The 53,563-nt window shown below is 63.2% G+C and carries 52 protein-coding genes, 1 tRNA gene and 1 pseudogene; 22 read left to right on the top strand and 32 right to left on the bottom strand.

Features of this window, described 5'->3' with window-relative positions:
* Positions 1-302: 302 nt before the first annotated feature.
* The 4 genes from greA to carA all read right to left on the bottom strand — a co-directional run bounded on the left by greA (position 303) and on the right by carA (position 5,873).
* Positions 303-776 carry a transcription elongation factor GreA gene (gene greA / locus ACE3TY_RS20445; protein ID WP_374656478.1) on the bottom strand — a complete coding sequence of 158 codons (474 nt, stop codon included), beginning with the start codon at positions 774-776 and terminating at the stop codon, positions 303-305.
* A gap of 175 nt (positions 777-951) precedes the next feature.
* The gene (gene carB, locus ACE3TY_RS20440) at positions 952-4,185 is read right to left on the bottom strand and encodes a carbamoyl-phosphate synthase large subunit (protein ID WP_374656476.1); all 3,234 of its coding nucleotides are present in this window, start codon (positions 4,183-4,185) and stop codon (positions 952-954) included.
* 8 nt (positions 4,186-4,193) lie between these two features.
* Positions 4,194-4,535 (bottom strand): endonuclease domain-containing protein, encoded by a 342-nt coding sequence (locus ACE3TY_RS20435; RefSeq protein WP_374656474.1) that lies wholly within the window; start codon positions 4,533-4,535, stop codon positions 4,194-4,196.
* 153 nt (positions 4,536-4,688) lie between these two features.
* Positions 4,689-5,873, bottom strand: a complete 1,185-nt coding sequence (carA, locus tag ACE3TY_RS20430; protein WP_374656472.1) for a glutamine-hydrolyzing carbamoyl-phosphate synthase small subunit — start codon at positions 5,871-5,873, stop codon at positions 4,689-4,691.
* Positions 5,874-6,126: 253 nt separating this feature from the next.
* Here carA and ACE3TY_RS20425 point away from each other — a divergent pair, with 253 nt between their 5' ends.
* The 4 genes from ACE3TY_RS20425 to ACE3TY_RS20410 all read left to right on the top strand — a co-directional run bounded on the left by ACE3TY_RS20425 (position 6,127) and on the right by ACE3TY_RS20410 (position 10,790).
* On the top strand, positions 6,127-6,576 hold the full coding sequence (locus tag ACE3TY_RS20425; protein ID WP_374656470.1) for a GatB/YqeY domain-containing protein: 450 nt from the start codon (positions 6,127-6,129) through the stop codon (positions 6,574-6,576).
* 13 nt (positions 6,577-6,589) lie between these two features.
* Positions 6,590-8,503, top strand: coding sequence for a DNA primase (gene dnaG / locus ACE3TY_RS20420; protein ID WP_374656468.1), 1,914 nt, complete (start codon positions 6,590-6,592; stop codon positions 8,501-8,503).
* A gap of 57 nt (positions 8,504-8,560) precedes the next feature.
* Positions 8,561-10,546, top strand: a complete 1,986-nt coding sequence (rpoD, locus tag ACE3TY_RS20415) for an RNA polymerase sigma factor RpoD (RefSeq protein ID WP_374656466.1) — start codon at positions 8,561-8,563, stop codon at positions 10,544-10,546.
* A gap of 168 nt (positions 10,547-10,714) precedes the next feature.
* Positions 10,715-10,790: transfer RNA gene (locus ACE3TY_RS20410), tRNA-Met, on the top strand.
* A gap of 47 nt (positions 10,791-10,837) precedes the next feature.
* On the opposite strand, the gene ACE3TY_RS20405 is transcribed toward ACE3TY_RS20410, so the two are convergent.
* The 7 genes from ACE3TY_RS20405 to ACE3TY_RS20375 all read right to left on the bottom strand — a co-directional run bounded on the left by ACE3TY_RS20405 (position 10,838) and on the right by ACE3TY_RS20375 (position 16,345).
* The gene (locus ACE3TY_RS20405; RefSeq protein ID WP_374656464.1) at positions 10,838-11,920 is read right to left on the bottom strand and encodes a tyrosine-type recombinase/integrase; all 1,083 of its coding nucleotides are present in this window, start codon (positions 11,918-11,920) and stop codon (positions 10,838-10,840) included.
* A complete protein-coding gene (locus ACE3TY_RS20400; RefSeq protein WP_374656462.1) occupies positions 11,904-12,098 on the bottom strand; it encodes a hypothetical protein in 195 nt (64 codons plus the stop codon). The genes ACE3TY_RS20405 and ACE3TY_RS20400 overlap by 17 nt, the downstream gene beginning before the upstream one ends.
* Before the next feature lie 71 nt (positions 12,099-12,169).
* The gene (locus ACE3TY_RS20395; RefSeq protein ID WP_374656460.1) at positions 12,170-13,375 is read right to left on the bottom strand and encodes a phage portal protein; all 1,206 of its coding nucleotides are present in this window, start codon (positions 13,373-13,375) and stop codon (positions 12,170-12,172) included.
* The gene (locus ACE3TY_RS20390) at positions 13,372-13,896 is read right to left on the bottom strand and encodes an HK97 family phage prohead protease (protein WP_374656458.1); all 525 of its coding nucleotides are present in this window, start codon (positions 13,894-13,896) and stop codon (positions 13,372-13,374) included. Before ACE3TY_RS20390 ends, ACE3TY_RS20395 begins: the two co-directional genes overlap by 4 nt.
* An 11-nt stretch (positions 13,897-13,907) precedes the next feature.
* Positions 13,908-15,152, bottom strand: a complete 1,245-nt coding sequence (locus tag ACE3TY_RS20385; protein WP_374656456.1) for a phage major capsid protein — start codon at positions 15,150-15,152, stop codon at positions 13,908-13,910.
* A 90-nt stretch (positions 15,153-15,242) separates the two neighbouring features.
* Positions 15,243-15,677 (bottom strand): hypothetical protein, encoded by a 435-nt coding sequence (locus ACE3TY_RS20380; RefSeq protein ID WP_374656455.1) that lies wholly within the window; start codon positions 15,675-15,677, stop codon positions 15,243-15,245.
* 101 nt (positions 15,678-15,778) lie between these two features.
* Positions 15,779-16,345 (bottom strand): hypothetical protein, encoded by a 567-nt coding sequence (locus ACE3TY_RS20375; protein WP_374656454.1) that lies wholly within the window; start codon positions 16,343-16,345, stop codon positions 15,779-15,781.
* A 119-nt stretch (positions 16,346-16,464) separates the two neighbouring features.
* Between ACE3TY_RS20375 and ACE3TY_RS20370 the strand changes: the two genes are divergently transcribed.
* Both ACE3TY_RS20370 and ACE3TY_RS20365 read left to right on the top strand, forming a co-directional pair.
* A complete protein-coding gene (locus ACE3TY_RS20370; protein ID WP_374656453.1) occupies positions 16,465-16,644 on the top strand; it encodes a DUF2158 domain-containing protein in 180 nt (59 codons plus the stop codon).
* A 34-nt stretch (positions 16,645-16,678) separates the two neighbouring features.
* Entirely contained in the window at positions 16,679-16,933 is a 255-nt protein-coding gene (locus ACE3TY_RS20365) for a hypothetical protein (protein WP_374656451.1), read from the top strand.
* 37 nt (positions 16,934-16,970) lie between these two features.
* On the opposite strand, the gene ACE3TY_RS20360 is transcribed toward ACE3TY_RS20365, so the two are convergent.
* Positions 16,971-17,186, bottom strand: a complete 216-nt coding sequence (locus ACE3TY_RS20360) for a hypothetical protein (protein ID WP_374656449.1) — start codon at positions 17,184-17,186, stop codon at positions 16,971-16,973.
* A 507-nt stretch (positions 17,187-17,693) separates the two neighbouring features.
* Between ACE3TY_RS20360 and ACE3TY_RS20355 the strand changes: the two genes are divergently transcribed.
* Complete coding sequence (locus ACE3TY_RS20355; RefSeq protein ID WP_374656447.1) at positions 17,694-17,924, top strand: hypothetical protein; 231 nt, start codon at positions 17,694-17,696, stop codon at positions 17,922-17,924.
* A 13-nt stretch (positions 17,925-17,937) separates the two neighbouring features.
* On the opposite strand, the gene ACE3TY_RS20350 is transcribed toward ACE3TY_RS20355, so the two are convergent.
* The 5 genes from ACE3TY_RS20350 to ACE3TY_RS20330 all read right to left on the bottom strand — a co-directional run bounded on the left by ACE3TY_RS20350 (position 17,938) and on the right by ACE3TY_RS20330 (position 22,006).
* Positions 17,938-19,569: a terminase large subunit gene (locus ACE3TY_RS20350; protein ID WP_374656445.1), complete on the bottom strand. Its 1,632-nt coding sequence runs from the start codon at positions 19,567-19,569 to the stop codon at positions 17,938-17,940.
* Between the two features lie 88 nt (positions 19,570-19,657).
* Entirely contained in the window at positions 19,658-19,966 is a 309-nt protein-coding gene (locus ACE3TY_RS20345) for an HNH endonuclease (RefSeq protein ID WP_374656443.1), read from the bottom strand.
* Positions 19,956-20,699 (bottom strand): hypothetical protein, encoded by a 744-nt coding sequence (locus ACE3TY_RS20340; protein ID WP_374656441.1) that lies wholly within the window; start codon positions 20,697-20,699, stop codon positions 19,956-19,958. The genes ACE3TY_RS20345 and ACE3TY_RS20340 overlap by 11 nt, the downstream gene beginning before the upstream one ends.
* Entirely contained in the window at positions 20,696-21,166 is a 471-nt protein-coding gene (locus ACE3TY_RS20335) for a hypothetical protein (protein WP_374656439.1), read from the bottom strand. The genes ACE3TY_RS20340 and ACE3TY_RS20335 overlap by 4 nt, the downstream gene beginning before the upstream one ends.
* Before the next feature lie 12 nt (positions 21,167-21,178).
* On the bottom strand, positions 21,179-22,006 hold the full coding sequence (locus ACE3TY_RS20330) for a helix-turn-helix domain-containing protein (protein ID WP_374656437.1): 828 nt from the start codon (positions 22,004-22,006) through the stop codon (positions 21,179-21,181).
* A 156-nt stretch (positions 22,007-22,162) separates the two neighbouring features.
* Here ACE3TY_RS20330 and ACE3TY_RS20325 point away from each other — a divergent pair, with 156 nt between their 5' ends.
* Both ACE3TY_RS20325 and ACE3TY_RS20320 read left to right on the top strand, forming a co-directional pair.
* The gene (locus ACE3TY_RS20325) at positions 22,163-24,139 is read left to right on the top strand and encodes an NAD(P)-binding protein (protein ID WP_374656435.1); all 1,977 of its coding nucleotides are present in this window, start codon (positions 22,163-22,165) and stop codon (positions 24,137-24,139) included.
* Between the two features lie 100 nt (positions 24,140-24,239).
* Positions 24,240-24,947 carry a glutathione S-transferase N-terminal domain-containing protein gene (locus ACE3TY_RS20320; protein ID WP_374656433.1) on the top strand — a complete coding sequence of 236 codons (708 nt, stop codon included), beginning with the start codon at positions 24,240-24,242 and terminating at the stop codon, positions 24,945-24,947.
* A 5-nt stretch (positions 24,948-24,952) separates the two neighbouring features.
* Here ACE3TY_RS20320 and ACE3TY_RS20315 read toward each other — a convergent pair whose 3' ends face one another.
* The 3 genes from ACE3TY_RS20315 to ACE3TY_RS20305 all read right to left on the bottom strand — a co-directional run bounded on the left by ACE3TY_RS20315 (position 24,953) and on the right by ACE3TY_RS20305 (position 28,854).
* On the bottom strand, positions 24,953-26,125 hold the full coding sequence (locus tag ACE3TY_RS20315; RefSeq protein ID WP_374656431.1) for an LL-diaminopimelate aminotransferase: 1,173 nt from the start codon (positions 26,123-26,125) through the stop codon (positions 24,953-24,955).
* A 126-nt stretch (positions 26,126-26,251) separates the two neighbouring features.
* Positions 26,252-26,854 carry a response regulator transcription factor gene (locus ACE3TY_RS20310; protein WP_374656429.1) on the bottom strand — a complete coding sequence of 201 codons (603 nt, stop codon included), beginning with the start codon at positions 26,852-26,854 and terminating at the stop codon, positions 26,252-26,254.
* Complete coding sequence (locus ACE3TY_RS20305; RefSeq protein ID WP_374656427.1) at positions 26,851-28,854, bottom strand: sensor histidine kinase; 2,004 nt, start codon at positions 28,852-28,854, stop codon at positions 26,851-26,853. The genes ACE3TY_RS20310 and ACE3TY_RS20305 overlap by 4 nt, the downstream gene beginning before the upstream one ends.
* A gap of 125 nt (positions 28,855-28,979) precedes the next feature.
* On the opposite strand from ACE3TY_RS20305, the gene ACE3TY_RS20300 reads away from it, so the two are divergent.
* The 3 genes from ACE3TY_RS20300 to ACE3TY_RS20290 all read left to right on the top strand — a co-directional run bounded on the left by ACE3TY_RS20300 (position 28,980) and on the right by ACE3TY_RS20290 (position 31,984).
* Positions 28,980-29,969: a TRAP transporter substrate-binding protein gene (locus tag ACE3TY_RS20300; protein ID WP_374656425.1), complete on the top strand. Its 990-nt coding sequence runs from the start codon at positions 28,980-28,982 to the stop codon at positions 29,967-29,969.
* Positions 29,970-30,050: 81 nt separating this feature from the next.
* Positions 30,051-30,662 carry a TRAP transporter small permease gene (locus tag ACE3TY_RS20295; protein WP_374656423.1) on the top strand — a complete coding sequence of 204 codons (612 nt, stop codon included), beginning with the start codon at positions 30,051-30,053 and terminating at the stop codon, positions 30,660-30,662.
* Positions 30,659-31,984: a TRAP transporter large permease gene (locus ACE3TY_RS20290; protein ID WP_374656421.1), complete on the top strand. Its 1,326-nt coding sequence runs from the start codon at positions 30,659-30,661 to the stop codon at positions 31,982-31,984. The genes ACE3TY_RS20295 and ACE3TY_RS20290 overlap by 4 nt, the downstream gene beginning before the upstream one ends.
* Positions 31,985-31,988: 4 nt before the next feature.
* On the opposite strand, the gene ACE3TY_RS20285 is transcribed toward ACE3TY_RS20290, so the two are convergent.
* Positions 31,989-33,794: a potassium/proton antiporter gene (locus tag ACE3TY_RS20285; protein ID WP_374656419.1), complete on the bottom strand. Its 1,806-nt coding sequence runs from the start codon at positions 33,792-33,794 to the stop codon at positions 31,989-31,991.
* Positions 33,795-33,980: 186 nt separating this feature from the next.
* On the opposite strand from ACE3TY_RS20285, the gene ACE3TY_RS20280 reads away from it, so the two are divergent.
* Positions 33,981-34,757 (top strand): substrate-binding periplasmic protein, encoded by a 777-nt coding sequence (locus ACE3TY_RS20280; protein WP_374656417.1) that lies wholly within the window; start codon positions 33,981-33,983, stop codon positions 34,755-34,757.
* An 11-nt stretch (positions 34,758-34,768) separates the two neighbouring features.
* Here the strand turns inward: ACE3TY_RS20280 and argB are convergent, their stop codons facing one another.
* Positions 34,769-35,650 (bottom strand): acetylglutamate kinase, encoded by an 882-nt coding sequence (gene argB, locus ACE3TY_RS20275; protein WP_374656415.1) that lies wholly within the window; start codon positions 35,648-35,650, stop codon positions 34,769-34,771.
* Between the two features lie 316 nt (positions 35,651-35,966).
* Between argB and ACE3TY_RS20270 the strand changes: the two genes are divergently transcribed.
* The 3 genes from ACE3TY_RS20270 (at position 35,967) to ACE3TY_RS20260 (ending at position 37,489) form a co-directional block, all read left to right on the top strand.
* Positions 35,967-36,473 (top strand): ClbS/DfsB family four-helix bundle protein, encoded by a 507-nt coding sequence (locus tag ACE3TY_RS20270; RefSeq protein ID WP_374656413.1) that lies wholly within the window; start codon positions 35,967-35,969, stop codon positions 36,471-36,473.
* A gap of 84 nt (positions 36,474-36,557) precedes the next feature.
* A complete protein-coding gene (locus ACE3TY_RS20265) occupies positions 36,558-36,929 on the top strand; it encodes a hypothetical protein (protein ID WP_374656411.1) in 372 nt (123 codons plus the stop codon).
* A complete protein-coding gene (locus ACE3TY_RS20260; protein ID WP_374656409.1) occupies positions 36,926-37,489 on the top strand; it encodes a TetR/AcrR family transcriptional regulator in 564 nt (187 codons plus the stop codon). Before ACE3TY_RS20265 ends, ACE3TY_RS20260 begins: the two co-directional genes overlap by 4 nt.
* Before the next feature lie 289 nt (positions 37,490-37,778).
* Here ACE3TY_RS20260 and yihA read toward each other — a convergent pair whose 3' ends face one another.
* From yihA to rpmH, 5 genes are read right to left on the bottom strand one after another with little or no spacing between them, the layout of a single operon-like run.
* The gene (yihA, locus tag ACE3TY_RS20255; protein WP_374656408.1) at positions 37,779-38,420 is read right to left on the bottom strand and encodes a ribosome biogenesis GTP-binding protein YihA/YsxC; all 642 of its coding nucleotides are present in this window, start codon (positions 38,418-38,420) and stop codon (positions 37,779-37,781) included.
* Positions 38,421-38,427: 7 nt separating this feature from the next.
* Positions 38,428-40,281: a membrane protein insertase YidC gene (gene yidC, locus ACE3TY_RS20250; RefSeq protein WP_374656406.1), complete on the bottom strand. Its 1,854-nt coding sequence runs from the start codon at positions 40,279-40,281 to the stop codon at positions 38,428-38,430.
* Positions 40,282-40,309: 28 nt separating this feature from the next.
* Positions 40,310-40,612 carry a membrane protein insertion efficiency factor YidD gene (gene yidD / locus ACE3TY_RS20245; RefSeq protein WP_374656404.1) on the bottom strand — a complete coding sequence of 101 codons (303 nt, stop codon included), beginning with the start codon at positions 40,610-40,612 and terminating at the stop codon, positions 40,310-40,312.
* The gene (gene rnpA, locus ACE3TY_RS20240) at positions 40,609-40,983 is read right to left on the bottom strand and encodes a ribonuclease P protein component (protein WP_374656402.1); all 375 of its coding nucleotides are present in this window, start codon (positions 40,981-40,983) and stop codon (positions 40,609-40,611) included. The genes yidD and rnpA overlap by 4 nt, the downstream gene beginning before the upstream one ends.
* Positions 40,984-41,038: 55 nt before the next feature.
* On the bottom strand, positions 41,039-41,173 hold the full coding sequence (gene rpmH / locus ACE3TY_RS20235) for a 50S ribosomal protein L34 (RefSeq protein WP_374656400.1): 135 nt from the start codon (positions 41,171-41,173) through the stop codon (positions 41,039-41,041).
* Between the two features lie 266 nt (positions 41,174-41,439).
* Here rpmH and ACE3TY_RS20230 point away from each other — a divergent pair, with 266 nt between their 5' ends.
* Positions 41,440-42,375: a diacylglycerol kinase family protein gene (locus ACE3TY_RS20230; protein WP_374656398.1), complete on the top strand. Its 936-nt coding sequence runs from the start codon at positions 41,440-41,442 to the stop codon at positions 42,373-42,375.
* Here ACE3TY_RS20230 and ACE3TY_RS20225 read toward each other — a convergent pair.
* On the bottom strand, positions 42,329-42,520 hold the full coding sequence (locus ACE3TY_RS20225) for a hypothetical protein (RefSeq protein WP_374656396.1): 192 nt from the start codon (positions 42,518-42,520) through the stop codon (positions 42,329-42,331). The two genes, ACE3TY_RS20230 and ACE3TY_RS20225, sit on opposite strands and share 47 nt — an antisense overlap.
* A 107-nt stretch (positions 42,521-42,627) precedes the next feature.
* On the opposite strand from ACE3TY_RS20225, the gene ACE3TY_RS20220 reads away from it, so the two are divergent.
* On the top strand, positions 42,628-43,524 hold the full coding sequence (locus ACE3TY_RS20220) for a LysR substrate-binding domain-containing protein (protein WP_374656394.1): 897 nt from the start codon (positions 42,628-42,630) through the stop codon (positions 43,522-43,524).
* 59 nt (positions 43,525-43,583) lie between these two features.
* On the opposite strand, the gene ACE3TY_RS20215 is transcribed toward ACE3TY_RS20220, so the two are convergent.
* A complete protein-coding gene (locus ACE3TY_RS20215) occupies positions 43,584-44,378 on the bottom strand; it encodes a class I SAM-dependent methyltransferase (protein WP_374656392.1) in 795 nt (264 codons plus the stop codon).
* Between the two features lie 50 nt (positions 44,379-44,428).
* Between ACE3TY_RS20215 and gloB the strand changes: the two genes are divergently transcribed.
* On the top strand, positions 44,429-45,217 hold the full coding sequence (gene gloB / locus ACE3TY_RS20210; RefSeq protein WP_374656390.1) for a hydroxyacylglutathione hydrolase: 789 nt from the start codon (positions 44,429-44,431) through the stop codon (positions 45,215-45,217).
* Here the strand turns inward: gloB and ACE3TY_RS20205 are convergent.
* Entirely contained in the window at positions 45,214-45,702 is a 489-nt protein-coding gene (locus tag ACE3TY_RS20205; RefSeq protein WP_374656388.1) for a PAS domain-containing protein, read from the bottom strand. The two genes, gloB and ACE3TY_RS20205, sit on opposite strands and share 4 nt — an antisense overlap.
* A 177-nt stretch (positions 45,703-45,879) precedes the next feature.
* Here ACE3TY_RS20205 and otsB point away from each other — a divergent pair, with 177 nt between their 5' ends.
* From otsB to ACE3TY_RS20190, 3 genes are read left to right on the top strand one after another with little or no spacing between them, the layout of a single operon-like run.
* Positions 45,880-46,668, top strand: a complete 789-nt coding sequence (gene otsB / locus ACE3TY_RS20200; RefSeq protein WP_374656386.1) for a trehalose-phosphatase — start codon at positions 45,880-45,882, stop codon at positions 46,666-46,668.
* The gene (locus tag ACE3TY_RS20195; RefSeq protein WP_374656384.1) at positions 46,669-48,462 is read left to right on the top strand and encodes a glycoside hydrolase family 15 protein; all 1,794 of its coding nucleotides are present in this window, start codon (positions 46,669-46,671) and stop codon (positions 48,460-48,462) included.
* A complete protein-coding gene (locus tag ACE3TY_RS20190) occupies positions 48,447-49,811 on the top strand; it encodes a trehalose-6-phosphate synthase (protein WP_374656382.1) in 1,365 nt (454 codons plus the stop codon). The genes ACE3TY_RS20195 and ACE3TY_RS20190 overlap by 16 nt, the downstream gene beginning before the upstream one ends.
* Here the strand turns inward: ACE3TY_RS20190 and msrA are convergent.
* Positions 49,808-50,467 carry a peptide-methionine (S)-S-oxide reductase MsrA gene (gene msrA, locus ACE3TY_RS20185; RefSeq protein ID WP_374656380.1) on the bottom strand — a complete coding sequence of 220 codons (660 nt, stop codon included), beginning with the start codon at positions 50,465-50,467 and terminating at the stop codon, positions 49,808-49,810. The two genes, ACE3TY_RS20190 and msrA, sit on opposite strands and share 4 nt — an antisense overlap.
* Before the next feature lie 104 nt (positions 50,468-50,571).
* Positions 50,572-53,406 (bottom strand): annotated as a pseudogene (locus ACE3TY_RS20180) (error-prone DNA polymerase); the annotation flags it as partial.
* Positions 53,407-53,563: the final 157 nt, after the last annotated feature.

The following is a 53,563-nucleotide window of genomic DNA, read 5'->3' as shown; positions in this document are numbered from 1 at the left end:
GCCAGACGAGCGTCCCCAAACTCTCCTAGGCTCAGTTCCATCACCTTCTCCCATAGCCGAAGCACCGCTATAGAGAGTCAGCTTCCGAGCCAATCCGCAAGTCCCACGAGATGTGTGAACATCGTAGACGTGGGGGAGAGGGGGTGGAACAATTCAGTCCCGCACGATCGCGATTAGGGCGGGGCAATTGCCTTTCGCGGGTTTGGCGACGTGCAGAGATTGGGGCGCGTGCGGCTCTTCGATCTCGCTGAGATAGGCGGCGCCACAATCTCATCGGCAGATGAGTTGCAGCGCCGGCGCGCTTATTTGAACTGCACCTTGGCGATTTCGTAGGATTTCGAGCCGCCGGGCGTCGTCACCTCGACCGATTCACCGACCGTCTTGTTGATGAGGGCCCGCGCCAGCGGCGCCGTGATGGAGAGGCGGCGCGATTTGATGTCCGCCTCGTCCTCGCCGACGATCTGGTAGACGGTCTTCTCCTCGGTATCCTCGTCGATGAGGGTCACCGTGGCGCCGAACTTGACGGCCTTGCCGGTCAGCTTCGAGACGTCGATGATTTCGGCGCGCGAAATCTTGTCCTCGAGTTCCATGACGCGGCCTTCGATGAAGGACTGGCGCTCGCGCGCGGCGTGATACTCGGCATTTTCCGAGAGATCGCCATGCTCGCGCGCTTCCGCGATGGCGCGGATCACCGCCGGCCGCTCGACCGACTTCAACTGCTTCAACTCTTCTTCGAGGCGGGCGAAGCCGTCCTCGGTCATCGGAATCTTTGACATGGGCAATTCCACAGCAAAAAAGCAAAAGAACCCCTCGGGCGCGGCTCCGTTCCTTGGGTAAGGAAACATCGTCGCCACCCGGTGAGCCTGACATGTCCATTGGAACCAGGTCCCCAATAAAACCAATAGGGTGCCCCCTGGTCGGCCGTTAACTCTTGGCGGCCGTTTCTCCGGTTCAGCTCTTAAAGTACGATTGCAGCGGCGCGACTGCAAGCTCCCCGGCAGCCAGGGCGCCCACGGCGTCGACCGCGGCCACTGCCCCCGAAAGGGTCGTGTAATAGGGAATCTGTCCCATCAGGGCCGCCCGGCGCAAGCTGAAACTGTCGCCGACGGCCTTGTTGCCGGCCACCGTATTGAAGACAAGCTTGATCTCGCCGCGCTGCATCGCCTCGACGATATGGGGCGAGCCCTGGTGGACCTTGTTGATCGCCCGGACGTTGAGGTTCTGGTTCCGGAGGTAAGCAGCCGTGCCGGGTGTGGCGCAGATATCGAAACCCATATCCAACAGGCGCTTGGTGGCCGGGACGATGGACGGCTTGTCCTTGTCCTTGACCGAGATGAAGACCGTGCCGCTCTTCGGGAGATTGAGGCCGGCGCCGAGCTGCGCCTTCAGGAAGGCGCGGGCGAAGTTTGAATCCAGCCCCATCACCTCGCCGGTCGAACGCATCTCGGGGCCAAGGATGATGTCGACGCCTGGGAAGCGGGCGAAGGGGAAGACGGCTTCCTTCACCGCGACGTGATGGCGCAGGCTGGGGTTGAGGTCGAAGGTCTTCAATTTCTCGCCCGCCATCACCCGCGCCGCGATCTTGGCGATGGGCAGTCCGGTGGCCTTGGCGACGAAGGGCACCGTGCGGCTGGCGCGCGGGTTGACCTCCAGCACATAGATGTCGGCGCCCTTGATGGCGAATTGGACATTCATCAGGCCGACGACGTTGAGACCCTTGGCGAGGCTTTCGGATTGGCGGCGCAATTCCGAAATCACCTGCAGCGGCAGAGTATGCGGGGGCAGCGCGCAGGCGGAATCGCCGGAATGGATGCCGGCTTCCTCGATATGCTCCATTATGCCGGCGACATAGACGTCCGTGCCGTCGGCCAGGGCGTCGACATCGACCTCGATTGCGTCCTCGAGATAGGAATCGATCAGCACCGGATTGTCGCCGGAAACCTGCACGGCGGTGCGCATGTAGCGGCGCAGCTGGCCGATCTCATGCACGATCTCCATGGCGCGCCCGCCCAGCACGTAAGAGGGGCGGATGACGACCGGATAGCCGATCTCGGTGGCGATGCGCTCCGCTTCCTCGGTCGAACGCGCGATGCCGTTCTTGGGCTGGCGCAGCTTCAATGCATGCAGCAATTGCTGGAAGCGTTCACGGTCCTCGGCGAGGTCGATCGCGTCCGGCGAGGTGCCGAGGATCGGAATATGCGCGGCTTCCAGGGCGGCGGCGAGCTTCAGCGGGGTCTGCCCACCGAACTGCACGATGCAGCCCAGCAGCTTCCCCTTGCTCTGTTCGACCCGCGCGATCTCGACCACATCCTCCGCCGTCAATGGCTCGAAATAGAGCCGGTCGGAGGTGTCGTAATCGGTCGAGACCGTCTCCGGATTACAATTGACCATGATGGTCTCGACACCGGCCTCTTTGAGGGCGTAAGCGGCGTGGACGCAGCAATAGTCGAACTCGATTCCCTGCCCGATGCGGTTGGGGCCGCCGCCCAGGATGATGACCTTGTTGCGTTCGCTGGGCCTGGCTTCGGACTCCGCCGGCTCCAGTCCGTCGCCCTCATAGCAGGAATACATATAGGGCGTGTTGGAGGCGAACTCGCCAGCGCAGGTGTCGATGCATTTATAGACCGGATGCAGGTCGAGCTTCAGGCGCAGCGCCGTCACCTCGGCCGGCTTCTGCCCGACGAGTTGGGCGAGGCGCGCATCGGAGAAGCCGAGCTTCTTCAAGCGCATCAGGCCGGGCCTGGTCCTGGGTAGGCCGCTGGCCTTCACCTCGGCCTCAATCCTCACCAGCATCTCGATCTGGCGAATGAACCAGGGATCGAATTTGGATGCCTCGTGAATCTCCTCGACGCTGAGGCCGTGCCGCAAGGCCTGGGCGATGAGCAGCAGCCGGTCCGGCGTCTGCTTGGCCAATTGCGCCATGATGGTCGGCTTGTCGTCACCATCGAGCGCCACTTCATTGAGGCCGGTGAGGCCCGTCTCCATCGAGCGCAGCGCCTTCTGCAGCGATTCCGCGAACGACCTGCCGATGGCCATCGCTTCGCCGACGGATTTCATCGAGGTGGAGAGGATCGCTTCGGCGCCGGCGAACTTCTCGAAGGTGAAGCGCGGCATCTTGGTGACCACGTAATCGATCGTCGGCTCAAAGGAAGCCGGCGTCACCTTGGTGATGTCGTTCTGCAATTCGTCCAAGGTGTAGCCGATGGCGAGCTTGGCGGCGATCTTGGCGATGGGGAAGCCGGTGGCCTTCGATGCCAGCGCCGACGAGCGTGAGACGCGCGGGTTCATCTCAATGACGACCAGGCGCCCCGTGTCCGGATTGACGGCATATTGCACGTTGGAGCCGCCGGTATCGACGCCGATCTCGCGCAGGACCGCGATCGAGGCGTTGCGCATGATCTGGTATTCTTTGTCGGTCAGCGTCAGGGCCGGCGCCACGGTCACGGAATCGCCAGTATGGACACCCATCGGATCGATATTCTCGATCGAACAGATGATGATGCAATTGTCCGCCTTGTCGCGGACCACTTCCATCTCATATTCCTTCCAGCCCAGCACCGATTCCTCGACCAGCACCTGGCCGACCGGCGATGCCTTGAGGCCACCCTCGACGATGCGGATGAAGTCCTCGCGCGACTGGGCGATGCCGCCGCCGGTGCCACCCAATGTGAAGCTCGGTCGGATGATGGCTGGAAGGCCTACATAGTCGAGCGCTTCCATCGCCTCTTCCATGCTCTCGACCTGGCGCCCGCGCGGACTCTCCAGGCCGATCCGATCCATCGCCTCGCGGAACAGGAAACGATCCTCGGCCATGTCGATCGCATGCGCATTGGCGCCGATCAGCTCCACGCCAAGCTCGGCCAGCTTGCCTGACTTGTGGAGCGCCATCGCCGTGTTGAGCGCCGTCTGCCCGCCCATGGTCGGCAGCACCGCGTCGGGCCGTTCCTTCTCGATGATCTTGGCCACCACTTCCGGCGTGATCGGTTCGACATAGGTGGCGTCGGCCAGATCCGGATCGGTCATGATCGTGGCCGGGTTCGAGTTCACCAGAATGACCCGATACCCCTCAGCCCGCAGCGCCTTGCAAGCCTGCGCCCCCGAATAATCGAACTCGCAAGCCTGCCCGATAACGATCGGACCAGCGCCGATGATGAGGATCGATTTGATATCAGTGCGTTTGGGCATGATGGGTCTCAATCTGTTGCGCCGAGGGCGCCAAGAATTTCGTGAAGGACACCGTCTTCGTTTTCGAGAAGCTGGTTGTTCCAGAAGCGGATCGTCTTGAAACCTTGCGTGGCAAGCCAATTGGATCGCAGTTCATCATGCGCGCGCTGCGTCGTTGCGTCATGCTGACCGCCATCCAGCTCGATGACGAGAGGCGGCCTGAAGCAGACGAAGTCGACGATATAAGCGCCGATTGGCTCCTGCCGTCGAAACTTGTATCCGGCAAGCTGTTTGGCGCGTAGCAGGCGCCAAAGACGCTTTTCAGCCTCGGTTGAAGATTTGCGCAGTTGCTTTGCACGGTCTTCGGCCATGGCCCCCTCTCCCTAACCCTCCCCCACGTTGGGGGGAGGGGACTAAAGCGAGCAGAACGTGCTTGTTCTTGAAACACCCTCGATAGAACCCCCTCCCCCCCACGTGGGGGAGGGTTGGGGAGAGGGGGCGTCTCAACCGGCACAATCATTGGATCACTTCCTCTTCGCCATGTTCTCAACGAAGCGGTGGAAGAGGTAGTGGCTGTCCTGCGGGCCCGGCGAGGCTTCCGGGTGGTATTGCACGGAAAAGACCGGCTTCGATTTCAGGGCCAGGCCCTCGACGCAATTGTCGAACAGAGAGCGGTGGGTGATCTCGACATCGGCGGGCAGGCTTTCCGCCATCACTTCGAAGCCGTGGTTCTGGCTGGTGATTTCGACCTTGCCGGTATGAAGGTCCTTCACCGGATGATTGGCGCCGCGATGGCCGCGATGCATCTTGCTTGTCTTGCCGCCCAGGGCCAGTGCCAGCATCTGATGGCCGAGGCAGATGCCGAAGATCGGCAGGTCCTTGGCGATAAGATCCTTGATGACCGGCACGGCATATTCGCCGGTCGCGGCCGGGTCGCCCGGGCCGTTGGAAAGGAAGATGCCGTCGGGCTTGTGGCGCAGCACATCGTCGGTCGAAGCAGTGGCTGGAACAACGGTCACGTCGCAGCCGGCGTCGGCGAGGCAGCGCAGGATATTGTCCTTGGCGCCGTAATCGATGGCGACGACCTTGAACTTCGCCGGTGCCGACTTCTGATAGCCGCCATTGAGCGCCCAGAGACCGCCTTCCCAATGATAGGTCTGTCGGCAAGTCACATCCTTGGCGAGGTCCATGCCATCGAGGCCGGGCCAGGCTTTCGCTTGTTTCACCAGGGCCGGTATGTCGAACTTGCCATCCTTGGCATAGGCGATGACGCCATTCGGCGCGCCGGCATCGCGGATGCGATGGGTAAGGGCGCGGGTGTCGATCCCGGCGATGGCGAAAAGATTGTTGGCCTTCAGCCAGGCATCGAAGCCCTGTGTGGCGCGCCAGCTCGAAGGCTCGGTGATGTCGAGGTTGAGAATGGCGCCCCGCGCCGCCACGGTCCGCGTCTCGACATCTTCCGGATTGGCGCCGACATTGCCGACATGGGGGAAGGTGAAGGTGATGATCTGCCCGGCATAGGAGGGATCGGTCATGATCTCCTGATAGCCGGTCATCGAGGTATTGAAGCAGATCTCGCCCACCGCCTTACCCTCGGCGCCCAAGCCTCGGCCCTTCAGCACGGTCCCGTCGGCAAGGACGATGATTGCCGTGGCGATCGGCGGTTCGTCCGATGCGGGCGCGTGGGCAGATTTGGTCGCGGCGGTCATGCGCGGGCCTTTGCTCTTGGGTCGTGGAAATGGGGGCGGGCCAACCTGGGCAGCCGCTCTGAGCTCGAGGAGACCGGGCGCCGGCCGCAAGTTGGGAGTTTCTAAGCTGTGACAGCGTCGGCGTCAAGCGGCGCCTTTAAAAGAATAGCGAGTATTTTCAATAGCTTGGCAGCTATCAGCCGCATGGACTCGTGAGGGCGAATCCTATATGGTCCGACCTTTCCACAATCTTCAGAACGAACGGATGGCGGCCATGCTGCGGCAGCGGATCAATGATGATGTCAAAACGGCCATGAAAGCCAAGGACGAGGCGCTGTCGGGCCTCCGCCTGATCACCGCCGCCATCAAGGACAAGGACATCGCCGCCCGCCCCGGCAATATGAACGGCATTTCCGACGCCGAGATCATCGACATGCTGCAGAAGATGATCCGCCAGCGCCAGGAAAGCATCGAGATGTACACCAAGGGCAACCGGCCGGAGCTCGCCGCCAAGGAACAGGGCGAGATCGACGTCATCAACCGCTATCTGCCCAAGCAGCTCTCGCAGGCCGAAACCGAAGCGGCGATCGCCGCCATCGTCACGGAGACGGGCGCCAGCTCGATCAAGGACATGGGCAAGGTGATGGGCCTTTTGAAGGAGCGTTTCGCCGGCCAGCTCGATTTCGGCAAGGTGGGCGCCCTGGTGAAGGCGAAGCTCGGCTAAGGGCTCCCCCTGCATGGCGCTGCTGCCGCAATTCCTGGAAGAGCTGCGCCGCCGCGTCTCGATCTTCGATGTCGTGGGACGGCGCGTGCGGCTCAACCGGCGCGGCCTGCAGGCGACCGGCCTCTGCCCGTTCCACAACGAGAAAAGCCCGTCCTTTCATGTCTATGAGGGGCCGGACGAGCCGCATTACCATTGCTTCGGCTGCGGCGCCCATGGCGATGTCATCACCTTCGTCATGGAGACGGAGGGGCTGCAGTTCCGCGACGCGGTCGAGAAACTGGCCGGTGAAGCTGGTCTCGAAATACCGCGCGACAATCCGGAGGCTCGCGAGCGTGCCGAACGCCAGGACACTTTGGCCGGCGTCATGGAGCTTTCGGCCAAATTCTTCGAATCCCAATTGGGCGGCAGTGCCGGCCGCGCTGGGTTCGACTATTTTCGCCGCCGTGGCCTCACCCCGGAGACGATCAAGCGATTCCGCTTAGGCTTCGCGCCGGACGGGTTCGAGGCGCTGAAATCGAAGCTCGCCAAGGAGAATATCCCGGAAGCCATCTCGCTCGAATCCGGCATGCTGGTGAAGAATGACGAGACGGGCCGCGTCTATGACCGCTTCCGTGGGCGCGTCATGTTCCCGATCATGGACGCCAAGGGCCGGGTCATCGCCTTCGGCGGCCGCGCGCTGGGCGACGAAAAGCCCAAATATCTCAATTCCCCTGAGACACCGCTCTTTCATAAGGGCCGGACGCTCTACAACCTCAACCAGGCCCAGAAACCGGCCCGCGACAAGAACGAGATCATTGTCGTCGAAGGCTATATGGACGTGATCGCCCTGGCCGAGGGTGGCTTTCCCCACGGCGTCGCCCCCCTTGGCACGGCCCTCACCGAGGACCATATCCAGCTGCTCTGGCGCTTTGCCCAGGAGCCGATCCTCTGTTTCGACGGCGATGCGGCCGGCCAGAAGGCCGCCGCCCGCGGGGTGGATCGGGTCCTGCCGCTGCTGAAGCCGGGCCTATCGCTCCGTTTTGCCTGGCTGCCCCAGGGCCAGGATCCTGACGACCTCATCCGCGGTCCCGCCAATGGCGGCGGCGCCGGGGGTGGGGCGGGGGCGATGCGCCAAGTGCTGGAAAAGGCCCAACCCCTGGTCGACGTTCTTTGGTCCGAGATTCTCGCCGGCCGCACCTTGGATACGCCGGAACGCCGCAGCGGCTTCCGCCGCGATCTCCTCGGTGCGATCAACCGGATTGCGGACAAGGGCGTGCTGGAGGATTACCGGCGGGAAATGCTGGGCCGGCTCGACCAGATGTTCGCCAAGCCGGCTTCTGAGGCGCCAGATCGAGCATCAATACGCCTAAAAACCAACCGTCGAGAGTACCCTCGCGAACCGGGGCAAGCTCCAAATCTCATAAACAAGGGGGGGGAAGCTCCTCGCCGAGGAACCGCACTGGTTAAAAAGCAGCCCTTTGAAGTGATGCTGGCAATACTCATTAACCATCCGGACTTGCTCCACAGGCATGGTGAAGCGGCCGCCTTGGTGCCTATTCCGGACCGTCAGCTTGACAAGCTGAAGGGGGCCTTGTTAGACCTCGCCTCCCAGTATCCGGACCTTGACGCCAGCGAGCTTAGGAACCATTTGATGGAACTAGGTTTCTCCGCAGCGATTGAAGCTCTGGTTCGGCACACGGGAACGATTAGTTTCGCCCTTCCTTCGGCCGGGTTAGCCCACGCCGAGGCGGGGCTTTTGCACGTTATGGCCATTATTCGCGAGCCTGAGATTAAGGCAGAGTGGGACGCGGCGGCACGGGCCCTGGAGGAAGACATGTCTCAGGAGAACCTCGACCGCTTCCAAGCGGTAAGACAGCAGATGCTGGAATCGGAGAGCCGCCGTCGGGATCTCGATCTCGCTGATACTGAACAGTTATTCAAGAATTGAACGGCTATTCAGCCGAGATGACCGACTAGACGCTCAAAAGGGCTCAGGTGAGATTAGATGGCAACCAAACCGACCGCGAAACCCCAGGCCGACGCAAACAAGCCCAAGGAAGAGACCGCCGAGGGTCCGCTGATGGACGGCATGAACGCCGCCGTCCGCAAGATGCTGGCCAAGGCCAAGGAGCGCGGCTACGTCACCTATGACGAATTGAACGCGGTCTTGCCGCCCGAACAGATGTCTTCGGAACAGATTGAAGACACGCTGGCCCTCCTCAACGAGATGGGCATCAATGTCGTCGAGAATGACGATAGCGAGGAATCCGAGGACGAGCCCAAGGCCGAGGCGGAAGCCGATGGCGAGGAAGAGGGCAAGGCCGCCGGCAATCTCAACGACAGCGATGTTGGCCGCACCGACGATCCGGTGCGCATGTACTTGCGCGAAATGGGCTCGGTTGAATTGCTCTCGCGCGAAGGCGAAATCGCCATCGCCAAGCGCATCGAGGCCGGCCGCGACATGATGATCGGCGGTATCGGCGAAAGCCCGACCACTCATCGCAGCATCGTCGAATGGCGCGACAGGCTGAAGGCCGGCGAACTTCTGCTGCGCGACATCATCGATCTCGATGCCAGCATGGGCGGCGTGCCCGGCACCGAAGAAGAGATGATGCGCGAGAACGAGGCCGATCTCGAAGGCGAGGAGCCCGAGGCCGAGGAAGCGGAAGGCGAAGGCGAGGCCAAGCCCGCTGCAGCCGAGGGCGAAGAGAGCGAGGAGGCCGCGGTATCGCTGGCTTCGATGGAACTCACGCTCATGCCGCAGGTGCTGGAGACTTTCGACAGGATCGCGGCGCTCCAGAAGAAACTGGAGAAAGTGCAGCTGAAGCGCCTCGAGACGATTCTTGCCGGCGAAGATCTCAATCCGCGTTCTGAAAAAGCCTATGAGAAGCAGAAGCTCGAAATGGTCGAGCTGATGCGCTCGGTGCGCCTCAACAACAACCGCATCGAAGCGCTGGTCGACCAGATGTATGGCCTCAACCGCCGCCTCATGGGACTCGAGGGCCAGCTGTTGCGCCAGACCGCCAAGGCCGGCGTGAAGCGCGAGGAGTTCCTGCAGAAATATTACGGTTCCGAACTCGATCCGAAATGGGTCGCCAAGGTCGGCAAGCTGACGGCCAAGGGCTGGAAGAAGTTCGCGACCGACCATAAGGACGAGGCCAGGAACATCCGCGGCGGCATCGCCGAGATCGCAACCCTGGTCAATCTGCCGATCGGCGATTTCCGCCGCATCGTCAACACGGTGCAGAAGGGCGAGCGCGAGGCGTCGCGCGCCAAGAAGGAGATGGTGGAAGCCAATCTCCGTCTCGTCATCTCCATCGCCAAGAAATACACCAATCGCGGCCTGCAGTTCCTCGACCTCATCCAGGAAGGCAATATCGGCCTGATGAAGGCCGTGGATAAGTTCGAATACCGCCGCGGCTACAAATTCTCGACCTACGCAACCTGGTGGATCCGTCAGGCGATCACCCGCTCGATCGCGGACCAGGCCCGCACCATCCGCATCCCGGTGCATATGATCGAAACGATCAACAAGCTGGTCCGCACCAGCCGCCAGATGCTGCATGAAATCGGCCGCGAACCGACGCCGGAGGAATTGGCGGAAAAACTGCTGATGCCGCTGGAGAAAGTGCGCAAGGTTCTGAAGATCGCCAAGGAGCCGATCAGCCTCGAAACGCCGATCGGCGACGAGGAGGACAGCCATCTGGGCGACTTCATCGAGGACAAGAACGCCGTGCTGCCCTTGGATGCCGCCATCCAGGCGAATTTGCGCGAAACCACGACCCGGGTCCTCGCGACACTGACCGCCCGCGAGGAGCGCGTTCTGCGCATGCGCTTCGGCATCGGCATGAACACCGACCACACGCTGGAAGAGGTCGGCCAGCAATTCTCAGTGACGCGCGAGCGCATCCGCCAGATCGAAGCCAAGGCGCTCCGGAAGCTGAAACATCCCAGCCGCTCGCGCAAGCTCAGGAGTTTCCTGGATACTTAAGTCTCTCTCACGCGGTCGTCCTCTATTCGTCATGGTCCGCGAAGGCGGACCATCCACACCATCACGAGTTTGTTGGCAACATCGCGATATGGAGATAGAAACTCGTGGATCCCCCGCCTGCGCGGGGGATGATGGTGAGGGTGACGGGCGCCAGCGCGTCTCACTCGGGGGCCCGTAGTTCAGCGGTTAGAACGCGCCGCTCATAACGGTGTTGTCGGGGGTTCGATTCCCTCCGGGCCCACCACTCTCATTTTTCTGCCCTTTCGTTTCAAAGACTTAGGTGCCGGATTGTCAAACCTTCCTCTTAGGTTTGACACGCGATGTTCCCGATCCGGTCGGGAAAGCCTTGGTAACGGTCGCCATGCCGGCGGCGGCCATTCGCTTCTGATCTGCGGCCTGAGTATACCTTTCCACCTCCCGCAAGGAAACGTGACCGCTGATTGAGGCGATGACATTGGCGCTGCATCCGGCCTCAGCCAGGCGCCGGCAGGCGGCCTTGCGCAGGCCGTGGGCCGATGCGCCGTTCGGTAGCTCGGCTTCATTGCAGCGATCCCGGAACCAGTTTGTAAAGCCGGCGGCCGAGAAGGGCTTGCCATAGGCCGTGGTGAGAAAGGTCAGGTGCTTGGAGGGCGTGGCCTCCAGGATGGCCTGCAGCTCGGTATGGACCGGGATTTCCAGGCTGATGCCGGTCTTTGACTGTCGCACCCGGATGATGCCGTTCTGGACGTGCTGCCGCCCCATGCCGATGACGTCGCCGCGACGTTGCGCGGTATAGAGCAACAGGGCCAGGGCGAGGCGCGCGCGGCTTCCTATGGGGTGCCGCTTCTCGAATTTCGCGATTTCCTCCTCGGTCCAGGTGTGGAAGCCAGCCGTCTTGATCTTGACCCGCTTCACGCCGATGGTCGGATCTGCCTTGATCATGCGGACCATGAGACAGTGCTGCATCAAGGCGCGCAGGGTGTTGAGAAGGTTACGGGCCGCGCTGGGTGTGGCGGCCTTTTCGAGAACCATCTTTTGGATGTGGTGAGGCTCCAGCTTGGCGAGGCGCTTGTCGCCATTCTTTTCCCTGAACCGCTCCAAGACGTTCTTGCGGGTGCGGCGGGTTTCGTCGGCAAGGGCAGCAAAGGTGGCCGAAGCGATATAGCTGGCCACAGCGGCGGCAACGGTGCCCGGGCCGGAGCGGTCGAGGCCGATTTCCCGCTTCCCGCCCAAGGTGCCATCAAGGGCGGCCTGATAGGCCTCCTGGAATTCGGTCGACCCCGGCAGGCCAGGCAGCGGCACCGTTTTGAAGCCGGGCCGGCGGAAGTACCGGCGCACCTTGCCGTGCCTATCTCTGAACTCCTGGACGTACAAGAGCTTAGGCCTTCTGGTCATCGCCTTCATCCCATTCATTGCGTTCGGCTTCCGTTTCCGGTGCCGATGCCGCCCCCACGATGATGACGATCTTGCACGAAGTTGGATCAATCTCAACCCGCGCCACCTTCAGGCCGGCCGCCATCGTGCCTTTGCAGGCGCGGGCGACATCGGCTTGGGTGAAGCGGGTCACGGCCACCTACACACCCCATCCGGCGCAGAAAGAATAGAGGGCGGCCCTCACGCGCCACCACAGGAAGTGGATAGTCGTCATAGAACCACCTCATTGTTTCCGGCCTTGTCTGCCGTGGCGGCCTTCGTCTTCAAGGCGTCACCATCGGGCCGCGGGTTCCAACCTTCCTGTTCGCGGATTTCATTCGGCGTCAGGATGCCGCTATCGACTGCGATCTGGTTGGACTTCCACCGAGTTTCGGGATCGCCGCGCAAGAGCCCGGTCAGATCGATTTCAAAGCGATGCGTTCGCCGCTCTGCTGTCGAGAAGATGCCGCGCATGAAGGTCGCTTCGATCTTCCGGCACCACGTCGAGATGGTACCTTGAGCAAAGAACCGGATCAGCGTTTCGCTGTTGGTGAAGGTCGAGTGGCTTTGATCATTAATGATCGGGCCCGGCACACCATAGAGCCGCGCCGCTTCCTCGACGGCAAAGCGCCTGGCGTCCAATATTTCTTGATCTGCCGGGCTACCGCCCACCGAATCCCATTTGGCGTTCGGCAGGATCATGGCGGTACCGGATTTCTTCGGACCACCATAGAGCTGCTTGAATTCGTTCTTGAGCCGGTCCAGCGTTTCCGCCGTGACCTTGCCGTCGATCGTCACGACACCGCTGGGATAGCTGCCGTTCTTGAACAGGTTGCCGCTGTACTCCGAAAGCGCCAGGGCGGCACCGATGACAGGCGAGGCCCGCTCGCTTCTGGCGCGGCCGATGAGGCCGTTATCGGTGCGGTCACGGAGATGCAGCACGTCGGTATCGAGGAGGCGGCGGCGCAGGCCTGTGATAGGGTCCGTATACTCATAGACCATGCGACCCGATGCCAGGATCTTGGGCACCAAGCATGGCCAGGGCAGCGGCACCAGTTCGCGCACCGCGCCGGCGGCGGGGATCTTCTCAAGCGCGGCATTGCCATAGCGCAGGCATTCGGCGCCAAGCCACTGCACCCCATCCGGCCACGAGAGGTTGTCATTAAAGCCGTCGACCGTCAGCCGCGCCAGCGGATGCCCGGGGTCCTCTTCCCGGCCGGCATCCGTGACGCGGTACACATAGGCCGGCAGGCTGCAGATCGTGCCGGCGATGGCATCGATTGCCGCTGCCGCTGCGGACAGCCATTCGGTGCGCATGGCATTGACACGCTGCCCGAAATTGGCGTCGAGATCGCCGTCGAACAATTCGATCAGGCGAAGATCCTTTTGAGTGAGGACCGCCGCGCGGGATTCAGAGCGCTGCCAGGGCCATTTCAAAGGAAGCCCTCCTTGTAGCGCCGAAGCTGCCACAGCGGCGTGCATGCCGATCGGAGATCGCGGGCATTGACCGTGGTCTTGCTGTAAGCGGGGAAGCTGCTGACCACGCTGATTTCGATGAGGTCGATTGCCTTGAGCGTGCGTCGATTGCCCTCCCAGCTATCGCCACCCTTTGGCACCCTGAATCCGAAGCTCATGCCGCCGAGATCGCCACGCTCGGCAAGGGCAAGCACATCCCTGCCGACCGTGGTTTCCGGCACGTCGAGCTCGAAGGCCAGGCCGCGGGCATCCTCGCCCAATCGCAGCGTCCCCGACTTGGTGCGGGCGAGAAGGCGGCTGGCGTCGTGATCCTGCAGGGCGAGGATATCGGGGTTGGATCGCAGCGAGGTCGCGAAAGCGCCCGGCATAATGACCTCGACGAAATCCATGATGCGGGCCTCGGCCAGGAAGATCGAGGCATAACCCTCGAGCTTCCTCTCCTTGACCCGCATTTCCGGTGCAACGCGGCGCTCCATTTCCATAGCCGAGCTCCTCAGAGGATGCCGATCAGGCGGCCAAGCTGGCTGGGCTGGAAGGTGCCGAAGTCAGCCCGGGCGATGGCCCGCACCATGACTTGGTTTTTCTCGAATGCGGTTCCGGCCGCCTTCGATGCTTCGATGGTGATCTGCTGGCGCATCGCAAAGGCGGTGTGCTGGAAGCCGCCGAAGAAATCGGTTGAGGCCACGTTGCTCGAGCCCTGGGTCTCGGTGATCGAGATCTGATTGGAACTCAGCTTGCGGAGCGCGGCGAACGCTGCCGGCGGGGTCAGCTTGGTGAGGTCGCCGCTGATGCCGGTCTTGATCTTGGCCTGCTTGTATTTCGTGCGCGGGGCCTGGATGATCGTGGTGGCGACACCGTTATCCTCTTCGATGGCCTGCATGACATCAAGCCATTTATCGTAATCGGCGGGCGCCACACCGTTGTTGCCCATCTCGACCTCGTTAAGGCCGGTGGTGTTTCTGAGGCCAAGGAATTCCCCGACCCCGGCGCCATACAGGGCGGCATAATCCATCTTGAGGGCCAAGGCCTGTGCCAGCATGTTGTCGAGGATCGCGGCGAACATCGGCGCGTCATCCATCAACTCGGCATTGACGCGGACCAGGGCGGCAACGCTGCGGGCCGTAAGGGCGAGGGCGCCGAAGCTGCCATCCGATTCCGTGATGGTCTGGCCTTCACCGCGGAAGGCTGCGGTTGGATCGCCAAGGACGCGGACCAGGGTCAGGTTGTTCGTTTCCATCGGCACCGTGAGAGCGCCGGCCTGCACCATCACTGAGGCATTGCGCACGAGGTCGAGGATGTTGGTCGAGATCGGCGTCGGGATCAGGAAGCCGCCGGCCGTCGAGGGGACGCTGCCCATGACACGAAGCTCTGCATCGGCGTCATCCCATTTGCCGGTAAACATGCCGCGGATGACGCGACCGAGTGAAAGATTGCGGCAGTCCTGTCCGGTGCGGGCGTGGTGAAAATCCGCCATGCGCTGTTCCGGGGTCAGGCCATAGGCAGCTTGCTCTTCGCCGCTTTCGTCCAGCGGCTTGGCATCGGCCTTGCGGTCGATCGCATCGCGGGTTTCGGCGCGCTCGCGCTTGGCGTCGAGATCGGTCTTCTCGGTCTTGAGGGCGTTCCAGCGCTCGAGCTTTTCGCCGGTCAGATCCTCGCCGGCAGTTTCGGCGCCGTCATAGATGCCGCGCATCTCGGTTTCGACGGCAGTCAGGCGGGCGATGATATCGGAAAGTTTCATTTTCTATCTCCATCAGTGCCCCGGTCAGCTGGTGGGGCCGTGCTGACCGGGGCGGGGATGCGGCGTCATCACGACGCTGCGGGCAAACTGTTAGGCCGGCGGGTTTGCCGTCGGCATCAATCGGGGGTGGCCAAGCAACCAGACGCCAGCAATGAAGATATTGCCGCTATTGTTGCCGGTCGGTGTGATCGTCACGCGGGCATACCGCTTTGAGCCGCTGTAGCCGATCTTTCGGACTTCATTGTCATCGTCGGCGGCAGTGAAGCCGGCCAAGGCCTCGGTGCCGAGAAGGTAGTCATCGGCAACCGCGGCGTGGTCGCTCAAGGCCGGATCGTCGCCGTCCTCGAAAAGAACCGTGAACGTCGCATCGGTGTCGGTGTTAGCGCCGATCAGTATGAGGAATTCCAGGCTGTCGAAGCCGAGCCGGTCGACGATCTGGGAAACATAGGCGGTATTGTCGGTCCCGGCCGCGACGGGAGAAAGCCCGCGCTTGGGGTAGATCTGGTTGTGCAAGTCTCGGTTCATATATCGCTCCATCGATAGCTCGGTGCTGCAGCACCGAGCCGGGGATTGCCGACGCTTCACAGCGTTGGCGGGGTGCCGGCGTCATCACGACGCGGGCCTGATTACTTGCTGCGCTTGGTTTCAGTCACTTCCCATTCCCAGACCGGCAGGCCGGCGCGCTCCGCAATTGTCGCTGCGAGGATGCAACAGTCGAGGACGGTACATTGTGCTGACTTAGCTTTTTCTAGAAGGCGGTCTATTTTTGCGAGGTCATCGATGCGGACGACACGCACTTCGCCAACATGGTCGCGCGTCATTGCCAGATATCTGCCGGCGTCGCTATGAACAGAACCGGCTAGTTCCGAGCGATCCCTCTGCTCGTTGGAGAGAGCGTGCCCCCTGTAACCAACTGCGCCGGATATGGCCTCGATAGAGCGCAGGGTGGGGAGAATCGACATTGCGGCAATATCTGCGACTTGGTGGACCGAGTAGCCAGCGTCGGCAAAAATCTTCTTGGTTGCCATCTCTATGATGTCGTGCAGTTTGAACTGCGTCCACTTACCGGGCGCCGTTTTCGCCAAAATGCCGCGGCGACGCCAGTCGCGCTGCAAGGCGACGGAAACGCCGGTGATCCTTTCAGCGTCTGCCGGCGAAAACGCCCGATCTACTCGCTTGAACTGCAAAGCCATGTGAACCTCCATAGCGTGAGATATGACACGATTCTGGAAGCGTGTCAATCAACACGCTTTTTCGCTTTGTTTGCAGTTTCAGGTTGTGCCAGAGTATGACTGCAATCAGGGAGGGAAGAATGGCTGACGCTATCGTGAAGGGCAAAGTAGTGCAGTTGAAGAGTGGTGGACCGGAGATGACGGTGCGATGGGTCGAGCACGATGAGGGCGAGACGCGGATCGGCTGCGAGTGGTTCAATGACAAAGACGAGTTGAAGAACTCGACGTTCCTGGTCGACAGTTTGGATATCATCCGATGACCATGCGCCGATCTATATTGCGATCAGGGAGGAAATGATGCGGGTCGAGGTTTTGGAGAACGAATACACCGGCGCGCTCCGGGAACTTCGGCAGGCTCTCGTGAGTCGCCGACGAGAAATGGCGAAGGAAGCCCAAGGACAACGCATGGGCCGGCCGCCTGAGTCTGACGCCGGCAGCGCGTGGGGGCCTGACTTCTTGGAGGTTCAGAAGCAGATCGAAGCGGTTGACCGCGCGATTGCGGATGAGAACGATATCGAACCGGCCGCGATTTCGATTGCTGAGATCTGAAAAAGAAGCCCCGCCGTTAAGGGCGGGGCCCGGTGGGCTAGAACATTGCCGTCTTGCGATCTAACCCCGCCGGCCACTTAGGCTCGCGCAGCAGTGGGCGCTGCCGCTGTCGGATGGTGCCGGTGGCGTCGATATAGAACCGCATGAGGATATTCTCGACGGTAGCAGCACCGACACTCATCGTGATTGGCCTCGAGAATTTGAACGTAACCGATCCGTCCCGATGGCGGGTGACACGTGATTTTGTAGTCATTGCGATTGCTCCTATGCGTGGCTTTTGAGGCCATGTGCCAGGTCCCGCCTGGTGTCGGGGGCTCAAAACGCGGCATAGGTCGCGCGGACTTCTTCGAGCCATTGCTGGCCTTATTCCGTCGCACCCCCGACATGATTCTAGCAGGAACTCCTCGCCTGTCGGGACGGGGGCCGCCTATGCAATCAAGGTGTTTTGAGCACCGCGAACACGATGCGCGTGATTTCAGGTTGTGTCAAGATTGCTTAGGAGGACCACACGATGCACCCGCTAGAACAGTCAATCGACCAAGCGATTTCAGCCGCATTCCGAGAGCCAATCGACTGGGACAGGATCAGGTCATGCGTTTGGGATTTGGAGCGAGATGCAACAACGCCAGCGCAGCGGCAGGCCGCACGGGATGTCAAGCATGCTACCGAGCCCAATGCGATTCGCCGCGCTCTTGAAGGTGCGCGACGGGCGTTCTTTGTGGGGAAACCCAACGATGATGGATGGCTGAGGAAATAGAAGATGATGAAAAAAGATGACTGCGAGAAAGCAATCCGTGGCCTCTGCCACGATTGGGGGAGAGAGGTCGGAATCGCTCGTGCCGCAGAAAGTGATCCAAGCTTTTCGCAGTTCAAGACCTGGCTGCATGCCAAGGGATATTCCCACTATCTGAATTTTAGATCGTCAATCAGCGCAGACTACGACGCCGAGCAATGGTTCATTCAGGAATTCAAGCAGGGCTGGCGCTACTAAACCGCAATCACCATCACGCCGAAACCATCGCCAGCGCGCTGAAATCCAGTTCCACATCGGCCGGCGCCCTGGCTGCGATGCCGACCGCCATGCACAAGGCCTGCAGGCAATCAATTCGAGACCGCGCCTTACGCTTGTTGAGCTTACGCGCGCCGGTCGGATCGATATCGACCACGGCCGCGGCGACATGGCTTGTCAGTAGCGGATTGCCGCCGTGCCTGAGCTTCGCCTCGACCACCAGATCCTCGACGGCATCGATCGCCGGGGCCATGTCCTTGAAGCCCTGCCCCCATTCCTCGAGCGGCAGGTCGATTCCTTCCTCGTCAAGCCGGGCCTTGAACTCCTCGATGCGCCAGCGGTCGAAGGCGATGCTGACAAGATCATACCGCTCCGCCAATTCGGCCGCCTTGATCGCCACGGCTTTCTTGTCGATCGCGCGGCCAGCGGGCGCCTGCAGGATGCCTCGGTCGCGCCACAGCGCATAGGGCAACCGTTCGGTTTCCTCGCGTTCCTTGAGCGTGTCGCCGGGCACCCAGGCATTGACCAGGACCGCGCCGCTGTCCGGGAAGAACAAGACGAGGGCGGTAAGGTCGCGGGTCGAACTGAGGTCGAGGCCGCCGAAACACCGCTGCCCGATCAGCGAATCGGGGTCGACGGTGCCGGCGCAGGCCTTCCAATCGGCAGCACCGATGAGCCCGGCCACGGCATCAACCCGCATGTTGAGATAGAGGTTCTTGAGCTTGGGCAGGCGGGCCGGCAGGCGCCGGGCCTTGGCGGCATAGGCGCGGAGCTCGTCAAGGCTGCGGAAATCGCCCAAGGCCGGATTGGCGAGGGGCCACAAGCTTTCGTCGAAGGGGTCGGCATCGTCGGGGCAGGCGAAAACAAATCCGGCAAAACGCGGATCCTCGACCACCCCGGCGTCGACGTCCTTGGCATAGTCGACTAGCTCGGACATGACGGAAAGCGGATCGTGGCTTTGCGTGCTGATGACCCAGAACAGGGGATTTGATCGTGCGCCTTGGGCTGTTTCCAGCACGTCGAAAAGCTCCCGATCAGGCGCCTGCGCCAGCTCGTCATAGATCACCAGCGAGGGGTTGAGGCCATGCTTGGTGGCGACGTCGGACGAAAGGGCGTGGTAGGTGCTGCCGGTCTCGACGTCCTCCATTTCCCGGTTGAACTCACGGATGATGATCCGATCCGAAAGGCCGGGATCTGCCAGGATCATGGCTTTCATCTCGCGGAAGATGATCGCGGCTTGCGCCTTGTCAGCCGCTGCCGAGACGATCTGCCCGCGGGCCTCGGCTTCCGGCCCGACGAAATGCGCCAGGGCGAGGGCGGCCACCAAGGCGGATTTGCCGTTTTTCCTGGCCATGGTCAGCAAGGCCATTCTGACCAGGCGCGTGCCGTCGGCGTTGCTGCCGTCATAGACGCGCCGGATGATGGCCTTCTGCCACGGCCGGAGACGGAACGGCTTGCCAGCCTCGGGGCCCATCGTGATCGTGAGCGTCTCGACGAACTTGATGACCCGCTGCCCACGCGTCAGTCCCGATCGCTTCCAGGCCGGCCGGGACGGGCGCTTTCCGCGCCGCTGGGGCGCCTCCGACCGTTTCCGGGCAGGCTTGGCGCCGGGACCTCGTGCGCCCATCAGCCGGCCGCCCCATCATGAACTAACTCTGTTTGCGTGCCCCGAACGGTTCCGAGCCCCAAGCGCTGAGAGATTTTTTTGTGCCTCGTCATGGCTTGTTCCAGGCATGGTCGGGGTCGAGGGGCCATCCGTTGGCATCGCAGCCCACCACCACGGGCTTACCGTCGCGCTTGCGGGTGCCGTCGCTGCGTTCCTTGATCTGGGCATCGTGGCTGGCGCACAGGCTGCGCAGGTTCGGCAACGCGTCAGCACCGCCGTTGCGTCTGCTCACGATGTGGTCAACGTGGGTGGCTCGGGCACCGCAGCCCTTCACGATGCATTTACCGCCATCACGCTTCAGTGCAGCCAGCCGGAGCCGCTTCCAGGTGGCCGATGAATAGAACGGATCACGCGGCATCGTCCGCAGTCCTGAAGTCAGCTTCGATGATGTCATCAGGCTCAACCCGAACGTTGCCGAGGGCCAATTTTGGTTTTTCGTCCCGACAGAGCGCTGCTGGTCGCTGAAAAGAGGCAGTTAAGGAAGGAAGCGAGGCGATCTTCTCGTTACGGGTACCTGGTACAATAGATGTGTCACGCTGGTGTGACCGTGAAAGGGCATTTTTGGCGATCACGGTCACGCTGGTGGGACTGTCAGAGGTAATTTCATTACCAGTTTGGGGGTCACGGTCACGCTGGTGGGACCGTGCGTCACGCTGGTGTGACCGTGTTTTGCTTTTGTCGCCTCGATCACGGTCACGCTGGTGGGACTGTCCATGCGCCGCCGACCACCTCATGAAGTCCATTGAAGCCTTCTCGTCTCCGACCTTCTCGCCGGTCAGTTCCCATGTCCTCGACTCCTTCGTTTTGGTGGTGAACGAGGACTGCTTGGCGACCTTGAGAAAGCCATGGTTGACGAGCTCATTGAAGGCCCGCATCGCCCTGTTGCGGCCGATGCCGATGGCCTCTGCCTCTCTAACGGCATAGCCGATGTAGCCGTTATTGGTGCCGTTGTGGCGTTGCCAGACATCGATCAGGAGAGCCTTGGCATCGCTGCTGAGTGAGCGCCACGCCAGCGATTCGAGCATGACGTGCTTTAGGGCGACGAAGCGCTCCCCGCCGCCGCGGCCGGTTTTATTGGCTTTCCTGCTCATTTGCCACCGCCCAGGGTGTGCCGCCTGATCAGTGTCAGCCGCTCTATCAGGGCATCCAAGTGGCGCGGGTGCAGCAAGATGTAGCTGTCGGCCTCTTCATCGCAATCGGCCTCCTGCCGGATGCAGATGCGACCGCTCGGCACCTCGTAAACCGCGACCGCAAGCTGCGTCGGGACGACGACATCGTCCTGGTCGAGCGACCATGACCAATCGCGGCCTTGCGCCTCAGTGTCGTCGGGGGTATTCTGCGCCTGCCCTAGATTTCGAAGATCAGCCTCGACGGTGCTTGCCGGCCCGTCGGGGCTTTTTCGTTCCGAATCGGGTGGCTCTGGGTTTGACGATCCTTGGAATAGCTCTTTTGCATCAATGAGACGATTTTCGCCGGTTTGACACTGCAAGCTGCTGTCGGTCTTAGAAGTTTTGCGCCCCTCCGGGCCCACCATTCCCTTTTTGTCCGGGCCGCTCATTGGAGGCGGCGGCTATAGGCGCGAGGCGAAGACGGCGTCGCCGTCGCGTTGGTCGTTGAGGGTCGAGTGGCGGACGATATCGTTGAATTCCGGGGAGCTTTCCGGAATCTGGCCGCAGCGGCGAACCGCGGCACGAACGTCGATCTCGGTGCCGATGAACTGCAGGACGGTGCGCAGCGCAATGACTTCGGCGCGCGGATCCGGCTCCACGCCCATGCTGAGGCCGCTCAGATAAGGATTCCGGTCGAAATCGGTGAGGTAGAAGCTGCCATACCAGATCGCCTTGCCGATCAGGCATTCGCGGACCATGAGATGAGCGCGCCCGTCGAGCACGAAACCGGTGCCGGCATATTTGACGCAGGAAGGCATGGTCGAGGTGCCGCCGGAGAAGATGTCGAGCGCCTTGATGGCAAGGCCCTTGGCCGTCGCGGCCAGGCGTACCAGTGAGCGGTTGATCATCGCGTTCCATCGGTCATCGCGCTGGTAGAGGAAATAGTAGCCGACGAGAGAGCGGGCGATGTCGGCATCGTGGCACGAGGCAAGCTGTGCCATGAGGACGGCGCCGGGGTCGAATATGGGCGCGGCGGCCTCGGCGGCGAGACGCGGCGGACGCAGGCGCACGAGTTCGCGGAAGCGGCCAGGCTCCATCAGAATCTCGTGCTCTTCCACGCCGAAGAAATCGCATATGCGGCGCAGCGAGCGCAGGGACGGCTGGCCGCCACCGTTCAGATATTTCGTGAACTGCTGCCGATTGATGCCGGCGCGGCGGCAGACATCGCTGATCGAATGGCTGTAGGCGCAGAGCGTCCGAAGGTTCAAGGGCAGGTTGGCGGCGGACATGGCGGTTGTACTTCAAGGCTATTCCTGACGCTAACTGACGCTGTTTGTACCACAGGTCGCGTCGAATTGACGCTATTTTTCAATTGCTGATGGAAGGAGGCAGCCGGCATCCTTGGGTCATCCAACGAATCTGAAGAAACGAACTGGGAGATTGAAATGTCGATGTCCGAACGCGACCGCGCCTTGGGGATGGATCGCAAGATCAGCCGCCGAGATTTCATGAATGGCGTCGCCGTGACCGCCGGCGCGCTTGCCGCCTATGGCGCGGGCATGATGAAGGCACGGCCGGCGACAGCTGCCGACGGCGCCTATCCGCCAGGCCTGACCGGTCTGCGCGGCCACAATGCGGGCGCCATGGACGTGGTGCATGCCTTGCGCGACAATCGTTTCTGGCAGAATGCGGGAGAGATCGAAGCACTGGACGAACGTTATGACCTCGTCGTCGTGGGTGGGGGCATCAGCGGTCTCGCCGCGGCCTTTCTCTATCGCCAGCAGCATGGCGAGGATGCCAAGGTACTGGTCCTGGAGGCGCAGGACGATTTCGGCGGCCATGCGCGCCGCAACGAATTCACCGCCGGGGATGGCCGGAAACTCATCGGCTATGGCGGGTCCCAATCCTTGCAGACGCCGAGCTATTTTTCGCCCGCCGTCACCAAGCTGTTGCTGGATATCGGCATCGACACCGAGAAATTCAAAACATTCTACGACCGCGAATGGTCGGAGAAGCGGGGCCTCGGCGAGGCGGTGCTGTTCCGCAAGGAAGTGTTCGGCGAAGACAGGTTGGTGAAGCAGAGCGAAAAGGCGGCGGAGTGGGTTCCGGAGACGCCACTCAACGAGCAAGCGAAGAAGGATCTCATCGAGCTTCTCGACAGCCCCCGCGACTACCTGCCCGGCAAGTCGCGGGAAGAGAAGATGAAAATTCTCTCCGAAACCACCTATGCCGAGTTCCTCACCAGGATCTGCGGCTATGACCAGCAGCTCGTCGCCTATTTCCAGAACTCGACCGAAGGCTATTTCGGCATGGGCATCGACGGCACGACGGCGCTCGATGCCTGGGGTAATTGGAATCCGGGCTTCGACGGCATGGATCTCGGCGACAGGGCCTATAAGACGATGAGTCCCAGCGGGCGGCTCGCGCTGACCGATCCGGATCCCTATATCTTCCATTTTCCCGATGGCAATGCCGGCCTTGCCCGGGCACTGCTGCGGGCCCTGGTGCCGGCAGCTCTGCCCGGCGACGGGATGGAAAGCCTCGCCACCAATCCGGTCGATTACGCCCAGCTAGATCTGCCCGGGAACGCGGCCCGCGTGCGCATCAACGCCCCGGCGATGCGGGTGAAGCATGTGGGTGCGCCCGACAACGCCGAGGAAGTGGAGATCGTCTATCATAACCAGGGCAAGCTCTACGCCGTGACGGCCGGCCATGTCGTCCTGGCCTGCTGGCATCGCGTCATCCCCTTCATCACCGACGAATTGCCTGCGGAGCAGGTGGCGGCGCTGAACGATCAGGTGAAGGTGCCGCTCATCTACACGAACGTGCAGCTTCGTAATTGGGAGGCGCTGGCGAAGCTGGGCATCCGCGGTTTCGAATGTCCGTCGGGCTTCTGGCACGGCGCGTCGATCGACTTCCCGGTCAGCATGGGAGACTACAAATTCCCGCAGGAGCCCAGCGAACCGATCATCCTGCATCTTTCCAAGGTGCCGCTTACCGGCGAGGCCGGGATTTCCACGCGCGCGCAATGCGCCGCCGGCCGTCAGGCCCTGGTAACGATGACTTTCGAGGATATGGAGCGCGAAATCCGCGACATGCTGGCCCGGGCGCTGGGCGGCGCCGGCTTCGATCCGGCGCGGGATATCGAAGGCATTACCTGCAATCGCTGGTCCCATGGCTATGCCTATGAGTATATGCGGCCGTGGGACACCTACTGGCCCGATGGCGAGCTGCCGATCGTCAAGGCGCGCAAGCCCTGGGGCCGCATCGCGATCGCCAATTCGGATGCGGGTGCCTATGCCTATGCGCATTCGGCGGTTGACCAGGCGGCGCGCGCCGTTCGCGAACTGCTCGGCGATCCGGGCGACCTTCCTGCCTTTGCGGATTTCCCCGGGCCCCCACGGGCGGCGTTGGGGCTGTAGCGGCGGTCCGCATATGACCCCTGCAATCTTGTGACTTGCGCGGGGAGCGGCGATGTGGCGGCATCGCTGCTCCCTTTCTCCACCGATCTCGGTCCCGCCCATGCCCGATCTCTCCGCCTTCCCCATCACCAAGCGCTGGCCGGCGCAGCATCCGGATCGGCTGCAGCTCTATTCGCTGCCGACGCCCAACGGCGTCAAGGTGTCGATCATGCTGGAAGAGATTGGGCTCCCCTATGAGCCGCATCTGGTCGACATCACGAAGAACGAGAGCTGGCTGCCGGAATTCCTGTCGCTCAATCCCAATGGCAAGATCCCGGCGATCATCGATCCCAACGGGCCTGGTGGGCGACCGCTGGGGCTCTTCGAATCCGGGGCGATCCTGCAATATCTGGCCGAGAAGACCGGGAAGCTGCTCTCGGCCGATCCCATCCTGCGCATGGAGACCATCCAATGGGTCTATTTCCAGATGGCGGCGGTGGGGCCTATGTTCGGCCAGGTCGGCTTCTTCCATAAATTTGCCGGCAGGGAGATCGAGGATAAGCGGCCGCTGCAGCGCTATGTCGACGAATCAAAGCGCCTGCTGGGCGTGATCGAGGATCGGCTCGAGAGGCGCGTTTGGCTGATGGGCGACGAATACAGCATCGCCGACATCGCGCATCTGGGCTGGGTGCGCAATCTCATCGGCTTCTATGGCGCCGGCGATCTGGTCGGCTATGACAGGCTGAAGAACGTGCCGGCCTGGCTCGAGCGCGGCCTTGCGCGGCCGGCGGTGCAGCGCGGCCTCGCCATTCCGGCCCGTCCGGCCTGAGGCCGCTATTTCAGCGCCGCCTTGATGGCGCGGATCGCCTGGCGCGTCCTGTGCTCGTTCTCGACCAAAGCGAGGCGTACATGGTCGTCGCCATATTCGCCAAAGCCGATGCCCGGCGCCACGGCGACGCCGGCTTTCTCGATGAGCAGCTTGGAGAATTCCAGCGAGCCCAATTCGCGGTAGCGTTCCGGGATCGGCGCCCAGGCAAACATCGAGGCGGCGGGTGCCGGTACGGGCCAGCCGGCGGCATTGAGACCTTCGATCAGCACGTCGCGGCGGCTTTTGTAGCGCGCCCGCATCTCCTCGACGCAATCCTGCGGGCCGTTGAGAGCCGCGGTGGCCGCCACTTGGATCGGCGTGAAGGCACCGTAATCGAGATAGGATTTGACGCGCGTGAGCGCACCGATCAGGCGCTGGTTGCCGGCGCAGAAGCCGATGCGCCAGCCGGGCATGGAATAGGTCTTGCTGAGCGAGCTGAACTCGACCGCGATCTCCTTGGCGCCCGGCACTTCAAGGATCGAGGGCGGCGGATTGCCGTCGAAATAGACCTCGGCATAGGCGATGTCCGAGATGATGAATATCTCATGCTTGCGACAGAAGGAAACGACTTCGTGGTAGAAATCGAGGGTCGCCACTTCCGCCGTCGGGTTGCTGGGGTAGTTGACGATGACCGCCAAGGGCTTGGGCACGGAATGGCGCACGGCCCGGTCCATCGCCACCAGGAACTCATTGTCCGGATGGAACGGGATCGAGCGGATGGCGGCACCCGCGATGATGAAGCCGAAGGCGTGGATTGGATAGGAAGGGTTCGGCGCCAGGATGACGTCGCCGGGGCTGGTGATGGCCTGGGCAAGGTTGGCAAGACCCTCCTTGGAACCCAGGGTCACGATCGCCTCGCGTTCCGGATCGATCTCGACATTGAAGCGCCGCGCGTAATAGGCCGCCAGCGCCTTGCGGAGGCCCGGAATGCCGCGCGAGTTCGAATAGCGATGAGCGCGCGGATCCTGCAGGGTTTCGGCCAGCTTATCGCTCACATGCTTGGGCGGCGGCTGATCGGGATTGCCCATGCCGAAATCGATGATGTCCCGACCGGCAGCTCGGGCGGCGGCCTTCAGCTTGTTCACTTCGGCGAACACATAAGGCGGCAGGCGCTTGGTGCGGTGGAACTCGGCATCCATCGGTCGATCGGTCCTTCGGCTGGCGGTAATGCAATGCCATCGCCGGCATCGCGGGGCGCGCAGGCTGACCTGCTTCCCAAGGGCTGTCAATTACACGATGGGCGCCGGCGGCTACTTTACATTCGTTCAGGAGGTCGATCGCGGCAGGATGGAGGCAAGCTCCACCACGGTGCGAACGCCCATCTTGGCGAGGACGCGCGAGCGGTGCACTTCGACGGTGCGCACGGCGATGTCGAGTTCGGCGGCGATCACCTTGTTCGGCTTGCCGGCGATGAGGAGGGGCAGGATCTGCCTTTCGCGCTCGGACAGGGCGCCCAGCCGATCCTGGCGCGCGGTTTCCGCTTCCTGCCGGTGCCGGGCGAGCTTGGCGGCGTCCAGGGCCTCGCCGACGATGCGCAGCAACTCGCCATCGTCGAACGGCTTCTCCAGGAAATCGTGAGCGCCACTCTTGATGGCATCGACCGCCAGCGGCACATCGCCATGCCCGGTCAGGAACACAATTGGCAGGATGCTGCCCATGGCTTTTAGCTGCCGGTGCAATTCCAGCCCCGAAATGCCGCCGAGGCGGATGTCGAACACGGCGGCGCCGACGGCCTCGACGCCGCCATCCGCCAGAAAGGCCTCGCCCGAGGCATAGGTCTTCACCGCATGTCCGGCCGAGGTGAAGAGATAGGCCAGCGCATCGCGCACGGCATCGTCATCGTCGACGATATGAACGAACTCGCTCATGGCACATCCTCCGCCGCCACCGAGAACAGGAAGATGGCGCCGCCCTCCGGCCGATTTTCGAACCAGATGCGGCCGCGATGCAGTTCCACGATGGTGCGGCAGATATTGAGGCCCATGCCCATGCCCTCGGTCTTGGTGGTGGCGAAAGGCACGAACAGGCTGGCGCTGATGTCGGCGCCGATGCCGGGTCCCCTGTCGGCGATGGAAACGACGATCTCATCGCCCTGCTGATGGCGCCGGATGGTCAGCATGCGCCAATGCGGAACGGTTCGTGCCATGGCTTCGATGGCATTACGCACCAGATTGAGCAGGACCTGTTCGAGCAGGATCTGGTCGCCACGGCATTTGGCGATGGCGCGATCGGCGGTGAAGTCGACAGTGACATGGCGCGCCTTGAGGTCGGCGGCAACGAAGTCGAGCGTGTCGGCGATCAGTTCGTCCATATCCAGCACTTCGAACTTCGGCTCGCTCTTGCGCACGAAGGCGCGCACGCGGCGGATGATCTGTCCGGCGCGCTGCGCCTGGGCCGAGATCTTCCCGAAATTCTCGTTGAGGTCGGCCACCGGTATGGCCTCCGTCTCCAGACGTTTCATCGAACCGGTGGCATAGCTTGAAATGGCGGCAAGCGGCTGATTGAGTTCGTGCGCCAGGGTCGAGGCCATCTCGCCCATGGTGACGAGGCGGGCCGTCTGCGCCAGCTTTTCGTTCTGCTGGCGCGACATGTCTTCCATAAGCTTGCGCTCGGTGATGTCGACGACCGAAGCCATCCAGCCGCAATGCCGGCCTTCGGCGTCGATCAGCGGCGCCTCGTAAACGAGGGCATCGAAACGCTCGCCGTTGCGGCGCTGGAACTTGATTTCGAATCCTTCGCTGGGCGCCCGGCCGTCGAGCACCATGCGATGAAGTTCCATGGTCCGGTCCATATCCTCCGGCACCCAATAGGGCATCGGCGGCGTCCGGCCGATCAGTTCCTTTTCGCTGAAGCCCGTCATGTTGCAGAAGGACGGATTGACATAGATGATCCGGCCGTCGAGATCCCGGGCGCGCATGCCGACGGTCAGCGATTCCTCCATCGCCTTGCGGAATGCGTGTTCCTCGCGCAAGGCGGCTTCGGCCAGGCTGCGGCGCTTCATGTTGGAGCGCGTCACGATAAGGCTGGCGATGGCGAGAAGGGAGAACCAGACGATCGCGGCGATGAGCGCATTGCCGGCCAGATCGGTGCGGTCGTTGAATGGTTCGACGGTAAGCAGCAATCCGCCGCCCGGCGGGTCGAACAGGATCGCGTGTCGCGTCAGGCCGGATGCGGCCATGCTCTGCGACTTTCGCGCCAGCGTCTCGCCATCCTGGTTCTCGAACGTCACCTGATATTGCTGCGCCACCCACCAGGGAACCTGGCTCGCCAGAAGCGCATCCAGCGAGAAATGCGCGATCAGCAGGCCGGCGGGTTTCACATCCCGGTAGAGCGGAATGGCGAGCTCCATCAGATATCTCCGTTCCGCCGATTTGAAAGCGGGCGAGAATTGGCTCTTGCCGGTCTGCACTGCAAGTTCGCGTGTGCGGCCGCTGGCGCTGGCGGGTGCCGCTTCCAGTTCGGCAAAGCTGCCGGGGATGGCTGCCTGGGTTGCGCCGGCCGCATCGCGCCAGGCCAGTTCGGCGATTTCCGGGCTGTTGCGGACGATATGTTCGAAGCGGTCGCGTACGATCTGGGGCGGGAGGCCATGGCTGATCTCGAAGGCGAGTTGCGCCAGATCGTCCTGATCGGACTGGATGGCGAAGCGCAGCGCCTGTTCGACCCACAGCGCATCGTTGATGAGCGTGATCCGTTTGGCGTCGCGCTCCTGCCGGTCCATGAACCAGAGGAGGGCGCCGAGGAGTCCCAGGACCAGCAGAATGGCCGCCGCCGGCACCAGGGCCATCCATTGCTCGCGCCGGCTCCCCAGCATGACCCGGCGCTGCGCCGTACCGTTCAAAGCCCAGCTATTTCGGCCGCTGCCGCCCAAGCGCGCTCCCCGATATCTTGGTCGATTGTGGAAACCCACAATAGCGCAGCGGATGGAATTGCGCGATACCGGCAGGATCAAGACAAGGCGGGACCAACCGCCCGGACTCAAAATGGGAGGAAATCATGAAACGCCTAGCCGTGGCCGTGCTGGCTGCGACCCTTTTCGCCGTGCCGGCCTTCGCCCAGGAAATCGTCATCAAGTTCAGCCATGTCGTGGCGCCCGCCACGCCGAAGGGTAAGGCCGCCGACCGCTTCAAGGAACTGGCCGAGAAATATACCGACGGCAAGGTCAAGGTCGAAGTCTATCCCAACTCCCAGCTCTACAAGGACAAGGAAGAGCTGGAAGCGCTGCAGCTTGGCGCCGTCCAGATGCTGGCACCCTCGCTCGCCAAGTTCGGCCCGCTCGGTGTACGCGAATACGAAGCATTCGACCTTCCTTATATTTTTCCCGATAAGGCTGCCCTGCGCAAGGTGCTCGACGGCGACGTCGGTAAGCAGCTTTTTGCCAAGCTGGAAGACAAGGGCATCAGGGGTCTCGCTTACTGGGACAATGGTTTCAAGATCATGAGCGCCAATTCGCCGCTGCTGGTGCCGGACGATTTCCTCGGCCTCAAGCTGCGCATCCAATCCTCCAAGGTGCTGGAGGCGCAGATGAAGGCGCTGGGCGCCGTTCCGCAGGTGATGGCCTTCTCCGAAGTCTATCAGGCGCTGCAGACCGGTGTCGTCGACGGCACCGAAAATCCGCCGTCGAACATGTTCACCCAGAAGATGCACGAGGTGCAGAAGCACGCCACCATCTCGAATCACGGCTATCTCGGCTATGCGGTGATCGTGAACAAGAAGTTCTGGGACGAACTGCCGGAAGAAATCCGCGCGGCGCTGGACAAGGCGATGGTCGAGGCAACCGCCTATGCCAATGAAATCGCCCAGGCCGAGAATGACAAGGCGCTCGCGGCGATGAAGGCTTCCGGCAAGACCGAGTTCCACGAACAGACGGCCGAGGAACGTGCCGCATGGATGGAGGCCTTGCGTCCGGTCCATGACGAGGTGGCGGAGCGGGTCGGTAAGGATCTGATCCAGTCGATCTACCAGGCGACCGGCGCCGCTAACTGACCGGCTGACCTTCTGAACCAGACCAAGGGGACCGCCCCGGGCGATACCGCGTCAAGCGGCATCGCCCGGGCGGTGCATGCCATGTTCCTGCGATCACTCGACCGCGCCGAAGAAACCCTCATCGCCTCGCTCATGGCGGCGGCGACTCTCGTCATCTTCGTGGCGGTCGTGCACCGTTTCGGGATCGGAGCGGCCGCCGACCTGTCGGCATGGGCACGCGCGCACGATCTGCCCTGGTTGTTCGGCTTCGCACGCAGCTTGTTCAAGGCCTTCCAGTCGGTCAACCTGACCTGGGCGCAGGAGCTCTGCATCTATCTCTTCGTCTGGATGGCGAAATTCGGCGCCGCCTACGGCGTGCGCACCGGCATTCATGTCGGCGTGGACGTACTGGTCAACCGCCTGCCCGAAGGACAGCGGCGCGTCTGCATCCTGTTTGGGCTGCTGGCCGGTGCCTTCTTTACCGTCATCGTCGGATCGCTCGGCGCCACTTTCGTGTGGGAAATGGCGCATACCGACCAGATATCGGCCGACCTCGAACTGCCGATGTGGCTGGTCTACCTGGCCGTGCCGGCTGGTTCCTACCTGATGTGCTTCCGCTTTCTGCAGGTCGCCTGGAGATTCGCCCATGGCGTAGCGCTGCCGCATCACGATTACGGTCACGTCGAGGGCCTGGAGAAGGAGGCCCATCCATGAACGTCGCCATAATCTTCGGGCTGCTCGTCATTCTCATGCTGACGGGCATGCCGATTTCGATCTCGCTGGGTCTTACCGTCCTCAGCTACCTGTTCTTCCTTACCGAAGTGCCGATCGAATCCGTGGCGTTGAAGCTGTTCACCGGCATCGAAAAGTTCGAGATCATGGCGATCCCGTTCTTCATCCTGGCCGGGAATTTCCTGACCCATGGCGGCGTCGCCCGCCGTATGATCGATTTCGCCCGTTCGCTGGTCGGCCACTGGCATGGCGGGCTGGGGTTGGCCGGGGTCATCGCCTGCGCGCTCTTTGCGGCCGTTTCCGGCTCGTCGCCGGCGACCGTGGCGGCAATCGGCTCGATCATCCTGCCCGCCATGCTGCAGCAGGGTTTCCCCAAGAGATTCGGCGCCGGAATCATCACGACCTCGGGGGCGCTTGGCATCCTCATTCCACCCTCCATCGTCATGGTCATCTATTGCGTGGCGACCAGCGGCATGATGATCGAAGGGCCGGACGGCCAGGTCGTTGGCGCCGCATCGGTCGGTACCATGTTCATGGCCGGCGTGATCCCCGGCCTGATGCTGGCCGCCTGCCTCGGCCTCACCACCTTCTACCGCGCCTGGAAGTTCAACTATCCGCGCATGAAGCCGGCCGCCTGGGCCGAGAGGATCAAGGCCTGCCGCGAATCCATCTGGGGCCTGCTGCTCATCGTCATCGTCATCGGCGGCATCTACAGCGGCATCTTCACGCCGACCGAAGCCGCCGGGATCAGCGCCGTCTATGCCTTCATCGTCGCCGTCTTCGTCTATAAGGACATGCCGCTCGCCCGCGTGCCCAAGGTGCTGCTCGATTCCGCCAGCATGAGCGCGATGCTGCTCTACATCATCACCAATGCCGTGCTGTTCTCCTTCGTCATGGCGCACGAGAACGTGCCGCAGACGATGGCGGCCTGGATCGTCGATAGCGGGCTCAACTGGTTTGCCTTCCTGCTCATCGTCAATCTGCTGCTGCTGGCGGCCGGCAACGTGATGGAACCTTCATCGATCGTGCTGATCCTGGCGCCGATCCTCTTTCCCGTTGCGGTGAAGCTCGGCATCGATCCGGTGCATTTCGGCATCCTCATCATCGTCAATATGGAGGTCGGCATGTGCCATCCGCCGGTCGGCCTCAATCTATATGTCGCCAGCGGCATTACGCGCATGGGGATCACCGAACTCACCGTGGCGGTCTGGCCGTGGCTGCTGACCATGCTGACCTTCCTGGCGCTGGTCACCTATGTGCCGGAAATATCGCTCTGGCTGCCGCGCATGCTGGGGATGCTTTAGAAGGTTACAGTCCGCTCAAGCGCCGGAAAGCACGCCAGGTCTTCATCGGGTGGCGCAACTTGCGCAAGGTGCGGGTGACCGGCAGGTGCATGCGCGTATCTTCGAGTTCCAGGCCGATGCGCTGGATACGCCCGTCCTTGACATCGCGCGCGACCAGCTCGATCTCGCCCAGTTTCACGCGGTCGCCGGCGACGACATGCAGGCCCAACTGCGCATGGAGGAAGGCGCCGAGCGACAGATCCTTCGCCGCCACGCCGATCGGCAAGCCGTAAATGAGGGCGAGGTCGCTGGCCGGCGTCTCGGCTTCGAACACGAACTCGCCGAAGCCGGCGGGCGCCGACGGTTCGTCCGCCTCGTGATGCACGAAATGCTGATGCAGGCCCGCGATCTCCGCCGGCGGCGCGATGGCGATGACGTAATCGCCGATCAGCGGCCGCATCTCGCGAAAAAGGGCGACCGGCGCGGAATCGCGGATGACGCTGATGATCTCGGCCTGGGGCGGCAGATGGATCGCGCCGTAATCGTCGTGCAGCACCCGGGCCCTGTCCTGTACGCGGAAACCGGCGAGTTCCCGGCTCGACCCATGGCCGAGGCTGATGTCGAGGTCCTGCCCATGATGGACCGCGGCGGGTACTTCGAGACCGAGGAAACGCGCCGCGCGGCCCACCGACCAGCCCTGGACGATGAGCGAGGTCAGCACGGCGACGAAGGCGACGTTGAAATAGACCTGCGCATTGGGTACTTCGGCCAGGATGGGTATCGAGGCGAGAAAGATCGGCACCGCGCCGCGCAGGCCCACCCAGGCCACGAAGCCGCGCTCGCGCCAGTTGAAGCGAAAGGGCAGCAGGCACAGCATGACGGCGCCTGGCCGCGCGACCAGGATGAGGCCGAAGGCCAGCAGCAGCGCCGCCGCCAGGTCCGCCAGCAGGTCGGAAGGCGTCACCAGCAGGCCCAGCATCAGGAACATGGCGATCTGGGCCAGCCAGGCAAGGCCGTCGAGAAAGCGCGTGATGACCTGCTGCGCGCGATAAGGGGCCTGGGCCAGCATGATTCCGGCCACATAGACCGCCAGGAAACCGCTGGCATGCAGGCTGTTGGTCCCGGCGAAGATGAGCAGCGCGCCGGCTGTCGCCAGGACCGGGTAGAGGCCGGCGCTCAGGGTCAGGCGCTGCAGCAGCCAGCGCAAGGCAAAGCCGCCGGCGGCGCCGATGAGGCCGCCGCCGATCAGTTCGAGGCCGAAGCTGCCAAGCACATACCAGCCCGAAACGTTCGAGCCGGCCTGCACCAGATGCACCGCCATCAGGGTCAGGAACACGGCCATCGGGTCGTTCATGCCGGATTCCAGCTCCAGCGTACCGCCGACGCGGGCGTTGACCGCGACCCCCTGGCCATGCAGCAGCATGAAGACGGCCGCGGCATCCGTCGAAGCCAGGATCGCCCCCATGAGAATGCCTTCCAGCGGCCGCATGCCCATCACCAGCACGGCCATGCCGGCCATGCACAGCGCCGTCAGCAGCACGCCGAGCGTCGCCAAGGTCAGGGAAGGCCAGAACACCAGGCGGACGACTTCACGCGGGGTGCGCAGGCCGCCTTCGAATAGGATGATGGCAAGGGCGATGGAACCGACCGCGAAGGTCGCCTCATAGCTCTGAAACTGCAGGCCGAGCGGGCCGTCCTCGCCCGCCAACATGCCGAGCACGAGGAAGACGAGCAGCAGCGGCGCCCCCAGGCGCGAGGAAATCTGGCCGAGCAGGATGCTGATCAGCGCGAGGAGGGCGCCCAGGAAGATAAGCTGATTGATGAGGGCCAACCGCGCGCGCTCCTTGCTCCGGCCGGCCCGGGGCTTTCGCCCCGCACCGGCTATCCGATCCTATATGCCGGTCAATATAGTCAGTTCGCTTGCCGCACCGCAAAGGGCAAGCGGTCCGGCCTCGCTAAAATCCGCCGTTTTGGTACACTCCAGCAGGCAATCCCGGCACGGGGGACAGGTCCGCCGATGGCAAGACTGAGATCGCTGATCGTCATTGCATTGGGTGCGGCGGTCGCTCTCTACCCCGCCGGGCGGGCTATTGCCAAGGAGCCGGTCCGGCTCGTTTTCGCTGCTGACCTGGTGCCGCTCTCTTTCGAGGATGAGGGCGAGGTTCGCGGCATATTCGTCGATGTCGCGCGCGAGGTCTTCGCCCGGCTCGGCCAACCCGTCGATACCGCGCTCTATCCGTGGGAACGCGCCCAGCAGATGGTGCGGCAGGGCGAAGCGGACGGATTCATCACCATTGCCACCAAGGCGCGTGCAGAATATGCCAGTTGCGGCCGCATTCCGGTATTGCGGGCCCCGCTTCATCCCCTGGTGCGCGCCGACCATCCGCGCCGGCAGGAGATCGAGGCGGCGACGGATCTTGCCGACTTCAAATCGTTCGAGATCGTGAGCTATCTGGGGAATGGCTGGGCCAAGCAGAACCTGGCCGAGCACAATGTATTTTTCGCGGCCGACTTCCAGGCGTCTCTGCGTGGACTGGCCAAGGGGCGCGGCGACCTCGCCTTCGTCACCACGACGGCGGGCGCCTACTACCTGCGCGAATACAGCCTGCAGGACAAACTTGTCGTGCTGCCGATGGTCGCCGACTTGTTCGAATACGTCCTGTGCCTGGGTAAGCAATCGCCGCATGCCGGCCTGCTGCCGGAATTCGACCGCGTGCTGGAAGTCATGCGCGCGGAGGGCGCCTACGCGCCCATTCTCGGCAGGTACGGCATGGAACGCGTGACGTTCTATTAGCCGGCCTTTGGCTACCCCCGGGTCACCAGCGTGCCGATGCCTTGGGGCGTGAAGATTTCCAGCAGCATGGAATGCGGCACGCGGCCATCGAGGATGACGGCCGCCTCGACGCCGCTTTCGACGGCACTGAGGCAGGTCTCGAGCTTCGGGATCATACCGCCCGAAATCGTGCCGTCGGCGGCCAGCGCCCGCACTTCGCCGGCGGTGAGCTGCTGCATCAACTGGCCGGACTTGTCGAGGACGCCCGGCACGTCGGTCAGCATGAGGAGGCGCGAGGCCCCGATGGCGGCGGCGATGGCGCCGGCCGCCGTATCGGCATTGATGTTGTAGGTCTGCCCGTCCGGGCCGAAGCCCACGGGGGCGATGACCGGAATGACGCCGGCCTGTTCCAATGAACGGATGATGCTGGGATTGACCTTGTCCGGCTCGCCGACGAGGCCCAGATCGACCCGTTCGCCATCCTTGGTCATCTCGGTCTTCTTGGCATGGAGCAGATTGTCGTCCTTCCCCGAAATGCCCACGGCCTTGCCGCCGGCGGCGTTGATCGCCGCCACGATCTGCTTGTTGATGGAGCCGGACAGCACCATCTCGACCACTTCCATGGCGGCGGCGTCGGTGACGCGCAGGCCATCGACGAAGCGCGACTGGATGCTCAGCCGCTTCAGCATCTCGCCGATCTGCGGGCCCCCGCCATGAACGACGACCGGCAGGATACCGACCTGGCGCAGCAGCGTGATGTCGCGGGCGAAGATGTCGGACAGCTCCTTATCCACCATGGCATGGCCGCCATATTTGATGACGAAGCGCTTGCCGGCATATTTCTGCATATAGGGCAGAGCGTCGGTCAGGGTCCGCGCCGTCTTCAACCAGTATTTGGTGTCCGTAATGCTCATCTTGCGACCATCGCTGCGGAAGGGGTGGGGTGGAAAGGGTAATCCGGCGCGCAAAGTGCGGTCGGGGGACTGTAAAATCAAGTGGGAATTCATGGGTGGCGGCAGGCCCCGGCCTGTCCCCAGGCGCGAAACGGCGCGCGAAACGGCGGGAAAGATTCGAGGGGTTCGGCCGCACGAATATGTCACGCGGCGGGAACGTCAGGCGAAGGCAAGCCTGGGCCGCCCGAGGCACGCCAGGCTGTGCCTGCGGCAATCGGGGAAATTGAGGCCATGCCCCAATTCCTGCTATCAGTTCATATGCTGCAAGGAAAACCATATGGCTGTCCCCACCTCCAAGGCGGAGTTGCTGGCCGCAATCACCGCGAATTTCGACAAGCTTCTGGCTGATCTGGCGCGCGTTCCGGAAGAACGCGCCCGCGAATGCACGCTCGACGGTCATGCCGCGGGCACGACCATGAGCCCAGCCGACCTGGTTTCCTACCTTGTCGGCTGGAACGAACTGGTCTTGAAATGGCTGGATCTGGACGATAAGGGCGCCAGTGTCGATTTCCCGGAAACCGGCTTCAAATGGAACCAGCTTGGCCTGCTGGCGCGGAAGTTCTACGAGGATTGTCAGTCACTCGGCTATCCGCAGTTGCTCGGCCGCCTGACAAGTGCCAAGGACAGGCTTGTCGAGGCGATATCGCACCGGTCGGACGACGAACTTTATGGCCGCCCCTGGTATGACAAGTGGACAAAGGGCCGGATGATCCAGCTCAACACCTCATCCCCCTACGCCAACGCGCGTACCCGCATCCGCAAATGGCTCGCGAGATCGGACTGACACCATCCTAGGACGCGGATCGGCCTTGCATTTTCCTAATTGATACCATACGGTATGGTATCTTTCTTGATAAGGAGAATGCCGGTGAATGGATGGTTTGCCGCGGCGGCCGGCCTGTCGGCCTTTACCTGCGGGCTGCATGTCGTCATGGGCGGGCGCGAGGCGGCGCGCCCGCTCCTCGCCGCGGCCGAGCTCGATCGCCTGGCGAAGTTCACCAATTACTATTGCTGGCATCTGGTGACGATTGTCATTGGCGCGCTGGCTGTGGCCTTCGCCTATTCGGCGCGGGCGGGCATGGCGGCGGATCTGGCGCTCTTCGCCACCGGGATCGCCTTTCTGTTCGCGCTCTGGAGCCTCGGCATGATTGCAAGATTCCGGCTGCCGCCGCTGCTGTTCGGCCAATGGGCGCTGTTCCTCCCCATCGGCCTTCTGGGTCTTGCCGGTCACCTCGCATGAGGCGGGAGAAGAAGCCCCGTGTCTCCGCGCGGGACTGGGTCGAGATCGCACTCACGGAATTGTCGAGCCACGGGCCGGACGCCATCACCATCGATGCGCTCTGCCGCCGGGCCGGCAAGACGAAGGGGTCCTTCTATGCCCATTTCGACAGCTTCGATGCGTTTCTGGCGGCCCTCGCGACACACTGGCGCGCGCGCAACACCGAGACGGTGATGCGGGACGCCGATGCTGCGGCATCGCCCCGGGACCGCCTCGCCAGGCTCAATGCCATCGCCGTGCGGCTCGACGCCAGGCTTGACCAGGGCATGCGGAAGCTGGCCGGCAAGAGCCCGCTGATCGCGGCGGCGGTCGCCAAGGTGGACGAAATGCGGATCGCCTATCTCGCCCGTCTCCATCAGGCGGCCGGCGGCTTCCCGGCGCGCGCCGCCAAGGATCTCGCGACCATCGAATACGCCGCCTATGTCGGCCTGCCGCTGATCGGCCCCGAGCGCGGCCTGGACGAGCTTGAACGCCTGCACAGGACCTTCACCAGGCTGATTTCAAGGCCACGCCATGCATGAAACAAAATCGGGGTCAGACTCCGATTGAGTAACGCGCTTTCATCGCAGCGGATAGAAATTCGTGGATGGCCCGCCTGAAGCGGGCCATGACAATTTGGGAAATGGGCGCCATATGCTTTTGCCCTATCGATGAAGCGCAGAGCTATCGCACGTGGCCTTCTGTAACTCGTCATCCCCGGGCTTGACCCGGGGATCAGGGCCGACTGGGCTCTGTTCCTCAGTTGCTGACAGATGCCCGGCCAGAGGGACAAATACTGGGCCCGGGCATGACGAATTTGGGAAAGTGCCCTTACCCCTGTGCCGCGAGATCCGCCAATGTGTCGCGGAGTTCGCTCATGCCGGCGCCGGTCTCGGAGCTGGTGACCAGGATCTCCGGGTGCGCTGCCGGGCGCTTGCGGATGGCTTCGGTGAATTTCTTGCGGTTGGCTTCAAGGGCCGCCGGTTTCAGCGTGTCGGCCTTGGTCATCACCGCCTGGTAGGAGAGGGCGAAGCGGTCGAGGAGGTCCATCAGGGCCTCGTCGCTTTCCTTGAAGCCGTGGCGGCTGTCGATGAGGAGCAGCACGCGGCGCAGGTTCGCGCGGCCGCGCACATAGCCTTCGATCAGTTCCGACCATTCGGCGACCTTGGCGCGGCCGACCTTGGCATAGCCGTGGCCTGGCATGTCCACGAGGACCAACTCGCCATTGAGGTCGAAGAAGTTGAGCTGCTGGGTGCGGCCCGGCGTCTGCGAGACGCGCGCCAGCGCCTTTCGCCCCGTGAGCGCGTTGAGGAGGCTCGACTTCCCCACATTCGAGCGGCCGGCGAAGGCCACTTCAATGGGCCCCATCGGCGGCAATTGTTCCAGCTTCATGGCGCCCGCCACGAATTGGCATTCACGCTGGAACAGCTTGTCGCCGTGAGTCCGTTCGCCCGCCTTGCGTTCGCCGCTCACCTTGGGCTCAGGCCTTCTTCGGCAGCTTGGCCGATTTCTTGGCCTGGCTGTACATGATGTATTTCTGCTGGGCGATGGAGAGCGTGTTGTTCCACGCCCAGTAGATGACGAGCCCGGCCGGCATCGAGCCCAGCATGAAGGTGAAGATGAACGGCATCACCGCGAACATCTTGGCCTGCACCGGATCCGGCGGCGTCGGGTTGAGCCGCATCTGGGCCCACATGGTGAAGCCCATGATCAGCGGCCAGATGCCGATGGACAGCAGATGGATGATGGCGCCGACGATCGGCATGTTGAAATAGAGATGCGGCTCCCAGGGAATGAGGCCGAACAGGTTGAGGAACGAGGTCGGGTCCGGCATCGAAAGATCGTGCACCCAGCCGAAGAACGGCGCCTGGCGCATGTCGATGGTGACGTAGAGCACCTTGTAGAGCGCGTAGAAGACCGGGATCTGCACCAGGATCGGCAGGCAGCCGGCGGCCGGGTTGACCTTCTCCTTCTTGTAGAGCGCCATCATTTCCTGCTGGAAGCGCGCCTTGTCTTCGCCGAACTGTTCCTTGAGTTCGGCCATCTTGGGCTGCAGCGCCTTCATCTTGCTCATCGACGCATAGGATTTGTTGGCGAGCGGGAACATCACCGCCTTGACGCAGACGGTCAGCAGCAGGATGGCGATGCCCATATTGCCGATATAGCGCACGATCCAGTCGAGGAAGGCGTGGAGCGGCTTGGTGAGGAAGAAGAACCAGCCGAAATCCACCGCGCGCTCGAAGAGGGGGATGCCCAGATTGTCGCGATAGGCTTCGAGCAGCCTCACTTCCTTGGCGCCGGCGAAGACCTGGTGCGTGAAACTGGCGGAACCGCCGCCGGCCGGCACGTCGCGCATGTCGGCGGTGTAGTCGGCCTGATAGGAATCGAGCTTGGGTTCGTAGAGATAGCGGGCCTTGATGCTTGCGTCGGCGGGGGCTATCTGGGCCACCAGCCAATATTTGTCGGAAATCCCGAGCCAGCCGCCCGTGCTGGCGAAGTTGACCGATTTGGGTTCGTTGCCCTCGGCATCCTCGGCCTGGTCCTTGACGCCGCTATAGCTTTCCTCGTTGAGCGTGCCGTCGAACACGCCCATCGGGCCTTCATGCAGCACATAGGTCTGGCTGGGTGAGGGCGGCAGGCCGAAGCGCACGACACGCGAATAGGGCGCCAGGGCCACGGTCGCGGCACCATTGTTGGCAACCGATTCCTCGACCTTGAACATATAGCCGTCGTCGATGGAGATCTTGCGCGTGAAGACGAGGCCGGCACCATTGTCCCAGGTCAGGGTCAGCGGCGATTGCGGGGTGAGCGTCGTCCCGCTGGCGCTCCACAGCGTCTCGGCATTGGGCGTCGCAACACCCGGGGCGCCGACCCAGCCGGTGTCGGCGAAATAGGCATGCTGCGCCTTGGCCGGCGACAGCAGCACGACGTTCGGGCTGTTGGGCTCGATCGTCTCGCGATAATGGTTCAGGACAAGATCGTCGATGCGGCCGCCCTTGAGCGCGATCGAACCCTTGAGCTTGGGTGCGTCGATGGCGACGCGCGGGCCTTGCGCCAGCGCTTCGGCCCGGGGCAGCGAGGCCGCCGTGGCATCGCCGGGCGCCGTTGCCGTGGCGGCGGTGCCAGTGGATTGCGTGCCAGTGGATTGCGTGCTGGCGGCATTGCTGGCGGCCTGCGCCAGTTGCTGCTGCGCCTGTTCGGCCTGCTGGGCTTGCTGCGCCGCCTGCTGCTTCTCCAGGCGCGGCATTTCATAGAAGAATTGCCAGCCGAAGATGATCGCCGCCGACAAGGCAATGGCGATGATCATGTTCTTCTTGTCGGTCTGCGGCATCATGATGACGATCGAATCCCAGATATAAGGTTTATTGGCGGGAGGCGGCAGCCGGACGATGGCTGCAGAGTTCCGTGTGTTCGTGCGCGGCGTCGCTGCCGGGCACCGGATCATAGCCGCTGCCGCCCCAGGGGTGACAGCGCGCGATGCGCCGGAAGGTAAGGGCCATGCCCTTGATCAGGCCGTGCCGCTCGATGGCTTCGATCCCATAGGCCGAGCAGGTCGGCTGATAGCGGCAATGGAAGCCGACGAAGCCGGAAAGGGTCAGCTGATAGAAGCGGATCGGCACGGTGCCGATCAGGCGCCACCCGCCGGTTTTCCGTCGCGCGTTCATGGCGCCGGCCGCACGGTTGCGGCGACGCCCAGCTTCTTGAGGCCGCGGCGGAAATCTTCCATCAGCGCCTTGTAATCGCGATCGACCGTCGCCGGCCGCGCGATGAGGACCAGATCGGTCGGCATGGTCGTGACCGCCGTTTCACGCAGCACCTCGGCGGCAGCCGCCTTCAGGCGCCGGCGCGCGCGATTGCGCAGCACGGCGTTGCCGACCTTGCGGCTCGCGGTGAAGCCGAGGCGTACATCAATCGATGTGGATGGAGACTCGTTCCGACGCGCCTGCAGGACCAGGCCTGGCGCCACCCATTTGCGGTTTGCGCTCGCGGCGGCCAGGAATTCGGCACGCCGTTTCAGGCGGCCGATGCGGGTCATCGTGCTGGGCTTGAGCTTTGGATAAAGGCTGGCAACAAGTGTCGTCAGCGCCGGTTCAGGCGCTGAGACGCTTGCGGCCCTTGGCGCGGCGCGACGAGATGACCTTCTGGCCACCGGCAGTCGCCATGCGCGAGCGGAAGCCATGACGGCGCTTACGGACCAGCTTGCTCGGCTGATAGGTACGTTTCACGGTAAATCTCCACGGAATTCAATCAGTTGCGGTTTGGCGCGGCTATATAAAGAAAGCCCCGGCCGGAGTCAATCGACAGCGCCGCAAAACCGGCGGCAAGCCGGTGCTTATAGGCTAGTGCGCCGCCGCCGTATACCTTGTTCTTTAATCGATACAGTCGATCATTGTTCTGGAATTCAACGGTCTGGTCGATTAATCAAATCGTGGCAGGGGCGCACCGATTGCTCTAGGGTCCGCCCGGTTCACTCCCAGCCAGACTCAAGCCCTTGCCCCCACGCATCGCCATCATCTTCAACCCCATCGCCGGCCGCAGCCGTCGCCAGATGCTGGAGGATGTCTGCGACCGTCTGGGCGCACGGGGCTGGGCCATCGACCTCAAACCCACCGGCGCCCGGGGCGATGCCGAGCGCATGGCCCGCGAAGTGGCTGAATTGCCTGAGGATTTGCGCCCCGACCAGCTTGCCGTTGCGGGCGGCGACGGCACCATCGGCGAGGCGATCAACGGCCTTATCACGGCCAATGGGACCGTGCCGCTGTCGATCGTTCCGATGGGCACGGCCAACGTGCTGGCCGCCGAAATCGGCCTCGATGTCACGCCGGAAGCCATCGCCGCCGCCATCGATGCGCGCAGGTCGCAGGCGATCCATGTCGGGCGGGCCAATGGCCGCGCCTTCACGCTGATGGCCGGGGTCGGGGTCGATGCGCATGTGGTGGCTGAACTCGACATCGCCCTCAAGCGCCGCATCGGCAAGGGCGCCTATATCTGGGGTGCCGTCAAGCAATTGTTCCGTTTCGGTTTTCCGACATACAACGTGGCCATCGATGGGGGCCGGCCGATCGCCGCGGCCTCGATCGTCGTCGCCAAGGGGCGGTTCTATGGAGGGCGCCATCTGGTGGCACCCAAGGCCGACCTGACGCGGCCCAGCTTTCAGATCTGCCTGTTCGAGCGCAAGGGTGCCCTTCACATGCTGCGCTACGCCCTGGCCCTGGGGCTGGGACGCCTGCCCAAGGCCAGGGGATATAGCATCCTGGAAGGCCGGCAGGTGGCGATCACCGGGCCCAAAAACGACCCGGTTCAGGGCGATGGCGATGTGTTGGGCTATCTGCCCGCCAACATCGACATCGCCCCGGCACCCGTGCAGCTGGTCATGCCGTTCAGGCAGAGAAATTCGACCATGCCGCCGGCTCATCGAGCGGAATGAGCGAGGGCCGCTCTTCGGCCGGTTCGGATATCACCTTGACGAGGGCCAGGACGATCGCGGCGACGATGAAGACCGCCGCAAGCGAGGCGGTCAGGCCAAGGGGCCGCGGATGGGGCTCGGCCCCGCGAAGGACGAAATCGGACATTCTGAACTCCTTTTTTGGGTGGTTCCGGTTGACGATTTCGATGTAATTCCTCAAGATTGTTTTGAAAAATTGATAGTTCAAAACGGATGATTTTGAATAACTGAACGATGCAGCTGACCAATCTCGACATGGATGTGCTGCGCAGCTTCGTGACCGGCACCGAACTCGGCAGCTTCGCCAAGGCCGCCGACCGCCTGGGCCGGTCGCAATCGGCCATCAGCCTGCAGCTCAAAAAGCTGGAGGAGCAGGTCGGCGAGGCACTGCTGCGCAAGGAAGGAAGGGGTCTGGCGCTTACCGCGCCGGGCGAGATCCTGCTTTCCTATGCCAGGCGCATGCTGGAACTGAACGACGAGGCGGTGGCGGCCACGCGCGGCGTCGCCGTCGAAGGCTGGGTGCGCCTGGGTCTGGTGCAGGATTTCGCCGAAAGCTGGCTGCCTGTCCTGCTCGGGCGCTTTGCGCGCGCGCATCCGCAGATCAGGGTCGATGTGCGCGTCGAGCGCGGCGTCCTGCTGGCCGAGGCGGTGGAGAAGGGCGAACTCGATCTGGCGCTGTGCTGGGGCGACTATGCCAGTCCACGCCGGCGCAAGATCGGCGAGGTGCCCTTGCGCTGGATCGGTGCCGCCGATTTCCGCCTGCGGCCGGGCGAGCCGGTGCCGCTGCTTGCCTTCAAACAGCCCTGTACCTTCCGTACGCGCGCGATCGAGGCGCTGGATGACGCGGGCATGGCCTGGCGCATCGCCTTCAACAGCCCGAGCCTGGCGGGGCTCTATGCGGCGGTCGAAGCGGGGCTCGGCGTGACACCGCGCACGGCGGAAGGCATTCCGCCGCGCCTCAGGCTACTCGGCGATGACAGCGGACTGCCGCCGATGACCCCGCCCATCGACCTCTATCTCCATGTCGGCGACGAGACACCGCCCGCCGCCACGCAGAAGCTGCGCGAAGCATTGCTGGAAACGCTGGAAAGCAGCTTGGTTTCGGTCAAACCAGCCGTGCGCACGATATAAGAGCGCGGTTGGGACGTATCTCGGACGGCACGCTGAGGAGACGCATCAGAGGAGATGCATCAGTCGGGCGTGCGATCCCGCGGCAGGCCGCGCGTGGCCGTGGCCGGCACCGGCATCATGGCCGGCAGGCGGCGATGGACACGCTTGACCGGCATCGCCCCGTAGACCTGCTTGGTCGCTTCGATGATGACGGCACCGGCAAGCCCGGGCATGGCATGGCGTGCGAACGCTTCCCAGCCGCTGGCGGCCCGCAGCCAGGATCGGTTGCGGAACGGCAGGAAGAACAGGCTGCGCTCGGTCCTGAGTGGCGTGAAGGAGTGCTTGCGCAGCAGGCGCGAGAGCTGGCCCGCGGAATAAGGCTGGCCGAAGCCGAAAGGCGTGCGTTCCAGCTGCGCCCAGAGGCTTCGGCGGTTGGGCACCACCACCAGCAGGCGCCCGCCGCCGGCCAGCACGCGCCAAGCCTCGCGCAGCATGTCGCCGGGATGATCGGAGCCTTCGAGGCCGTGCACCATCAGGATGCGGTCGACCGAATAATCCTGCAGCGGCAGTTCGGTCTCGTCGGCAAGTGCCGTGAGATTGGGTTCGTCGCGCGGCCAATGCACGACACCCTGCCCCGCCGGCATGATGGCCAGCACCCGTTCGGCCTGCTCGCGGAAGGGCTGCAGGTAGGGTGTGGCGAAACCCAGGCCCAGCACCGACTGGCCGCGCACATCCGGCCACATGCCGCGGATGCGCGCGCGCAGCAACTGGCGCGTCACCTTGCCGAGCGGCGTCTGGTAGAAATCGCGGACATCGACCACGTCCTGGAACAAGTTGCGCCCGTTCGTCGTTGCGTTGTTTTGATTATGGCACATCCGCTGCTATCGTCAGCCGCTAAGTGATGTGATCCCGGGAGACCCGCAAAATGCCCCAGACTGCCACCCAGCCGCCCTTGGAGATCGCGGTCTTCCCGATGCTCAGCGACAATTACGGCTTTCTCATCCACGATCCGGCGAGCGCGAAGACCGCCGCCATCGACCCGGCAGAGGCGGCCCCGGTTCTTGCGGCCTGTGCCGCCCACGGATGGCAGCTGACGCATATCCTCAACACGCATCATCATGGCGATCATGTCGGCGGCAATCTGGACCTCAAGGCCAAGACGGGCTGCGCGATCGTCGGCCCGGCCTATGACCGCGCGCGCATTCCCGGCATCGACGTCGCCGTGGACGAAGCAAGCGGCGCCGATTTCGGCAGCCGCCATGCAGAGGTCTTCTTCGTGCCCGGCCATACGCGCGGCCATATCGCCTATTATTTCGCGCGAGATAAGGCGCTGTTCTGCGGCGACACCTTGTTCGCGCTGGGATGCGGGCGCCTGTTCGAGGGAACGCCCGCGCAAATGTGGTCGTCGCTCCTCAAGCTGCGCGCATTGCCGGACGATACGCGCGTCTATTGCGCCCACGAATATACCCAGTCGAACGCCCGCTTCGCGCTGAGCGCCGAGCCGGAGAATGCAGCCCTGGCCGCGCAGGCGGAAGAAGTCGCCAGATTGCGGGCAGCGGGCCAGTTCACGATTCCCTCGACCCTGGCGGTCGAGAAGGCGTGCAATCCGTTCCTGCGCGCGGACCAGCCGGACCTGCGCCGCCGCTTCGGCGGTGCGGGCATGACGGATGCCGATGTGCTGGGCGCGATCCGTGCCGCCAAGGACCGCTTCTAGACGAGATAATGATGCGTGTAGGCGATGAGCTTGTTGACCGTCTGGCCGTCGTCGGACAGCGGCAGAATGATTGATTGCTCGTGGCCGATGCGATTGTCCGGCGTCACGAAGCGGCGCTGTTCGAAGCGCGGCGCGCGGCGCGTCACGACGTCCTGATAGGCGGCCATCGCGCAATCGGCCGAGCTGGCATAGAAGCCTTCGCCGACACCCTTGCCGGTCGGATCCTTGCCACGCATCGCGACCTCGCGCGTGCCCAGCAGCCGATAGACGAAGCGCCTGGCATCGGGCACGATGTCGATCAGCGTGATTCCGGGAAGGAACGAGACCATCTCCGCGGGATCGAAATCGTCGCGCGCGGGCATGATCCTGCCCCGGCATTTGCCCAGCCAGATATCATGGAAAGCAAGAATATCGTCGTGATAGCCGGCAGCATCAACACGGTGGACGACCGTGCCGCCCGCAACCGACTGGCCAGATATTGACATCAATTGATCATCGACCTTCAATCCCCTTGGCGGCAAGAATATCGAAGCACCGGGAAAACCCCAAGCTTTCTGATGGATTACGGAACCCTTGCCGTCACCGGATGTTTATTTCCGGCGGATTATTTCATTTAGGTAAAAGGGCGAACCCGCGGGCTTTCCCGCGGGGTGTATTTTTCGATGATGTTGCAAAGAAGTCACAAACTGCCACCTCAGCCGGAAAATCTCGATTTCAGCGCTTGGGCGCTGTTTCTGGATCTCGACGGTACGCTGCTCGACATCGCGGCATCGCCGGAATCCGTGCTGGTTCCCAAACATCTTATCGACACACTGGCGAGGTTGCGCACGGGCCTCGGCGGGGCGTTGGCCATTCTTTCCGGCCGCCCGCTGCGCACGATCGACCGTTTGCTGCACCCCTTGCTGATTGCCGCCGGCGGCGAGCATGGCGCAGTGCTGCGCCTGGCGGATGGCGCGATCGCCGAAGCCGAAGTCGAGACCGTCGTTCCGGCGCATTGGCGGCAGATGATTCACCAGCAGGCCGAGAATTGGCCTGGCGTGCTGGTCGAAGAGAAATCGCACGGTCTGGCCCTGCACTATCGCGCCGATCCGGCATTGGGCGTGGCGGTCACGGCGCTGCTCGAACAGCTGGTCGAGAGCGATCCCACGTTCGAGATTCTACCGGCATTGCTTGCGCGCGAACTGCGCCACCGTTCGATCAACAAAGGCGAAGCGCTGCGGCGGTTGATGGCAACGGCGCCGTTCGAGAGGCGGAGGCCCTTGTTCATCGGCGACGATGTGACCGACGAAGATGCGATTGCCGCCGCGGATCGGCTCGGTGGCCTGGGACTGCGTGTTGCCGATTGCTTTGCCGGGGAGCCGGCGCGCGTGCGCACCTGGCTCGGCGAACTCGCGGCACATCACCAGGGCAATGGTCATGAAGGCAAGGCCGATGGCAGGACGGGGCGCTGAATGGCTCAGCTCGATCTCGGTGTCATCGGCAACGGCACGGTCGCCAGCCTCATAGATCGTGCCGGGCGCCATCAATGGTTCTGTTTTCCGCGCTTCGACGGGGATCCGCTGTTCAACGCGCTTGTCAACGGAACGGAGCCGGCGGGCGGCTTTGCCGATATCGTCGTGGCGGACGGCGTCTCGACATCGCAGGCTTACCAGCGCAATACGGCCATCCTGGAGACGGTCTTCACCGACAGCCACGGCAGTTCGGCGCGGGTGATCGATTTTTCGCCGCGCTTCATCCGCTTCGGCCGTTTTTTCTGTCCGCCGATGCTGATCCGCCGCATTGAACCGTTGAGCGGCCGCTGCCGCGTAACCGTGCGCTTCCGGCCAAGCTTCGATTACGGGGCGACCGAACCGCGCAAGATCGTCGGCAGCAATCATCTGCGTTTTGCCGCCGGTGACAACACCCTGCGCATCACCACCGACATGCCGGTGAGCTATCTCGCCAACGAGGTCGAGTTCCTGCTGGATCGGCCAATCAATCTCATCGTCGGCGGCGACGAGCCCATTCCGGAGGCGCCGCAAGCGCTGGTCGGCGAGTTCCTGGACCAGACGGCGGTCTATTGGCGCGACTGGGTGCGCGATCTCGCGGTTCCCTTCGATTACCAGGAAGCGATCATCCGCGCCGCCATTACGCTGAAGCTGTGCACTTTCGAAGATACGGGCGCCATCGTCGCGGCGCTTACCACCTCGGTGCCGGAAGCGGCGCATTCGCGGCGTAACTGGGACTATCGCTATTGCTGGCTGCGCGATTCCTATTTCACCGTGACGGCGCTTAATCGGCTGGGGGCCACGCGGACGATGGAAAATCATGTCCGCTTCATTCTCAATGCGGTGCTGAGCGCCGGCGTCTCGCCCGAAGTACCGCTCTATCCGATCGTGCCCGGCTCCGATGTCGCAGAACGCGAGGCGCCGGCTCTGGCGGGCTTTCGCGGCATGGGGCCGGTCAGGGTCGGCAATGCGGCGGTAATACAGCGCCAGCATGACGGCTATGGATCGATCATCCTCACCGCGGCGCAGATGTTCTATGACGAGCGCCTGCCCAATATCGGCGATCTCGATCTCTATCGGCAATTGCGTCCGATCGGCGATCTGGCCGCCGCCTCGGCCTTGGCGCCGGATGCGGGATTGTGGGAGTATCGCGAGCGTATCGGCGTCCACACCCATTCCGCGGCGATGTGCTGGGCCGCGTTGCATCGCCTGGGGCTTATCGCCGGGCGGGTCGGCGAGATGGAAGACCGCGATCGCTGGCTGAAGCTTGCCAGCGAGCTGCGCAACACGATCCTGGAGCGCGCGACCGCGGCGACAGATGGCTGGCTGGCCGGCGCCTTCGACAGCGATGTCTGCGACGCCGCCGTGCTGACGCTGCCGGAGATTGGCCTGTTGCGCTATGACGATCCGCGCTTCCTGCGCACGTTGGAAACGGTGGAAAAGCGGCTGATGCATGACGGCTTCCTCATGCGCTATGACGAGCCCGACGATTTCGGCAAGCCGGAGACGGCCTTCCTGGTGTGCAGCTGGTGGTTCATCGATGCGTTGGTCGCAGTAGGTCGGCGGACGCAAGCCAAGGAATTGTTCGACCGCATTCTGGCGCGGCGCAATCACCTGGGCTTGCTGTCCGAGGATCTCGACGCGAGGGAAGGTATTCTATGGGGCAATTTTCCGCAGACTTTCTCGATGGTGGGCATGATACTCTCCGCCATGCACCTCAGCCGGAGCTGGGAGGAAGGACTATGGCGCGCGTCGTAATCGTTTCCAATCGCGTGCCCTTGCCGACGGAACGCGGTGCCCGTGCCGGTGGGCTTGCGGTCGGCATCGCCGATGCCTTGAAGGATGGCGGCCTGTGGTTCGGCTGGAGCGGCGGGATTTCGCGCAGCGCACGCAATCCCGTGCGCAAAGTGGAATCCGGCAGCGTCACCTATGCCACGATCGATTTGAGCCAGGAGGATTACGACCGCTTCTATGTCGGCTATGCCAATTCGACTTTGTGGCCGTTGCTGCATTTCCGCCTGGGGCTGATCGATTTCAAGCGCGAGGATCTGGAGGGGTATTTCTCGGTCAACCGGACCTTCGCCGCGGCTCTGGCGCTGGAATTGCACCCCGACGATGTCGTCTGGATTCACGATTATCATCTGATCCCGCTGGGTGCTGAATTGCGGCGCCTGGGGGTGCGCAACCGGCTGGGATTCTTCCTGCATGTGCCTTTCGTGCCAGCCAGCCTGTTCGCCGCATTGCCGCAGGGCGAGACCTTGCTGCGCGCCTTTCTCGCCTATGACGTCGTCGGTTTGCAGACCGAGGAGCACCGGCGCGATTTTCTCGATGCGGTCAAGCAGGTCTTGGGGATGGAACCGGATGGCGACGGTTTGCTGGTGACGGCGGACGGCACGTCGCGCGCCATCGCCAACCCGATCGGCATCGATGCGCGCGGCTTTGCGGCCATGGCGGCGAAGGCCGAGCGGTCGCCTGAGACGCGGCGGCTGCTTTCCAGTCTGGTCGGGCGCGATCTGGTGATCGGCGTCGACCGGCTGGATTATTCCAAGGGGTTGCCCAACCGGTTTACCGCCTTCGGCAAGCTGCTGCACGATTTTCCCCAGCACCGGCAGAAGGTGAGCTATCTGCAGGTGGCGGCGAAGAGTCGCGAAGACGTATCGGAGTATCAGGCGCTGCGGCGCGAGCTCGACCGCAAGGCCGGCAATATCAACGGCCGCTATGCCGAGTTCGACTGGGTGCCGCTGCGCTACATGACGCGGCCGATGACGCGCACGACCCTGGCCGGCTTCTATCGCGCGGCACGGGTGGGCTTGGTGACGCCCTTGCGCGACGGGATGAATCTGGTCGCCAAGGAATTCATCGCCGCGCAGGATCACAACGATCCGGGCGTACTGATCCTGTCGCGCTTTGCGGGGGCGGCGGAGGATTTGGAGGAGGCGTTGATCGTCAATCCTTACGATCCGGCGGAAATCACCGAGGCAATACACCAGGCGCTCATCATGCCGCAGGACGAACGCCAGGACCGCATGGCGCGCCTGCGCGCGCGCGTTTTCACCGTCACGGCGGAAAGCTACTGCCGCAATTTCCTGGCGGCGCTGGCAGCCTAGGCTTCTACGCCGGTGCCGATCGGGCAGGCGACGCCGGTGCCGCCAAGACCGCAATAACCGCCGGGATTCTTGGCAAGATATTGCTGGTGATAATCCTCGGCGAAATAGAAGGGCGGCGCCGCGGCGATTTCGGTGGTGATGGGATCGTTCCTGCCGGCTTGCGCCAGCGCCACCCGATAGGCATCGCGGCTGGCGAGGGCCGCATCCTGTTGCGCGGTCGAATGGGTGTAGATGGCGCTGCGGTACTGCGTGCCGACATCGTTGCCCTGGCGCATGCCCTGGGTGGGGTTGTGACTCTCCCAGAAGGTCTTCAGCAGCGTCTCATAGGAAACCCTGGCTGGATCGAAGACCATGCGCACCGCCTCGGTATGGCCGGTCATGCCGCTGCAGACTTCTTCATAGGTGGGGTTGGGCGTGAGACCGCCCTGATAGCCGACGGCCGTCACGTAAATGCCCGGCACCTGCCAGAATTTGCGCTCGGCACCCCAGAAGCAACCCAGGCCGAAATCGGCCATCTCGAGCCCGGCCGGACAGGGGCCGGTCAGCTTGCGGCCGGTGACGAGGTGCGGATTGGGAAGCGGCATCGCGCTGCTGCGCCCGGGCAGGGCGCTGTCCGCATCGGGCAGTGCAAGGGGCTTGCGGGCGAAAGAGAACATCGGCGGATCTCCGTTTCTGGCTTGGATTCTATATGGGCTTTTACGGCTGCACTGCCAAGACCGTTACAGGGTGCCGGGTTCATGCCCGCAAGGCATGAAGGGATTTAGTGAAAGTCGCGGCTCCTTGTGACGAGGGCCGGTTTCCGTTGCGAGCGGGGATCGCGGCCGTTCGGCCGGGTTACTTCATCGGCCCGGGCCGTGGGCGCTGCCAGACCGGCTTCCCTATCCTCGTGCAGGGTCGCCAGCAGGTCGCTCATGTCGATGAGCCGGTCGGCAACGACATGGACGACTTGATGGGGCGATTTACCCTCGATCTGCACCTTGCCGACGCATCCCATCAGCCTGGCGCCCATGACGATGGCACGGTGGGTGGCGAAGATCTTCGGCCAGACCACCAGATTGGCGATGCCGGTCTCATCTTCCAGCGTGACGAAGATGACACCGCTCGCGGTCCCCGGCCGTTGCCGCACCAGGACAAGGCCGGCGACGAAGACGCGGTCGCCATTCTTCAACCCGCCGAGCGCGCGATGGGGGAGGATTCCGCGCCGGCGCAGAACCTCGCGCAGGAAGGCGATGGGATGGCGCTTGAGCGTGAGATGAAGGGTCCGATAATCCTCGACCACATGCTGCGACAACGGCATTTCGGGCAGGGCGGCGGTATCCGGCGGCATGTCGAGTTCCGCGAAGAGCGGCAGCGGCGCCTCGCCCAGTGCCTTCACGGCCCATAGCGCCTGGCGGCGGTCCAGCCCCAGGGAACGGAAGGCATCCGCTTCGGCCAGGCGGTTGAGCGTCCTGGCGCTCACGCCGGCCCGCCGCCACAAATCCTCGACGCTTGCATAGCCGCCGTCGCGCAAGGCGACGAGGCGCTGGATCTCGTCTTCCGGCGCGCCGTCCACCTGCCGCAATCCCAGGCGCAGGATGGGACCATGGATGGCGCGCTTGCGGTTGGTGTCGAAATCGGCCGCCTGGGTCAGGTCGCGGCCGCCGCGTTCGAGCTCGCTGTCCCAATTGCTGAGATTGACGTCGGCGCCGCGCACGCGCACGCCATGATCGGTCGCATCGCGCACGATCTGCGCCGGCGCGTAAAAGCCCATCGGCTGGCTGTTCAGCAAGGCCGCCGCGAAGGCCGCCGGGTAGTGGCATTTCAACCAGGCCGAAACATAGACCAGGAGGGCGAAGCTGGCGGCATGGCTTTCCGGGAAGCCGTAATTGGCGAAACCTTCGATCTGCTTGAAGCAGCGTTCGGCGAATTCCGCCCGATAGCCGTTCCTCAGCATGCCGCCGACGAATTTCTCGCGGTAGTTCTGGATCGTGCCGGCTTTCTTGAAGGTCGCCATCGCGCGGCGCAGTTCATCGGCCTCGTCGGCGGTGAAGTCGGCCGCGACCATGGCGATCTTCATCACCTGCTCCTGGAACAGCGGAACGCCATGGGTCCGGTGCAGGATCTTTTCCAAGGCGGGGGTGGGCGCCCGGCTGTCTTCCTTGCCGTCGCGCCGGCGCAGATAGGGATGCACCATGTCGCCCTGGATGGGCCCCGGCCGCACGATCGCCACCTCGATCACCAGATCGTAGAAATTGCGTGGCTTGAGGCGCGGCAGCATGGTCATCTGAGCGCGGCTTTCGACCTGGAAGACACCCACGGAATCGGCGCGGCACAGCATTTCATAGGCAAGCGGATCGTCCTGCGGAATGGTGGCGAGATTGTAACGGATGCCGTAGAGGCGATGAATGAAGTCGAAGGCGCGGCGGATACAGCTCAGCATCCCGAGCGCCAGGACGTCGACCTTCAGCAGGCCGACCGCGTCGAGATCGTCCTTGTCCCACTGGATGACGGTGCGGTCCGCCATGGCGGCGTTTTCGATCGGCACCAGGCGCGACAGCGGGCCTTTGGAGATGACGAAGCCGCCGACATGCTGCGAGAGATGGCGCGGCGTTCCGATAAGTTCGCCGGCCAGGGTGACGGCGAGCGACAGGCGCCGGTCGCCGGGATCGAGCCCCGCCATGCGGATCTGCTCCTCCGTCAGGGATTTGTCGGACCAGCCCCAGACGAGCTTGGAGAGGCGGCTGATGATGTCGTCGGAAAGGCCCAGGGCGCGACCGACATCGCGCAAGGCGGCGCGCGAGCGATAGCAGATGACGGCGGCGGCAAGGCCCGCCCGGTCGCGGCCGTATTTCGCGTAGATATGCTGGATGACTTCCTCGCGCCGCTCATGCTCGAAATCGACATCGATATCGGGCGGTTCCTTCCGCGCGGCGCTGATGAAGCGTTCGAACAGCAGATCGACCTTGGTGGGGTCGATGGAAGTGATGCCGAGGCAATAGCAGACGACCGAATTGGCGGCCGACCCGCGGCCCTGGTGCAGGATGCCTTTCTCGCGGGCGAAACGGACGATGTCATGCACGGTCAGGAAATAGCGCGCATAGTCGAATCGTTCGATAAGCTTAAGCTCGTACTCGATTTTAATACGGATGTCGGCGGGAACGCCTGCCGGGTAGCGCCAGGCGGCACCAGCCCAGACAAAATCGGCAAGGCTTTGCAAGGGCGCCTCGCCAGGGGTCACGACTTCTTCCGGATATTCGTAGCGCAGTTCGTCGAGAGAGAACGAGCAGCGCGCGGCGATTTCCTCGGTGCGAGCGACGGCATCCTCCAGGCCGCGGAACAGGCGGCGCATCTCGGCAGCCTGTTTCAGATGCCGTTCGGCATTCTTTTCAAGGCGGAACCCGGCCGTGTCGATGGTGCAATGATGGCGCACGCAGGTCAGCACGTCGAACAGCGCCTTGCGCGCCGGCAGATGATGCCGCACTTCATTGATGGCGACGGTCGGAAGATGTGCTGCATCGGCCAGCCCTTGCAGGTCCCGCAAGCGTCGCGCATCGTCACCGCGATAGAGATGGGCAAGAGCGAGATGCCCGGCATCGCCGAAATCGGCACGGAAGCGGCGGAGGAAGGCGGGGAGATCGGGCCTGTCGTTGTGCGACCGGAAAGATAGGTGACATTTTAGACCGGAGACATGGGTAACAGTTTTCCGGTTCTGTTCTAATCCGCTTTACATCGGCCCGGCCGGGCCGATGTAAAGCGTCGCAGTTTCTTGGTCT

This window comes from Dongia sp., assembly GCF_041918875.1.
GTDB lineage: Bacteria > Pseudomonadota > Alphaproteobacteria > Dongiales > Dongiaceae > Dongia.
This window is presented reverse-complemented; position numbering and strand designations above follow the sequence as displayed.

Coding starts and splice junctions, on each gene's coding strand:
- ACE3TY_RS20375 (WP_374656454.1), bottom strand. CDS start 16,345: ATGGCTTTGCAGTTCAAGCGAGTAGATCGGGCGTTTTCGCCGGCAGAC.
- gloB (WP_374656390.1), top strand. CDS start 44,429: ATGCCCCAGACTGCCACCCAGCCGCCCTTGGAGATCGCGGTCTTCCCG.
- ACE3TY_RS20195 (WP_374656384.1), top strand. CDS start 46,669: ATGGCTCAGCTCGATCTCGGTGTCATCGGCAACGGCACGGTCGCCAGC.
- ACE3TY_RS20405 (WP_374656464.1), bottom strand. CDS start 11,920: ATGACCAGAAGGCCTAAGCTCTTGTACGTCCAGGAGTTCAGAGATAGG.
- dnaG (WP_374656468.1), top strand. CDS start 6,590: ATGGCGCTGCTGCCGCAATTCCTGGAAGAGCTGCGCCGCCGCGTCTCG.
- greA (WP_374656478.1), bottom strand. CDS start 776: ATGTCAAAGATTCCGATGACCGAGGACGGCTTCGCCCGCCTCGAAGAA.
- otsB (WP_374656386.1), top strand. CDS start 45,880: ATGATGTTGCAAAGAAGTCACAAACTGCCACCTCAGCCGGAAAATCTC.
- msrA (WP_374656380.1), bottom strand. CDS start 50,467: ATGTTCTCTTTCGCCCGCAAGCCCCTTGCACTGCCCGATGCGGACAGC.
- ACE3TY_RS20350 (WP_374656445.1), bottom strand. CDS start 19,569: ATGGGCGCACGAGGTCCCGGCGCCAAGCCTGCCCGGAAACGGTCGGAG.
- ACE3TY_RS20315 (WP_374656431.1), bottom strand. CDS start 26,125: ATGGATGCCGAGTTCCACCGCACCAAGCGCCTGCCGCCTTATGTGTTC.
- ACE3TY_RS20190 (WP_374656382.1), top strand. CDS start 48,447: ATGGCGCGCGTCGTAATCGTTTCCAATCGCGTGCCCTTGCCGACGGAA.
- ACE3TY_RS20295 (WP_374656423.1), top strand. CDS start 30,051: ATGTTCCTGCGATCACTCGACCGCGCCGAAGAAACCCTCATCGCCTCG.
- ACE3TY_RS20425 (WP_374656470.1), top strand. CDS start 6,127: ATGCTGCGGCAGCGGATCAATGATGATGTCAAAACGGCCATGAAAGCC.
- ACE3TY_RS20390 (WP_374656458.1), bottom strand. CDS start 13,896: ATGGAAATGGAGCGCCGCGTTGCACCGGAAATGCGGGTCAAGGAGAGG.
- ACE3TY_RS20310 (WP_374656429.1), bottom strand. CDS start 26,854: ATGAGCGAGTTCGTTCATATCGTCGACGATGACGATGCCGTGCGCGAT.
- ACE3TY_RS20225 (WP_374656396.1), bottom strand. CDS start 42,520: ATGTCCGATTTCGTCCTTCGCGGGGCCGAGCCCCATCCGCGGCCCCTT.
- ACE3TY_RS20385 (WP_374656456.1), bottom strand. CDS start 15,152: ATGAAACTTTCCGATATCATCGCCCGCCTGACTGCCGTCGAAACCGAG.
- ACE3TY_RS20345 (WP_374656443.1), bottom strand. CDS start 19,966: ATGCCGCGTGATCCGTTCTATTCATCGGCCACCTGGAAGCGGCTCCGG.
- ACE3TY_RS20220 (WP_374656394.1), top strand. CDS start 42,628: ATGCAGCTGACCAATCTCGACATGGATGTGCTGCGCAGCTTCGTGACC.
- ACE3TY_RS20325 (WP_374656435.1), top strand. CDS start 22,163: ATGTCGATGTCCGAACGCGACCGCGCCTTGGGGATGGATCGCAAGATC.
- ACE3TY_RS20205 (WP_374656388.1), bottom strand. CDS start 45,702: ATGTCAATATCTGGCCAGTCGGTTGCGGGCGGCACGGTCGTCCACCGT.
- ACE3TY_RS20260 (WP_374656409.1), top strand. CDS start 36,926: ATGAGGCGGGAGAAGAAGCCCCGTGTCTCCGCGCGGGACTGGGTCGAG.
- ACE3TY_RS20290 (WP_374656421.1), top strand. CDS start 30,659: ATGAACGTCGCCATAATCTTCGGGCTGCTCGTCATTCTCATGCTGACG.
- ACE3TY_RS20365 (WP_374656451.1), top strand. CDS start 16,679: ATGATGCGGGTCGAGGTTTTGGAGAACGAATACACCGGCGCGCTCCGG.
- ACE3TY_RS20335 (WP_374656439.1), bottom strand. CDS start 21,166: ATGAGCGGCCCGGACAAAAAGGGAATGGTGGGCCCGGAGGGGCGCAAA.
- rpoD (WP_374656466.1), top strand. CDS start 8,561: ATGGCAACCAAACCGACCGCGAAACCCCAGGCCGACGCAAACAAGCCC.
- ACE3TY_RS20340 (WP_374656441.1), bottom strand. CDS start 20,699: ATGAGCAGGAAAGCCAATAAAACCGGCCGCGGCGGCGGGGAGCGCTTC.
- yidD (WP_374656404.1), bottom strand. CDS start 40,612: ATGAACGCGCGACGGAAAACCGGCGGGTGGCGCCTGATCGGCACCGTG.
- carB (WP_374656476.1), bottom strand. CDS start 4,185: ATGCCCAAACGCACTGATATCAAATCGATCCTCATCATCGGCGCTGGT.
- ACE3TY_RS20370 (WP_374656453.1), top strand. CDS start 16,465: ATGGCTGACGCTATCGTGAAGGGCAAAGTAGTGCAGTTGAAGAGTGGT.
- carA (WP_374656472.1), bottom strand. CDS start 5,873: ATGACCGCCGCGACCAAATCTGCCCACGCGCCCGCATCGGACGAACCG.
- argB (WP_374656415.1), bottom strand. CDS start 35,650: ATGAGCATTACGGACACCAAATACTGGTTGAAGACGGCGCGGACCCTG.
- ACE3TY_RS20435 (WP_374656474.1), bottom strand. CDS start 4,535: ATGGCCGAAGACCGTGCAAAGCAACTGCGCAAATCTTCAACCGAGGCT.
- rnpA (WP_374656402.1), bottom strand. CDS start 40,983: ATGACCCGCATCGGCCGCCTGAAACGGCGTGCCGAATTCCTGGCCGCC.
- ACE3TY_RS20330 (WP_374656437.1), bottom strand. CDS start 22,006: ATGTCCGCCGCCAACCTGCCCTTGAACCTTCGGACGCTCTGCGCCTAC.
- ACE3TY_RS20355 (WP_374656447.1), top strand. CDS start 17,694: ATGATGAAAAAAGATGACTGCGAGAAAGCAATCCGTGGCCTCTGCCAC.
- ACE3TY_RS20320 (WP_374656433.1), top strand. CDS start 24,240: ATGCCCGATCTCTCCGCCTTCCCCATCACCAAGCGCTGGCCGGCGCAG.
- ACE3TY_RS20360 (WP_374656449.1), bottom strand. CDS start 17,186: ATGACTACAAAATCACGTGTCACCCGCCATCGGGACGGATCGGTTACG.
- ACE3TY_RS20280 (WP_374656417.1), top strand. CDS start 33,981: ATGGCAAGACTGAGATCGCTGATCGTCATTGCATTGGGTGCGGCGGTC.
- ACE3TY_RS20380 (WP_374656455.1), bottom strand. CDS start 15,677: ATGAACCGAGACTTGCACAACCAGATCTACCCCAAGCGCGGGCTTTCT.
- ACE3TY_RS20270 (WP_374656413.1), top strand. CDS start 35,967: ATGGCTGTCCCCACCTCCAAGGCGGAGTTGCTGGCCGCAATCACCGCG.
- ACE3TY_RS20215 (WP_374656392.1), bottom strand. CDS start 44,378: ATGTGCCATAATCAAAACAACGCAACGACGAACGGGCGCAACTTGTTC.
- ACE3TY_RS20300 (WP_374656425.1), top strand. CDS start 28,980: ATGAAACGCCTAGCCGTGGCCGTGCTGGCTGCGACCCTTTTCGCCGTG.
- yidC (WP_374656406.1), bottom strand. CDS start 40,281: ATGATGCCGCAGACCGACAAGAAGAACATGATCATCGCCATTGCCTTG.